We start from the raw sequence: 57671 nt of genomic DNA on the forward strand, positions 1-57671 counted from the left end.
GGATCCGTTTCCACCCACAATGGCCAGACGCTCTCCCGCGGCCACCTCAAGATTAATGTCGCGCAGAACCGGGCGATCTCTGTCGTACCGTTTGGAGACTTTCTGTAGCTGCAACACCACGACGCCCTCCGCCCGGTCTGGGACTCGCTTCACCATACCGTCCGAGCAAAACCATTCAAGTAATCCGTGCTCGGCCACCGCCGACACAAAGAGTGACGAACGCGTCGTGCGGATCGAGGCCACGTCCAGGCCCGTGCGCGCCCCCGCACATGCCCTCGCGCGGGCCCCCGCGCGGGCCCTCGTGGCCAGGCTGAACGGGAGCGGAACAGTCCTTGACTGGCAAGCAGACGTATGTTCTCATTCATCAGACAAAGTACGAACTGGCAGCACGGTGACACCAAGGCAGCCCCGCAGGGACCCCTGCGGACGATCGGGCCCGTCTCCGCCGAACGCAGGAACCCTGCGAGCGACCGGGTCCGCCTCCTCCATTTCCCCCTCTTCCGGCCGTCCACCGCCCGCTTCACCGGAGGGCATGGCAACCCCCCGTCTCAACACCACACTCCTTGTTCGGAGGACCCCTAGATGCGGAAACAGCTCATCGTTGCGGCTGCCGCAACGTTCCTGATGGTCGCGAGCGCGTGCAGCGCAGACAACGGTGAATCGGGCGGCGGTGGTGGTGAAGCGTCCAAGCCGAAGCAGAACGTCGCCTGTCCGCCCGTCGACCAGGCCTCCGTCGACAAGAGCGCCACGTTCACCTGGATGTACAGCGTCGCGAACACGAGCTTCGACCCCGACAAGATCACCACCAGCAACAGCTGGATGTACCTCTATCCGGTCTACGACACGCTGGTGCGCATCGACGCCGACGGCGAACCGGTGCCGATGCTGGCGAAGAAGTGGACGATCGGCGACGGGGGCAAGAGCCTCACCCTGAACCTCATCGACAACTGGAAGTACCACGACGGGACGCCGTTCGACGCCGCGTCCGTCAAGGCGAACATCGACCGGCACCGGGCCGACAAGAGCTTCAACAAGCAGGCCCTCAGCGACGTCACCGGGGTCGACGTCGTCGACAAGGGCACCGTGAAGGTCAGCACGAAGAGCGGCGCCGCCCCGCTCGTCGGGATCCTCGCCAGCTCGGCGGGCATGATGATGAGCCCGAAGGTGTTCGACGACCCGAACCAGGCGCGGATGCCCACCGGCGGCTCCGGCGCGTTCAAGGTCACCGCGTACGAGCCGAACACCAAGGTCGAGTACACGCCCGTCCCCGGCTACTGGGACCCGAAGGCCGTCAACGTCGCGAAGATGGTCTTCCTCATCTCCAGCAACGACAACGCGCGCCTGAACGCCACCATCACCGGCACGGCGGATTCGACGTTCCTGCGGTCCAGCATGTACAAGCCCGCCAAGGACGCCGACCTGGTCGTGTGCCAGAAGCCGAGCCTCGCCAGCTTCACCATCGCGTTGAACGTGAAGAAGACGCCGTTCGACAAGAAGGAAGTGCGGCAGGCGCTCAACTACGCGATCAACCGTGAGGCGGTCAACGAGCTTCAGGGTGGGTTCTGCCAGCCCGGCGTGCAGATGTTCCCGTCGTCCTACTACGCGGCCGACCCGTCCCTCACCCCGAACGCGTACCCGTACGACCCGAAGAAGGCGAAGGAACTGCTCGCCAAGGCGGGCCTGGGCAACGGCTTCTCCTTCACCTTGGAGACCGACAACCTGGACGCCTACCAGCGGGTCGCGGAGCTCATCCAGGCCAACCTCCAAGAGGTCGGCATCAAGATGAACATCCAGCCGGTCGAGCTGCCCAAGCTGATGGAGGGCTTCTCCGTCAACAAGACCGTCGACGCGATCATGGTGCAGCAGAAGGCGGACGCGGACCCGAGCATCCAGGTCGCGTCCTACTACCTGCCGGACGGCTTCAGTAACCCCGGCGGCTACTCGAACCCGACGATCAACGACCTGGCCACCAAGGCCAAGGCCGCGGAGAGCCGCGACGCCGCGTCGAAGATCTACCAGCAGCTGTTCAAGACGGCCCACGATGACGCCGCGCAGCCCGTCACGCTGTGCCACCTCAACACGCCGCTCGCCATGAACAAGAAGGTGATGGGGGTCGAGATCTACGTCGACGGTTCGCGCCAGTTCCGCGGCGTCGCCGTCAAGAAGTGACCCGCCGATAGCGGAGCGGGTCCCGGCCGTCGCTGCGGCCGGGACCCGCTCAGAGAGAACGGAGGCTCAGGGTGCTGCGGCTGCTCTGCGTCCGACTCCTGGCGATGGTCCCCCTGCTGGTCATCGTCAGCTTCCTGATCTACAGCCTGATCGCGTTGGTGCCGGGCGGCCCGGAGGTGGCGCTGGCCGGGAGCAACCCGACGCCCGAGCGGATCGCGCAGATCCGCGCGGAACTCGGACTGGACGACCCCTTCCTCGTCCAGTACTGGCACTGGCTGACCGACGTCCTGCACGGTGACCTCGGCACCTCGTTCGTCGACCACCAGAGCGTCTGGTCGGCGGTCGTCGCCGGGTTCCCGGTCACGCTCTCGCTGGTCGGCCTCACCCTGCTCATCGCGGCGGTCGTGGGCCTCGCCCTCGGGCTCGCCGCGGGACTGCGGCCCGGCAGCTGGCTGGACCGGCTGTCGACCGTCACCGCGAGCGCGTTCATGGCGCTGCCCTACTTCTGGGTCGGCATGATGCTCGTGCTCGTCTTCGCCATCGAGATGCGGGCGCTCCCGGCGGTCGGCTACGTGCCGTTCTCGGACGGCCCGGTGGAGTGGCTCCAGCACCTCATCCTGCCCGCCGTCTCGCTCGCGACCGTGCCGACGGCGGTCGTCGCCCGGCAGACCCGCGCTGCGGTCACGTCGGTGATGCAGGAGGACTACATCCGCACGGCGAAGGCCAAGGGGCTCCGTCCGCGGCGGGTGGCCGTCAAACACGTCATGAAGAACGCCGCCGTCCCGGTGGTCACCGCGTTCGGCGTCGAGGCCAACCGGCTGATCGGGGCGACCGTCGTCATCGAGCAGCTGTTCGCGCTGCCGGGGGTCGGGAAGCTCGCGTACTTCTCGGTGTTCTCCCGCGACTTCCCGATGGTGCAGGGAATCCTGCTGATCACCGCGGTCCTGATCATGCTCGTCAACCTGGCGGTCGACCTGTCGTACGGCTACTTCAATCCGAAGGTCAGAATGTCATGACTCGAAGTGAGAGCGTGGACGTCCGCAAGAAGGTCGGGGCGGGGGCCGACGGTGCGCCCGCCGAGGACGGCGACGACCTCGCCGTACCCGTCGCGCATGGTCGCGGCGTCGTCCGCCGGTTCCGGTCCAACAGGTCGGCCGTCGTCGGTGTGGTGCTGCTGTTGCTGATCATCGTCGTGACGGCGGCGGCGCCCCTCATCGCCCCGTACGGGCCGGCGCAGGTCGACATCAGCGACCGCCTGTCCGGGCCGACGCCGGGACACTGGCTCGGCACCGACACGCTGGGCCGCGACACCCTCAGCCGCCTCATGTACGGCGGACGGGTGTCGCTCGCCGCCGGCGGGCTCGCCGTGCTGATCGCGACCGTTATCGGCCTTCCGCTCGGACTGGTCAGCGGCTACTTCGGCGGCGTGGTCGACTGGTTCCTCGACCGGGCGGCGGACGTGCTGATGTCGTTCCCCGCGATCGTCCTGACCATCGCCATCATCGCGGCGGTCGGACCCGGGCTCACGACGGCGATGGTGTCCCTCGGCATCGTGTACGCGCCGCGCATGTTCCGCGTGGTGCGCGGCAGCACGCTGGAGGTGCGGCGGGAGGTCTACATCGAGGCGTCCACCAGCATCGGGTCGCCGAGCCTGCTGATCCTGCGGAAACGGGTGCTGCCGAACATCATGCCCGCCGCGCTCGTCCAGCTGTCGTTCCTGCTGGCGTCCGCGCTGCTGGCCGAGGTGACGATCAGCCTGCTGGGCCTCGGCGCCCTGCCGCCGACCGCGAGCTGGGGCAGCATGCTCGGCCAGGCGTTCCAGGAGATGCGCAGCCAACCCTGGCTCGCCGTCTACCCCGGCATCGCCATCGCCATAGCGACCCTCTGCTTCAACCTCGTCGGCGACGGCCTGAGGGACGCCTTCGGCCGAGAGCAAAGGAAGGCCTGATGGGTGGGAAGAAAGGCGTGACGACGGAGAAGAAGGACGCGGCTGAGTTGCTGCGGATTGAGGATCTGCGCGTTGACTTCCTCACCGATCGGGGCTGGACGAACGTTGTCGCGGGTGTGTCGTTCGACGTCGGGCCCGGCGAGATCGTGGGGCTGGTCGGCGAGTCCGGGTCGGGGAAGAGCGTCACGAGCCTGTCGGTGTTGCGGTTGTTGCCGGAGTCCTATTCGCGGACGTCGTCCGGGCACATCCACTACCGGGGGCGCGACCTGATCAAGATGCCGCAGCGGGAGTTGCGGGACGTCCGCGGCAACGAGATCTCGATGATCTTCCAGGAGCCGATGACGAGCCTGAACCCCGCCTTCACCATCGGCGACCAGATCGCCGAGGTCTACCGGCGGCACAAGGGCGGGTCGCGGCGGGCCGCGTTCGCGCGGGCGGCGGAGATGCTCGACCTCGTCGGGATCCCGGACGCGAGCAGCCGAGTCAAGGACTACCCGCACGAGTTCTCCGGCGGGATGCGGCAGCGCGCCATGATCGCGATGGCGCTGGCCTGCGAGCCGAAGCTGCTCATCGCGGACGAACCGGCCACCGCGCTCGACGTGACGGTGCAGGCGCAGATCGTCGCGCTGCTGTCGCGGCTCCGCGACGAGACCGGATGCGGGATCCTGTTCATCACCCACGACCTCGGGCTGGTCGCCGAGCTGGCCGACCGGGTCGTGGTGATGTACGCGGGCGAGGTGGTCGAGACGGCGTCCGCGCTCGACCTGTACACCCGGCCGAAACATCCGTACACGGCGGGATTGCTGAGCGCCATGCCGCATCTCGGGGTGCGCGGGAAGGAGTTGCCCACGATTCCGGGCCGCACCCCCGAGCCGTGGCGGATGCCGGAGGGCTGCCGGTTCAGCCCCCGGTGCGGGCACACGAGCGAGGAGTGCGTGGCGGCCCCGCCCGCGCTCCGGATCGTCGAGGCGGGCCGCAGCAGCCGCTGTTGCCGAACCGAACAGCTGAACTTGGCAGGTTCCCCATGAGCGTCAAAGGGTCCGGCGCACCGTCGACCGAGGCGAAGGCGCCGTCCGAAACAGGGCCGCTCGTCGATGCGCGCGATGTCAGCGTGGTGTTCCGCAAGCGGCGGACGCTGGCGGCGGCGCGGCAGGTGCGCGCGGTCAACGACGTCACCTTCCACATCGACGAGGGCGAGACGTTCGGTCTGGTCGGCGAGTCCGGGTCGGGCAAGTCGACGACCGGGCGGGCGCTGCTGAAGCTGGTGCCGACGGTGGGCGGGTCGATCACGGTGGACGGGCACGACGTGACCCGGTTGCGCGGCGGCGAGCTGCGCAGGGCCCGGCGGAGCATGCAGATGGTGTTCCAGGACCCGTACTCCTCGCTGGACCCGTCGTCCACGGTGGCGGCGAGCATCGCCGAGCCGCTGCTCGTCCACGAGAAGCTGTCGGCGAAGGCGGCGCGCACGCGGGTGCACGAGCTGATCGAGATGGTCGGGCTCCGGGCCAGCTACGCCGAGCGGTATCCCTACGAGTTCTCCGGCGGGCAGCGCCAGCGTCTCGCCATCGCCCGCGCCATCGCGCTGAACCCGAAGTTCATCGTGTGCGACGAGGCGGTGTCGGCGCTGGACGTCTCCACCCAGAACCAGGTGATCAACCTGCTGGAGCGGCTGCGCGCGGAGTTCCGGCTGACGTACCTGTTCATCGCGCACGACCTGGCCATCGTGCGGCACATCTCGCACCGGGTCGGGGTGATGTACCTCGGCCGGATCGTCGAGTCGGGTCCGGCGGAACGGGTCTACAGCGCCCCGGCGCATCCGTACACGCAGGCGCTGCTGTCGGCGATCCCGGATCCGCGCCGCGAGTCGGAACGGATCGTCCTGGAGGGCGACCTCCCGGACCCGGCCAAGCCGCCGGTGGGATGCCCGTTCCAGACCCGGTGCGGGTTCGTGATGGACGTGTGCAGACAGAAGGTCCCGGAGCCCACGCCCGTCGAGGGCGGGGGAGAGGTGGCCTGCCACCTACAGACGACAGGTCCGACGCTGGCGGGCTCGCCGTTGAACGACCTGGTGCCGACCCGGTGAGACTCGCCCCACATTGACCGACATAAACTGGACGTCATAATCTGTACTATGTCAGACAAAAGCAAAGGACTGCCGTGACCGACCCGAAGCTCGACCTGATGATCGACCGCCCGGCCGAATCCGTACCGGAGATGGTCGTTCGCCGCATCCGCGACGCCATCGCCGCGGGGCTGCTCCCCCCAGGTCGTCAACTCACCGAGCGTGAACTCGTCGAACTGACCGGTGTGAGCCGGACGTCCGTGCGGGAGGCCATGCGGCACCTGCAAACCCTCGGCCTGGTGGAACCGTCGCCGAGCCGCGGCGTCCGCGTCGCGCGCCTGGGCAGCGCCGAGGTGCGCGAGATCTACGAGGTGCGGGACGCGCTGGAGCCCGCCGCCGCCGAGCTGTTCGTGCTGCGCGCGACCGACGAGGAAGTCGCCGCGCTCGTGGCGAAGGTCCAGCCGCACGCCTCCGGTGACGAGCGCCTTCAGGCGATATACGAGTTCGACGGGCTGCTCCTGGCGGGCGCGCGCAATTCGTTGCTGAAGTCGATGCTTGAGCCCCTGCACACGCGGATCCACGCGCTGCGCAGCCTGTCGGTGACCATTCCGGGCCGCCTTGAGTCGTCCATGCAGGAATACCTCGAACTCGCCGAGGCGATCGCCGCGCGCTCGCCCGAACGCGCGTCCGAGGCGTCACACCGTCACGTTCGGGCCGCCGCCAAGGCGGCGCTGAAGGCCGTGGAGAACCTGGAAAGAGAAAACCCCGAGTCCTAGGCCAACACGAAGTCCCACCTCATCATCGTGGCGCCAAGCCACGCCGACACGAGTGCGAGGGTGATATCGCCATGCCCACGAAAGACGTGGCAATCGTCGGCGTCGGGTCGTCGGATTTCGGACGCCTGTACGCGGACAAGAGTCGACCGAACGACGCCTACGAACTCGCCGCCGAGGCTTTCAGGGACGCCCTGGACGACTGCGGCGCCACGCAGCAGGACATCGACGGGCTTCTCTGCATCAACGTCAAGTACGGCCAGTTCGGTGAGACGGTCGGGCTGACCGGCCCGGACTTCGTCCACGATCTGGAGGGCACCGGCCGCATGAGCGGCGTCGCCCTCCAGGAGGCGTGCGCCCTGGTGCGCTCGGGCGTCGCCGACATGGTGGCCTGCGTCTACGCGACGAACGGACGCTCGGCGGGCCTGAAGTACGGCGGCGGCGACGCCGACCCCGCGGGCGCGTACGACGCCATGTACGGCATGACCTCCACCGGCGCGTACGTGTCGATGATGTACCAGCGGTACCGCGCCATGTACGGCGCCCCGGAGGACGCGCTGGCGCCGCTCGCCATCAACAACCGCGCCAACGGCGCCCGCAACCCGCTGGCGGTCTTCCAGAAGGAGATCGACCGGGACGAGTACCTCGCGTCGCGGTACATCTCCGAGCCGCTGCGCAAGCTGGACTACTGCATCATCAACGACGGCGCGGTCGCGTTCATCGTGACGTCCGCCGAACGCGCACGCGGGCTGCGCAAGAAGCCCGTACGGGTCGTGGCGACGGCTGGACGCGCCGAACTCAGCCGCAGCTACATCAGCCCCGACTTCTACTTCTCGACGGGCGCCGCCGTCGCCGAAAAACTGTACAAGAACGCCGGAATCGGGCCGGACGAGATCGACTGCATGCAGGTGTACGACAACTTCCTGCCGACGATCCTGTTCACCTTGGAAGGCTTCGGTCACGCGCCCCGAGGAAGCTCCTGGGAATGGGTGCGCGACGGCCGCATCGAACTCGACGGCGAACGGCCTCTCAACACGTCAGGCGGGCATACCAGCGAAAGCTACATGCAGGGTTTCGCGCTGCATGTGGAAGCGGTACGGCAACTGCGCGGCGAAGCCGGAGAGCGGCAGGTCAAGGATTGCAACACCGTGCAGTACATGTGCGTTTCGCCCATCGTGACCGCGCACATCTTCGCGGCCGACTAGAAGGGGTAAGCCGATGGACGTCGCGGCCTACGAGAAGCTTTTGCCGGACATCACCCCACGCAACAAGCCGTTCTGGGACGGTTGCGCCGAAGGCGAGCTCCGGTTGCAGCAGTGCTCGGACTGCGGCCGGTACCGCTTCCCGGACGCTCCCGTCTGCCCGCAGTGCCTTTCCAGCGCCGCCACCTGGCAGAAGGCGAGCGGCACCGGGACCATCTGGTCGTGGTGCACGATGCACCAGAAGTACTTCGCCGCCTTCGCCGACGAGGTCCCCTACCAGCTCGTGTACGTCCGGCTGACCGAGGGCCCGCTGGTCATCAGCGTCCTGGCGGACGAGCCGGACGGCGCTCCCGAGCCGCACCTCGACCAGCCCGTTCACGTGGTCTTCCGGCCGAACCCGGGCGGCCGGGCCATCCCGCAGTTCAGCACCGCCGACACGGTCACCGCAGGCAAGTGAGGTTGGAATCCCATGGACTCGATCGCTGATCACGACCTCATCCGCTACGAGGACCTGTCCGGTGGCGTCGCGCGCATCACGTTGAACCGGCCGGAGAAGCGGAACGCGATGAGCCGCGCCGCGCGCGCCGCCCTGATCGAGGTGCTGGACCGCTGCGAGGGACAGGCCAAGGTCATCGTCCTGACCGGCGCCGGACCCGCGTTCTGCGCGGGCGTCGACCTCAAGGAGGCCGGGGAGGAGGAGATCGACACCGACCGCCGGGGCGCGGGACGGCGGACGAGCTGGCTGGCCGTCCAGGAACGCATCCGGCAGCACTCGGCGATCATCATCGCGGCGGTCAACGGCTTCGCGCTCGGCGGCGGCCTGACGCTCATCAACTCCAGCGACCTCGCCATCGCCGCCGACGACGCGCCGATCGGGATGCCGGAGGTCGGCTTCGGCCTGTACCCGGGGCTCGCGGGCCCGTCCACGCAGCTCAGGCTGGGTGCCAAGCGCGCCGCCTGGATGGTGCTGACCGCCGACCGGATCACCGGCGCGACGGCGGCGGAGTGGGGCCTGGTGAACCTGGCCGTCCCGGCGGACGAGCTCCAGGACGCCGCGCTCGACCTGGCGCGCCGCGTCGGCCGGCACAACGGGGTGACGCTGGGGTGGGCGAAGCGCGCCCTGCACGAGATCCCCATGTACATCTCGGACTGGACGAAGGCGCTGGAGTACGGCGAGGACGTCCGGTACCAGATCAAGGCCCGCTCGGACGTGCTCGACGACGCGGCGGCGACGCACCGCAAGGCGGTCGGACGCGCGGGTGAAGGCACCCGATGAACGGTCGAACCCTCCGGGTGGTCGAACTCGCGGACGGTGTGGCGGGCCAGGTCTGCGGCCGCCTGTTCGCGGGCTTCGGGCACACCGTCACCAAGTGCGAGCCGCCCGGCGGCGATCCCACGCGGACGCGGGAGCCGGTCGACGCCGACGGCCTGAGCTACACGTTCGCGACCCTGAACGCCGACAAACGCGGCGTCCAACTCGACCCGGAAAGCCCGGACGGGCAGGCCCGCCTGGCGGAGCTGCTGGCGACCGCCGACATCCTGATCACCGACCTCGGCCCGGGCCAAGCGGCGCGGGCCGGGCTCTCACCCGACCACCTGCGTGCGGCCCATCCCCGGCTGGTCGTCGTCGCGATCACGACCTACGGCGCCGACGACGAACGCTCCGACTCCTACGGCGACAGCCTGCTTGCCGAAAGCTACGGCGGGCTGGCCGCGATGGTCGGCGAGGCCGACCGGGCCCCGCTCACCCTCGGCGGCGAGCAGGCCGCGCACGCCGCCGCGTTCGTCGGCTTCTACGGCGCGATGCTCGCGCTGCGGCGCCCCGGCGGCGACGTCGTGGACGTCGCGCTCGCCGACGTGGCCGCCTACATCGACTGGAAGAGCGACATCGTCTACGCGGCGACCGGCCTCATCCCCACGCGGACGGGCACGAGCACCGGACGCTGGCGGACGGTCCGCGCCGCCGACGGCTGGATCGGGGTCATCTTCACGCCCGAGCAGTGGGACGCCGTCGTCACGCTCATCGGCGATCCGGCGCTCGACGACCCCCGGCTGCGCGGCGACAAGGCGCGCTTCGAGCTGATGGACGAGTGGTGGCCCGCCGTCGAGCGGTGGGCCGCGAACCGTCCCAAGCGGGAGATCTACCGCGACGCGCAGCGTCTCGGCCTGCCGTTCGGCTACTGCGCCGACCTGGCCGATCTCGTCGCCGACCCGCAGTACCTGGCCCGGTCGTTCGTCTCGGACGGCGCCGCCGCGCTCGCCCCCGTCACGGGCCTGCCCTGGCGGTTCGGCTCCGCGCCGACCCTCGACGACGACGCTGGCGGGCACGTGCCCGAGCCGCGTCCGGTCGACGGCGTGGAGGCTGCCGCCGACCGGGCGCCGCTCGACGGAGTCGTCGTCCTGGACCTCGGCACCATCACCGCGGGCGCCGCCACCGGACGGCTCCTCGCCGACTACGGCGCCACCGTCATCAAGATCGAGTCGATGGGCCGTCCGGACGCCTTCCGCGTGTGGCCGGTGCCGACGGCGGGCGACGCCGAGGTCATCGAGGAGTCGCCGCTGTTCGAGTCGAACAACGCGGGCAAGTTCGGCATCACGCTCGACCTGAAGACCGAGGCGGGACGGGCGGAGATGCGGCGGCTCGTCGAGCGCGCCGACGCCCTGATCGAGAACTTCACGGTCGGGGTCACGCGGCGGCTCGGCATCGACTTCACGCGGCTGATCGAGGTCAACCCGCGCCTGATCTACCTGTCGCTGTCCAGCCAGGGACAGTCCGGCCCCGAGTCGGGCACCCGGTCCTACGGCTCCAGCCTCGACCTGCTGTCCGGGCTGGCGTCGCTGACGGGGTACGCGGGGGAACGGCCGATGTGGTCGTCGGCCGACATCAACTATCCCGACCAGCTCGTTTCGCTGTTCGGCGCCGGGATGATCGCCTACTGCCTCGCCCAGGACCTGCCGGGGACATATCTCGACGTGTCCCAGCGGGAGCTGGTGAGCTGGACGCTCGCCGACCGGATCATCGAGCACCTGGCCGTTGGGACCGTTCCAGAACCGGCCGGCAACCGGCGTCCGGGCAGCACCCCGCACGACGTCTACCGGTGCGCGGGCGACGACCAGTGGATCGCCGTCGCCTGCCACACCGACGCGGAACGCGCCGCCCTCGCCACGCTCATCGGCGCGGACGCGCTGGCGACCGAACCGGCCGCCTGGTGGGAGCGGAACCACCGGGAGGCGGACGCCGCCCTCGGCTCCTGGACGGTCCGCCGCACGAAACAGGACTGCCTGCGCGAGCTGACGGAGGCGGGCGTCCCGTCCGCCCCCGTCCAGTCGGCACGGGAACGCGCTGAGGACCCGCACTTCCGCGACCGCCGCGTCTTCATCGACGAACCCCGCAGGCAGAAGGGCTTCCCGCTGCGGCTGCTCGGCTACGAGCCGCCGCCGCCGAGCCCCGCCCCACAGCTCGGCCAGCACGACCCCGACCTACGCGATGGCCGTTGGCCGGACGCCGCCGCCGGGACCGCCGCGAGGCAGGTCCCCGCCAAGGTTCCGTCCCAGCGGCCGGGAGGAGCGCTATGAACGTCAACGACGCCGCCGTGATCATCGGGGCGTACGAACATCCGGGCCGGGAGCTGCCGGACAAGTCGCTCGCGCAGATCCACGCCGAGGTCGCGATCGGCGCCCTCGCCGACGCGGGCCTGACGCTCGACGACGTCGACGGCTACTTCTGCGGGCACGACGCCCCCGGCTACGGCGGCGGCTGGGTCTCGATGGCCGAGTACCTGGGGCTGACGAACCTCACCTACATGGACTCGACGGAGAGCGGCGGCGCCTCGCCGATCTACCACGTGTCGCACGCCATCGCGGCGATCGCGGCGGGCAAGTGCAACGTCGCGCTGATCACGCTCGCCGGCAAGCCGCGCACCGGCATCCAGCCCGGCGGGGGCGGCCCGGTCGCCCCGCAGGACAGCTTCGAGATGGGCATGTTCACCGGCGCCGGGCTGGTCAGCACCTACGCGCTGGCGGCCCGCCGCCACATGTACGAGTTCGGCACGACCAGCGAGCAGCTCGCCGAGATCAAGGTGGCCGCGACCAAGCACGCCTCGCACAACCCGAACGCCTTCCTCCAGAAGGTGCTGACGGTCGAGGACGTCGTGAACTCCCCGATGGTCGCCGACCCGCTGCACCGCGCCGACTGCTGCCTGGTCACCGACGGCGGCGGCGCCATCGTCGTGGTCAGCCGCGAGGTGGCCCGCACCCTGGACCGGCAGCCCGTGCGGATCATGGGCCAGGGCGAGGCGGCGAAGCTCACCAACGGCGGCAGGCTCGACCTGACGTACACGAGCGCCGTGTGGTCGGGGCCGCGGGCGTTCGAGCAAGCGGGCGTGACCGTGGACGACATCGACTACGTGTCGATCTATGACAGCTTCACCATCACCGTCCTGGAAATCCTTGAAGACCTCGGTTTCTGCGAGAAGGGGCAGGGCGGCCGCTTCGTCGAGGACGGCGCGCTCGTCGCCCCGCACGGCCGTCTCCCGTTCAACACCGACGGCGGCGGGCTGAGCAACAACCATCCGGGCCACCGGGGCGGCGTCACCAAGATCATCGAGGCGGTACGGCAGCTGCGGGGCGAGGCGAACCAGGGCGTCCAGGTGCCGGACTGCGAGATCGCCCTCGTGCACGGCAACGGCGGCGACCTCGGCACCCGGATGCGCAGCGCGACCATGATCCTTGGGAGGGACCTCTAATGAGCGAAGCGAACCGGGGGGCGCGGGGGGTCGTCCCCTCGCAGGGAGCAGGGATGAGCGAAGTCAGGAGCCCGGTGCTGCCCGCGGCCGCGCCGGTGGTCAACCCGGACACCGCGGAGTTCTGGAAGGCGACCGCGGAGGGGACGTTCCTCGGCCGCCGCTGCGGCGACTGCGAGGCGGCGATCTGGTATCCGCGTCCGATCTGCCCGTTCTGCCACAGCTCGAACACGCGGTGGGAGGAGTTCACCGGCCGGGGGGCCGTCTACTCCTACAGCGTCGTCCACCGGGCCGGGGGCGCGTGGAAGGGCGTCACGCCGTACGTCCTCGCGTACGTGGAGTTGGAGGAAGGCCCGCGCGTGATGACCAACATCGTCGACTGCGACGTCGACGCGGTCGCCATCGGGGACGCGGTCGAAGTGGTGTTCGAGGACACGGGGGAGGGCAGCGCGCTGCCACGTTTCCGTCCGGTGCAGAGTTCAGAGGAAGTTGGACAGGCATGACCATCAACAAGGTGTACGAGTCTCCGCAGGCCGCCGTCGCCGACGTCCCCGACGGCGCGAGCGTGTCGATCGCCGGGTTCGGCAAGACGCACAGCTTCCCGACGAGCCTCACCGTGGCGCTGCGCGAGCAGGGTGCCCGGCAGCTGTGCCTGGTCGCCAACTCGCTCGGCGAGGGCCAGTACCGGTCCATCAGTTTGGTGGAGAACCGCCAGGTCAACCGGTTGATCGTGTCGTTCTCGGCGCGGGCGGGCGAGGCGACGTCGGCGGCGGAGAAGCAGATCGCGGCAGGTGAGATCGAGGTCGAGCTGGTGCCGCAGGGCACCCTCGTCGAGCGGCTGCGCGCGGGCGGCGCCGGGATCGGCGCGTTCTTCACCCGCACCGCCGTCGGCACCAAGGTCGCCGAGGGCAAGGAGACCCGCGTGATCGACGGGGTCGAGCACGTCCTTGAGCAGGCACTGAAGGTCGACTACGCGTTCATCCGCGCCGCCCGCGCCGACCGGTTCGGCAACCTTGAGTTCGACGGCGTCGGACGCAACTTCATGCCCGCGTTCGCCAAGGGCGCCGAGATCACGATCGCCGAGGTCGACGAGATCGTGGACGGCGAGCTGCACCCCGAGCGGATCGGGCTGCCCGGCATCTTCGTCAGCCGCGTCGTCCGCAAGACGGTCGAGGTCCCGCACGACTTCCCGGTGGTCAGGGAGGGACGCGGCGCCGACAGCGCCCGCACCTACAACGGGAAGCAGGCGCTGACCCGGCGGCAGATGGCGGAGGTCGCGGCGGGGCTCGTGCCGAGCGGCAGCTACATGAACCTGGGCCTCGGCATCCCGACGCTGATCTCGGACTACATTTCCGGGCGCGACATCGTCCTGCACTCGGAGAACGGCGTCCTCGGGTACGGGACGATCGCGTCCAAGGACGACTACGACCCCGAGATCTACAACGCGGGCGGCCAGTACGTGCACCTGGAGAAGGGCGGGTCGTTCTTCGAGAGCGTGACGTCCTTCGAGATGGTGCGCGGCGGCAAGGTCGACTTCGTGGCGCTCGGCGCGTTCGAGGTGGACTCCGCCGCGAACCTCGCCAACTGGAGCACCCCGAAGATGGTCGGCGGCGGCATCGGCGGGGCCATGGACCTCGTCGCGGGCGACGTCAACGTGATGGTGCTGATGATGCACTGCGACTCCGCCGGACGGCCGAAGCTCGTCCGGAGCTGCGAGTACCCGCTGACGGGACGCGACTGCGTCAACATCGTCGTCACCGACCTGTGCGTGCTGCGCCGCGTCGGCGACGTCTTCAAGCTGGAGTACGTGGCGCCCGGGTTCACCGCGGACGAGGTCACCGCGCTCATCGACTTCGAGGTCGACGTCACCGACCACACCCCCGCGGCCTGAGGCCCGCCGTGTCGGATCTCGCTGGAATGAGCGCCGCCGAACTGGCGGCGGCGTACGCGGCGCGCGACGTCTCGCCGGTGGAGGCGACGCGCGCGGCGCTGACCGCGATCGAGGAGCGGGACGCCGAGCTGAACGCGTTCGTCCTGGTCGACGAGGACGCGGCGCTGCGGTCGGCGGCCGAGTCCGAGGCCCGCTGGGCGGCGGGGACGGCGCGCGGCCCGGCGGACGGCGTGCCCACCTCCGTCAAGGACCTCGAACGCACCCAGGGGTGGCCGACGCTGCGCGGCAGCCGCCTCGTCGACGAGTCGGGCCCGTGGCGGGAGGACTCGCCGAGCGTGGCCCGGCTCCGGGAGGCGGGCGCCGTTCTGATCGGCAAGACCACGACACCGGAGTTCGGCTGGAAGGGCGTCACCGACTCGCCGCGGACCGGGATCACACTGAACCCCTGGGACACGGCGCTGACGCCCGGCGGCTCCAGCGGCGGTTCGGCGGCGGCGGTCGCGGCCGGGATGGGCACGTGGTCGATCGGCACGGACGGCGGCGGCTCGATCCGGGTCCCCGCCGCGTTCACCGGCACGGTCGGCCTGAAACCGACCGGCGATCTCGTCTCGACGTATCCGCAGGGCAGCAACGGGCTGCTGTCGCACCGCGGGCCGATCACGCTGTCGGTGCTGGACGCCGCGATCCTGCTCGACGTGATCGGACGTCCCGACGGTCGTGACTGGGCGGCGCCCCCCGAAAGGGACGAGTCGTTCACGCTCGGCATCGAGTCCGGGGTCGCCGGGCTGTCGATCGGGTACTCGCCCGACCTCGGCTACGGCCGCACCGACCCGGAGGTCGCGGCGCTGGTCGCCGCGGCCGTCGGGGTGCTCGCCGACCTCGGCGCGCACGTGACCGAGGTCGCGCCGATGTTCGAGGATCCCATCGAGGCGTTCCAGACGCTGTGGTGCGCCGGGGCCGCGCGGACGCTCCGGCCCTACAGCCCCGAACAGCTCGACCTCGTCGACCCGGGGTTGCGGCAGTGCGCTGAGGAGGGCCGCGCGACCACCGCCGTGGAGTATCTCGACGCGATGGCGGTGTGCACCGACCTCGGGTTCCGGATGGGGCGGTTCCACCAGTCGTTCGACCTGCTGGTCACCCCGGCCGTGCCGACCGTCGCGTTCGAGGCGGGCCGCAACGGGCCAGTGCCTTGTGGGGGGACGACCCCCCACACCCCCCGGAACGGCCCGGGTCCACAACCGACGCACGTCTGGGCGTCGTGGACGCCCTACACCTATCCGTTCAACATGACCAGGCAACCGGCGCTGAGCGTGCCGTGCGGAGTCACGCCGTCCGGGCTTCCGGTCGGGCTCCAGATCGTGGGCCCGCGCCACCGCGACGGCCGCGTCCTGCGGGCGGGCCGCGCCTACGAGAAGCACACCGGCTGGTCGCCGGTCGCCGAGGCGTCGCGGACGCGGGCGGACGGGCCGCGGGCAGACGAGAGAGGACAGCAGACATGACCGACCTACCCACGGTCGCGAACCTGATCAACGGCGAGTGGCTGCGGAGCGACCATGAGCGCACCGTCCACCACAAGTTCACGGGGGAGCCGCTCGCGGTCGCCTACGACGCGACGCCCGCGATGGTCGCCGACGCCGTGACCGTCGCCCGCGAGGCGAGCCGCACCCCGCTGTCCCCGCCGAAGCGCTACGAGGTGCTGCGGGCGGTGTCGGACGCGATCGCGAAGAACCGCGAACAGCTCGCGCTCGACGTGGCCCGCGAGTCGGGGTTCAGCGTGAAGGACTGTCTCGGCGACACCGACCGGGCCGTCCAGACGATGCTGCTCTCCGCCGAGGAGGCCAAGCGGATCGACGGCGCCGTCGTCCCCATCCAGGCGGCGCCCGGGTTCGAGCACCGGTTGGCGTTCACGATCCGGCAGCCCGTCGGGGTGGTCGGCGCGATCACGCCGTTCAACTCGCCGCTGAACACCGTCGCGCACAAGATCGGGCCCGCGCTGGCGGCGGGCAACGCGGCGGTGGTCAAGCCGTCGCCGTTCACGCCGATCGCGGCGGCCGCGCTGTGCCGGATGCTGCTGGACGCGGGCCTGCCGCCCGGCCTGATCGGGCTGGTCCTCGGCCCCGGCGACCCGGTCGGGCGCGCGCTCGTCGACGACGAGCGCGTCGACTTCGTCACCTTCACCGGCAGCACCGCCGCGGGCAAGGCGATCTCCGCGCGGCTCGGCCTGCGGCGCGCGACGCTGGAGTGCGGCAACGTGTCCGCGACCATCGTGTGCCGGGACGCCGACATCGCGTCCGCCGCGAAGCAGTGCGCCCGGGGCTCGTTCCGCAAGTCGGGCCAGGTGTGCACCTCGGTGCAGCGCCTCTACGTCCACGCCGACGTGCTGGACGAGTTCCTCGCCGAACTGACCGCCGCGGCCGAGAAGTTCGTCCTCGGCGACCCGGAGGACCCGGCCACCGACATCGGCCCGATGATCAGCGAGGACGCCGCGAAGCGCGCCGAGGACTGGGTGCACGCCGCCGCCGACCAGGGCGCCAGGATCGTGACCGGCGGGACGCGCTCCGGCCCGGTCATGTCCCCGACCATCCTCGTGGACGTGCCGGGGGAGTCGCGGCTGCTCTGCGAGGAGGCGTTCGCGCCCATCGTGTCGGTCGTCCCGTTCGACGACTTCGACGCCGTTGTCGATGTCGTGAACGGCACCCCCTTCGGGCTCGCCGCGGGCATCTTCACCCGCGACATCGACACCGCCCTGGCCGCCACGCGCGAACTGCGGATGGGCGTCGTCGTGGTCAACTCGACGTCCAGCACCCGCGCCGACCTGATGCCCTACGGCGGAGTGAAGGACAGCGGGCAGGGGAAGGAGGGCCCGCACTACGCCGTCCGCGACATGACGGAGGAGCGGCTCGTCCTGATGGAGCCCATGGGCGGCGCGAAGTGACGACGCGGATCTCCGCCGACGACCTGCGGGACGCCGCCACGCGGATCTTCACCGCGTGCGGCGTGCCGCGGGACGACGCCCTGCTGGTCGCGGACAGCCTCGTCCAGGCCGACCTGTGGGGCCACCAGTCGCACGGGGTGCTGCGCGTCGGCTGGTACGTGGACCGCATCCGGTCGGGCGTCATGACCGGCGAGACGAAGGCCGAGATCGTGTCCGGCCGGGGCGCCGTAGCGACGTTGGACGGCCACGACGGCGTCGGCCAGATCGTCACGGCCCGCGCCGCGCACGAGGCCATCGACCGCGCCACCGAACACGGCGTCGGAGTCGTCGCCGTACGAAACTCCAACCATTTCGGCACCGCCGCGTACTTCACCAGAATGGCGCCGCCGCGCGGCTGCGTCGGCATCCTGACGACGAACTCCAGCCCGGCGATGGCGCCCTGGGGCGGACGCGGCAAGCTCGTCGGCAGCAACCCGTGGTCGATAGCCGCGCCCGTCGGCGGCGACCGCCAGATGGTGCTCGACATCGCCAACACCGGAGTCGCCCGAGGCAAGATCTACCTCGCCCGCAACAAGGGCGACGAGATCCCGGACGGATGGGCCGTCGCCGCCGACGGCTCACCCACCCGCGACCCGGCGACCGCGCTACTCGGCACGGTCCTGCCCATGGCAGAACACAAGGGATACGGCATCTCGGTAATGATGGACGTCCTGTCCGGAGTGCTGAGCGGAAGCGGCTTCGGCTCGGGCGTCAGCGGGCCCTACCAATCCGAGAAGCCAGGCCGCTCCGGACACCTCTATATGGCGCTCGACATCGCGTCGTTCAGCCCCGTGGCCGAGTTCGAGGAACGCATGGAGGCGCTGGTAGCCGAACTCAAGTCCGGCTCCCGTGAAGGCGAGGACGAGGTGCGCTACCCCGGTGAGATCGAGAGCCTGACCGAATCGGAGAACACCCGAGAAGGCATCCTCCTCCCCGAACGGACCATCGCCGACCTGCGCCGCGTCGCCCACGACCTCGGCGTCGACGTCCTGGAGGAGCGATGAGCGTCACCGTCAAGGCGATCCGCGTCGGGCGCTCCAAGAACGTTCCGCTGGCCGCCGCCGTCTACGGCTCCGCGAGTGACGAGTCCATCGACATCCACATGTTCATGTTCGTGATCGAGGCCGCCGGGACCCGCGTCGTCTTCGACACAGGCACCCTGGCGCCCGAATACGTCCGGGAACATCACCCGTACGCCTTCGTCCGCGCCCCGGAGGAACTGCCCGAGACCGCCCTGCGCGAATATGGCGTCGACCCCGACGACGTCGACTATGTGGTCAACAGCCACTTGCACTGGGACCACTGCTCCAACAACTCGCTGTTCCGGAACGCTCGAATCCTGGTGAACCGGCGCGAGCTTGAGTACGCGATGCACCCGCTGCCGCTGCACGAACGCGCCTACGAGAAACTGCCCGGCCTACAGGCGCCTTGGATGTCGGCCTGGGACCGAACCGAGGCGATCTCCCGGGAACAACAGATCTGCCCTGGCGTGAGCGTCGTCCCACTACCGGGCCATACTCCCGGCTCCCAGGGCGTCCTGGTCGAAACGGAAACCGGACGCTACCTGCTCGCCGGTGACGCGATCGGCGTCTACGAGAACTGGAACCCGTCCGACTGGCGCAAATGCATCGCGCCGACCATCCACACCAACCTCTTCGAGTGCTACGAGACTTTCGAGTTCGTCGCCGACCTCGGCTGCGAAGTGATCCCGAGCCACGACCACCGCGTTCTCGACAGCCCCCTGTTCCAGTAGAGAAGGGTCGGGCCCTCCCCCGGCGGCGATGCGAGGGGAGGGCCCGGGGAGCAACGCCCCGGCAGCGGTCCGGGGCGCCGTTTCACACGTGCCGGGTGATACCCGTCATCAGATCTGCTCCCACAGCGCCGGTACAGCGGCCGGGTTCCAGCCCTGCAAGGCCTGGTGGCCCTGGATGCACCGGTACTGGACGCCGTTGTAGGTCACGACGTCTCCGGTCGAGTACACGGTTCCGATGGCCCACGTGCCGGTCGGCGGGTCGCCACCGTCGTCGCCGCCACCGTCGTCCGGCGGGGTCCCGGTGTACAGGGTCAGGCCGTACACCTGGAGCAGCGGGTTGATCGGCTGGAAGAAGGTCGTGCCGCCACTGGTGCAGTCACCCGAACCGCCCGACGTCACGCCCTGCGCCTGCGTGCCCGCGATGTACGAGCCGCCCGAGTCACCGGGCTCGGCGCACACCGTCGTCTGGGTCACCCCGTAGATGGTGCCCTCCTTGTAGGTGACGCTGGTGTTGAGCTGCGTCACGTTCCCGCAGTGCCAGCCGCTCGTGGAGCCGGAGCGGCAGACCGGCTGCCCCGGCTGCGCCACGGTGGAACCTTCCACGGCCCTGTCGGCGACCGAGCCGTAGCCGTTCACGCGGGCGGTCGGCTTCCAGTTGCTGTTCGCCGCGACCCAGGCGTAGTCGTTGCCCGGGAACGTCGACGCCTGGAAGCTGCCCAGCGCGACCTGGTTGTACCCGCTGACGGACGTGCCCGCCCGGCCGCAGTGCCCGGCCGTCGCGAACCCGACCGTGGAACCCCGGGTCACGGGGAAGCCGATCGAGCAGCGTCCGCCCATGTAGTAGGCGTCGCCGCCGCGCAGGTCGTAGAACGTCCGCGGCTTCATGCTGGAACGCCGCACGGTCACCTGGCCGAGGCTGACCCCGGCCGCCTTCGCGAAGGCACGCGCCTTGGCGGGCGCCGAACTCAGGAGCACGACCTTGTTGCTGCGGACGTCCACGTACCACACCGGAGTGTGGGACGGAGCGCTCTGCCGCGTGGCACGGTCCAGCTTGGCCTTGGCGGCGTCCAGCTGGGCGAGGCTGTACCTGACGACTTCAGCCTTGGCGCCGAAGGAAGCGATCTGGGAGGCCTTGGCGGGGTTGGTGGTGGCGACATGTAGCGTTCCACCGGTCTTGCCGGTGACGTAGCTGCCGCCATAGCTGCCGGCGAGCCGGTTCTGGAGCTTCCCGGCGGCGGCGCCGGTGTTCACCTGGTTGGCGAGCGCCTCCTTCACCTGGGCCTGGTTGAGGCCGAGGTCGCGCTGCATCGCCTTCAGCATCGCCGCGGGCAGGTTCGCCGCGTGTGCCGCCGAGTAGGGCTGGGGGCTGGGTTGCTGGGCCGTCGCGATGCCCTGCGTGCCGGCGAGGCCCAGGACGCCGACGGCAAGGACGGCGACCCGAAGGCCGCGTCTGTGAGACATGGTCTCTCCTCATGTGGGGGTAGCGGCAAAGGTAAATGCCTTCACACAGGCGAGAAAGCCTTGCCATGACCATGTTCTGGCGAGTTGTCGCCCCTGTCGGTATTTGCCAGGGGGGCGACCCCCCTGACCCCCCGGGCGACGCAGGCGATCCTCACGACACCTCGCGGTTTCTGGGGCCTGTCGCGGTTTGCTTGCGTCGCTGCGGTCGCCTGCGTCGGCGGGTCGTGCGACCTCCGGCGCTGGGGCGCCTCCGGCCGCACAACCCGTGAAGGTGGTCGGGGTCCAATCCAAGCGATCGTGCCCGAAGGAGGGAGGGCTGCCTTTAGCACAGTGTGGGAACGGATTTTCTTGGAGTCTTGGCTGGGGTGGGTGGCTGCTAGATAATCCGGGCCATGTTCCCCGCGAGCGCAACCGGTGAGAATCCATTCGCGGCGCTCGGTGTCACCGCATCGCAACAGATTCTCTACTCTACGTTGCTCCACAACCCCGGCAGTACGCTGAGCGAGCTCGCGCAACTGTCCGGTGAGGCCGGGCCTCGGCTGGCGCGTCTGCTGCTGGACCTTGAGGCACTCGGCATGGTGGGCGTGGACGCCTGCGCCGACCCGAAGTATGTTCCCTATCCTCCGGACGCCGTCGTCGAGACGTTGATTCGCAAGCGGGAGACGGAGTTCATCCGCGCGCGGATCGAGGCGAAGCGGCTCAGCGGCGATCTGCTGGCCGCCGAGCAGCGGACGAACCCGCAGAAGCTCGTTGAGATCATCGACGGGTTGGACGCGGTCGTCCAGCGCTACGAGCAGGTGCAACGCAGCGCCGTCAAGCAGATCAAGGCCATCGACAAGCCGCCCTACGCCGTCGACCCGGCCAGTCCCAACGAGATCGAGCGCGAACGGCTCGCCAATGGCGTCGAGTATCGGGTCATTTACACTCCGGAGGCGCTGGCCGTTCCGGGGAAGCGTGAGATGGCGCGGCAGGATTCCTTCATCGGCGAGCGGGCGCGGGTCATGGAGAACCCGCCCGCGAAGCTCGTCATCGTCGATGATGAAATGGCTTTAATGCCGCTTCAGGGCGATGAGCCGGGTATTACAGCCATCATTCGTCCCTCGACGCTCCTCGACATTCTCATCAGCGTTTTCAATTCCTGCTGGGAGGAGGCCACGCCGCTGTACCCCGACCAGGAGTCCGCCGCCGTGTGGCCCCGGCTGTCGGACGCCGACCGGCATCTGCTCACCCTGCTCGCCACCGGGCTCAAGGACGAGGCGGTCGCGCGGCACACCGGGATGGGCGCGCGGACCGTGAGCAGGCACGTCGCCCGATTGCTCCGTACCCTCAACGCCCGCACGAGGTTCCAGGCGGGGGTGCACGCCGCCCGACGCGGTCTGGTCTGATCGGATGGGGTCCCCGTGACCTGAAATTGGGTCCACGACGTGGGAACTTCTGACGACGCTTGATCGCTTACGCATGATGATGCGACCGCGTTGACACGGTCGGTAAGGTGTCCGCCAGGTGTGCCGGGAAGTCTGGTCGGCATGGTGGTGACGGCTCGGCTCACGTGAGGGAGACCATGCTGACATTTCGGGGTCCGCCCCGCCATGGGCGCTATCGCGGTCTTATCGGGCCGGCCATCGCGTAAGGCGGTTCCGGTGCTCTGTTACACCCTGTACCACTGCTGGAGAAATGCATGCGTATTCTAGTTCTCGGCGGCGACGGATATCTCGGCTGGCCGACCGCCCTGCACCTGTCGCAGTGCGGCCATCAGGTGGCGGTCGCCGACAATTTCGCGCGGCGGCAGTACGACTTCGAACTGGGTGTGGAGAGCCTGGTCCCGATCGAGTCGCTCCAAACCCGCATCGCGGTCTGGAAGGACCTGACCGGCGAATCCATCGGCGTGTACGTCGGCGATCTCACCGACGCCGACTTCACCTACGAGATGCTGCGCGACTTCCGGCCCGAGGCCGTCGTGCACTTCGCGGAGCAGCGCGCCGCGCCATACTCGATGATCGACCGCAAGCACGCGGTGTACACGCAGGTCAACAATGTCGTCGGCACGATGAACCTGCTGTACGCGATCGGCGAGGTGGATCGCGACATTCATCTCGTCAAGCTCGGCACGATGGGCGAATACGGCACGCCCGAGATCGACATCGAAGAGGGCTGGCTGGAGATCGAGCACAAGGGCCGCACCGACCGGGTCCTGTTCCCGAAGCGGCCCGGGTCGTTCTACCACCTGTCGAAGGTCCACGACAGCCACAACATCGAGTTCACCTGCCGGATCTGGGGGCTGCGCGCCACCGACCTCAACCAGGGCGTCGTCTACGGGCAGCAGACCGCCGAGACCGTCCTGGACGACCGGCTCGCCACCCGCTTCGACTACGACGCGGTGTTCGGAACCGTTCTGAACAGGTTCGTCATCCAGGCCGTGCTCGGGCACCCGCTGACGGTGTACGGCACCGGCGGCCAGCGCCGCGGCATCATCGACATCCGCGACACCGTTCGCTGCGTGCAGCTCGCCTGCGAGAACCCGGCCGACCGCGGCGAGTTCCGGGTGTTCAACCAGATGACCGAGGCGATGTCCATCCAGGAGCTGGCCGACACCGTCGAGCGATGTTTCCCGGGCGCCGTCGAGATCGAGCATCTCGACAACCCCCGCGTCGAGCTGGAGGAGCACTACTACAACGTCGTCCACACGCGGCTGCTGGACCTCGGACTGACCCCGCACCTGCTCTCCGATACGCTGATCACTTCGCTGTTCGACGTCGCCAAGCGGTACGCGGACCGGGTGCAGCCCGAGGCCCTGCGTCCCAAGGTGAACTGGCGTGACCACGCCAGTCCCGTGCAGGAGACGTGACGATCGGGAGCTCCATGAGCGACGCACAGGGCGCCTTCACCCGCGCCACCGGCCGTGGCCTCGGCGACCGGGACGCCGAGGGGGCGGGCCCGGACAAGCCGCGCTACCGGCGCTACCAGTTCGATCTGATCGCGCCGCACTGCGGTGCCTCCGTGCTGGAGGTCGGCGGCGGGCTCGGCGAGTTCTCGGCGCAGTTCGGCGGCCTGCGGAGGCTGGTGGTCACCGACGTCGATCCGGACGCGGTCGCGGTGATGGACGAACGGTTCGCCGGTGACGCGCGTGTCGCCGACGAGATCGAGGCGCGCCGGTTCGACCTGGACGCTCACGACCGGCTCGACCGTCCGGTCGAGTCGGTGGTGGCCATCAACGTGCTGGAGCACTTCGAGGACGACGCCGCCGTGCTCGCCTCGCTGGCGCGTTCGGTCGTCCCGGGCGGCACGATCGTGCTGTGGGTGCCCGGCTACCAGAGCCTGTTCAGCGAGTTCGACCGCAAGGTCGGGCACTTCCGCCGCTACACGCCCGCGACGCTGCGGGACGCGATCCAGCGCGCCGGGCTTCGCTGCGAGCGGGTGCGGCCGGTGAACCTGCTGGGCGGTCTCGCCTGGTGGACGGCCATGCGCCTCGGCCGCGCCCAGACCCCGAACTCGGGGGCGGTCGGCGTGTACGACCGGTTCATCGTCCCGGCGACCCGGGTGCTGGACCGCGTCCTGCCGGTGCCGTTCGGCCAGTCGGTCCTCGCGGTCGTGCGGGTGCCCGAGGCGGGGACGTCACGGGACCGATGAGCGCCGACACCCTCCGATCCCCGGCCCGCGCGCGTCGCGGCTTCCGGCTGATCTTCACCCGCTACACGGTCGGTTCGGTGCTGGCCGCCGTGGCGAGCGAGGCGACGCTGCTGGCGACGTACGGGCTGGGACTGCTCGGCGCGGGCACGGCGTCCGTGGCCGCGTGGACGGCGGGCGCGGCGCTGAACTACGTCCTCAACCGATGGTGGGCGTGGGGACGGCGGGGCCGCGCGTCACTGTGGCGCGAGCTGGTCCCCTACTGGGTGATCGCGGTGGCGAGCATGGTGCTGTCCGCGGCGGCGACGGACGGGGCCGCCCGGATGCTCGACTCAGACTCGGGGAGTCTGCGCACGGTGGTCGTCGGCGGGGCCTTCCTTGCCGTGTACGCCGTGATGTTCGTGGTGAAGTTCGTCCTGTTCCACTACTTCGTCTTCGCACCGGCCCCGGCGACGCGGCCCTTGGAGGAGGCGGCGGCCGTCCCGGCGGCGCGTCCCGCCCGGCGCTCCCTCCACCAGGTCCCGATGACGACCCGCGAGTAGCGGCAGCCGTAGACGAAGTTGCCGCCCTTCTTGGTGGTGCCCGCGGCGCGCAGCCGCATCGTCGCGGGCACCTCGCGCACCCGGTAGCCCCGGGAGATGACGCCGATGAGCAGTTCCGACGACTGGTACTGCGGCTGCCGCAGCGTGACGACCCCGGTGACCTCGGCCCGCATCGCGCGCAACCCGAACGAGGTGTCGGTGATGCGCTGCCCGGTCAGCAGGCTCACCAGCCGTGCGAACACGTGGACGCCGACGCGCCGCACCCGGTCGTAGGTCTCCTGCCGTCCGAGCAGGCGCGACCCGGTGACGAAGTCGGCCTCGCCCTCCAGCACCGGGCGCAGCACCCGGGGGATCTGCGCGGAGTCGTACTGGCCGTCGGCGTCGGTGGTGACGATGAACTCGGCGCCGCCCTCGCGGGCGATGCGGTAGCCGAGGCGCAGTGCCGCGCCCTGCCCGCGGTTGACGGGCACGTCGCAGACCATCGCGCCGTTCTCGCGGGCGACGGCGGCGGTGCGGTCGGTGGCGCCGTCCACCACGACGACGACGGCGGTGTCGTGACCGCCGACGGACGCGGGGATGGACCGCACGACCTCGCCGATCCCCTCCTCCTCGTCGTAGGCGGCGACGACGACGGCGATCGGGGGCAGTTCCAGGCTGTTCCGGGGGGCGTGGGGGGTCGTCCCCCCACCGAGACCGGCGCCGTACTCGGCGGTGAAGGCGTCGACCGCCGCCCGGTCGACTCCGGTGTCGTCCCGGACGGTGGTCATGCGACCTCCACGGGCGCGAAGTCGGGCCAGACGGTCTCCATGCCGGAGCGCAGGTCGTGGCGCGGCGTGTAGCCGAGGGCGCGCGCCTCGGCGATGTCGAGGACGACGGCGGGCATCTCGCCCGCCTTCCCCGCCACGTACTCGGCGGGGATCGGCGCGCCGGTGACGTCCCGGGCCGTCTCGATCAGCTCGTTGACGCTGGTGGAGTGGCCCGACCCGACGACGAGCGGGCCGGTGTGCCCGGCCTGCCAGGCCAGCAGCACCGCCTGCACCACGTCGTCGACGTGCACGTAGTCGCGCAGTTGGGCGCCGTCGCCGTACACCTGGACGCCCTCCCCGGCGCTCGCCGCCCGCATGAGGCGCGGGACGAAGCTGTCCTTGTGGCGCATGCCCGGGCCGTAGACGTTCGCGAACCGCACGGCGCACGTCTGCATCCCGTACACGCCGGTGTAGGCGCTGAGGAGCATCTCCGCCGCCGCCTTCGTCGCCCCGTAGGGGGTGAGGGGACGCAGCGGCAGCCGCTCGTTGATGGCCGTCCCGCCGACGTCGCCCGTGACCGCGTTGGTCGAGGCGAACACCACGCGCGGCACCCCGCGTTCGCGGCACAGCTCCAGCAGACCGGCGGTGGCGTCGACGTTCAGCCGGTAGACGCCGGCGGGGTCCTCGATGGAGCGCAGGACGGACGTGAGGGCCGCGAGGTGCACCATCCCGTCGAGCCCCTCGGTGACGGCGGCGGCGCGCACGTCCGGGTCGCACAGGTCGCCGACGACGGACCGGACGGCCGGATCGGGGTGCGGGTTCTGGTCGACGACGACGGGTTCCGCCCCGGCGGCCAGCAGCGCCCCGACCAGGCGGCGGCCGATGAACCCGGACCCTCCGGTCACCAGCACCCGCCTGCCCGCGACGCCGACGTCCTCCCGCCGCTCCGTCGCCGTTCCTGTCATGGGCTCACCCGCCGTACGCTCGTGGGACATATGATCGCCGACCCTAACGGAACCTCGCCCCGGACACCGACTCCGGGCCGTGGTGGAGGTGTCGTGCGGAGTGACGACCGGCCGATGAGAGGAACGCGGTGACCCATGTTCTGGTGATGGGCCTGCCGCTCGCGGCCGGTCTCGCCCTGGCGCTGCTGGCCGGACGCCGGGGGTGGGCGCCGCCGCTCGCGGTGGCGCTGGCCGTCGGGGCGGTGCTGCGCGTCGTGGTGATGGTGATCGCCGCTCGGGACACCTTCCAGCCCTATGACCTGGACGTCGACTTCCGCGACACCGCCGACGCGGTGCTCGCCGGTCACGATCCGCTCGTCGTCCTGCGGGAGGGCGGCTGGCATTTCCTGCCGATGTTGGCCTATCTGCTGGCAGGCGTCCGGCAGGTGGCCGACACGCTGGGCGTGCCGTGGGAGTACGCGGGACGTGTCGTGCCCGTCCTCGCCGACCTCGCGCTCGTGCCGCTGGTCGCGAAGTTGAGCACCGACCCGTCATCGAATGTTCGCGCCCTGCGCGCTTTCCAGTACGCGTGCGCGCCGCCGGTACTGATGGTGAGCGCTCTCCACGGGCAGTTCGGGCCGATCACGCTGGCGTTGGGCGCGGCCGCGCTGCTGGCTGCGCGGGGTGGGCGGGCCCAGCTGGCGGGCGTGCTGATCGGGCTGTCGGTGACCTCGGCGAACTGGTCGGCGCTGTTGTTGCCCGGCGTCCTGTTGGCCCTGTCGGCGTGGCGGGGACGGGTGGTCGTCCTGGTCTGGACGGCGGTCGTCCCGCTCGCGTTCCTGCTGAGCGGCGTGGTGTTCCTGGGCACCCCGGTCGATCGGCTGCCGGACACCCTGTCGGCGGCGATGTCGACGCGTCCGGTGGCGGGGGACTGGGGCTGGTCCGCGGTGGTGAGCGGCGGTGACCAGGTGGTGTCCGACGGCTACGGGACGGTCGGTACCCCGCTACTGGCGGCGGCGGTGCTCGCCGCTCTCTGGTGGTGGCGCAGGTCGGATCCCGTCACCCTGACGCTCGCGCTACTGCTGGTCTTCCTCATCGTGACCTTCAGGTTCGGCACGCAGTATCTGGCGTGGCCGGTGCCGTATCTGCTGATGCGATCGGGCCGGGGCACGTGGCCCGCCATCACGGTGAGCGGTGTCTGGGCCGCGTTCGGGTATCTGTACATGTCGCGCCTCGAACCCGTCGAGTGGCGGGAGGCGCACGTGTGGTGGGCGTTCTCGTCGCTCGTGGTCGTGGCCCTCTTCGTCTACGCCCTCCCGGAACGGCGCCGTCAGGGCACCCCCGGGGCGGACGTCGGGGACGGCGGCGCGGACGCTGGTGGCCACGCGGTGCCGGGCACCATGGTGACGGCTGAGGCCAGGTCACGGAGCCGTGCCGTCCCGCCGAACGAGGCGAGAGCGGTGCGGTCGGCTGCCTGGGCGAAGAACGCCGTGGCCGCGTTCTCGCGGATGGTGACCCGGGTGTCGGTCACGGCGGCGGGACGTCCGCCCACCGTGGCGTCGGTCCGCAGGTCGGGCGCCGGGCGCTCGACGCCGATCGCGATCCAGCCGGGTTCGGGGGCGCCGATCCTGGCGGGCGGGCACTGCCGCGCGTAGCGCAGCGCCACACTCGGACGGGTGCCGGGCGTGGCCGCCGAGGCGACGGTCCCTACCAGGAGGACAGGGCCGGACCGCAAGGAGGTTGCATCGCCCGAGAAATCAGGGTTTCCGGCCGACCCCGCAGAGGCCGGGAACCAGGTCGGGCCGCCCGAAGGGGCTGTGGGGCGGCCGCCATCGCGAGTACGACACCACGCCGGGTTCGACCAGCTCCAGGCCGTCGAACAGGCGCAGGATCTCCGCGCGCGTGCGGCTGCGCATCTTCGGCGTGCCGTGCTCGTTCCAGAGTTCGATGTTGGCGCGGACCTGGTCGGCGTCCACGAGGTCCTCGGTGGCGTGCGCGATCGCGATGTGGCTGCCCGGCGGGACGGCGTCCAGCAGCAGCCGCAGGATCTCCCCGGCGCGGTCGTCGTCGGCGACGAAGTGCATGATTCCGAGCAGCATGATCGCGACCGGGCGGGTGAGGTCGAGCGTCCGGGCGGCGGCGGCGATGATCGCGCCGGGGTCGTCGAGGTCGGCGTCGACGTAGGTGGCCACGCCGGGCGGCCGCGCGGTCAGCAGCGCCGCCGCGTGCGCCAGTACCAGCGGGTCGTTGTCGACGTAAACGATCTTGCATTCGGGGGCGATGGACTGGGCGACCTCGTGGGTGTTGTCGACCGTCGGTAACCCGGTTCCGATGTCAAGGAACTGCCGGACCCCGGCCTGCTCGACCAGATAGTGCACGGCGCGACCGAGAAAGGCGCGGTCCTGTCGGGCGGTGTTGATGATGCCAGGGAAGACGTCCCGGGAGATCTGGTCGCCGACGCGCCGGTCGGCCTCGTAGTTGTCCTTCCCGCCCAGCCAGTAGTTCCAGATCCGGGCGGAGTGCGGCACCTCGGGGTCGATCTCCCGGGACGGTTGATCCTCGGCCACGATGAACTCCTCGGTGTCACGTGAGCTGTCGCGCAGAGGATATTGGCCTTCCCCGTAAAGTTTCTGTCAATGAGCGCCGTCGAGGACGTCGCGCAGCCTGTGCGCGAACTTCTCCGGCTGGCCGGGATAGCCGTACTCGCCGCCGAGGAATCCGCCGTGATGGCTCGGGAACACAGCCGCGTGTTCGCCGAGCAGCTCGGCCGTCGCCATCGAGGCGCGTCCGGTGAAGGTGCCCGCGGACTCCTCGCCGACCGCGATCACGACCCGGGTGGACGCCGCCTTCAGCGCGTCCGCGTCGGGACGGTAGGAGCTGACGGCCCACGACCGGTCGGAGAGCAGCGGGTCGTCGCGGGTGCCGTCGTCGTCGGTGGGCATCCCGAACGTGCTCGGGTCGGGGACCGGCTGGGCGAAGTAGGCGTCGGTGAACTCGCCGAGCCAGGACGTCATCGCGATGAAGGCCGCCATCCCGGCGTTGGAGCCCTTGGCCTCGTAGACGTCCCGGACGCCGTTCCTGGCGCGTTCGGCGCCCGCCGCGTCCGGGACCACCGGGAGCAGCGGCGGCTCGTGCGCGACGAGGGTGGTCACGTCATTCGGATGCGCGGTCACGAGGGCGAGCGCCGTCACGGCGCCGCCGCTGCTCCCGAACATCTCGACCGGGCCCGCGCCGAGCGCCTCGAAGAGCGCGTGCAGGTCTTCGGCCTGGGTCTCGGGCGTGTGGTCGTTCCTGCCGTCCGTGCGGACGCTGCGGCCGAGGCCGCGCGGGTCGTAGGTGATCACGGTGCGCTCGGGGAAGAGCCCGGCCAGGGTGGCGAAGCCCGCCGCGTCCATCGGCTGACCGATCATGGCCAGGGGAGGCCGCCCGTCAGTGGTCGGCAGCGGCCCGTGGACGTCGTAGACGAGTTCGACCCCGGGAATCGTGAGCGTGTGCGTAGTCATGCCGGTACTGACCACGGCCGCCATGAAAACTCATCGCTGTGATGACAGAGACAACACAGCCCACTGCTACGCCTGTAAATAAGGTAACGATGAGGGGTCTAGCTGTTGACTTTATCAACACTATGGCGGAAGACTGCGATACCCGGCGCGGCGCCGGTGGCGTGCGCGGCGGGACGGGCAGATCTCGACACGAGCACGGAGGAGAAGCTCGACATGGACGCCGACATGGACGCCGACCTCGTCATCCACAACGGGCGCGTACTCGTCCTCGACGAGCACTTCCGCACGGCCGACGCCATCGCCGTCCGCGACGGCCGGGTCCTCGCCGTCGGGAGCGACCGCGACGTCCGGCGCCACGCGGGCCCCCGCACGCGGTTGCTCGACGCGGGCGGCGGCACCGTGCTGCCCGGCATCAACGACAGTCACCTCCACCTCAACGCGCACGGTCTGGGCATCCCGCCGTTCAGTATCGACGTCGACACGGCGACGATCGAGGAACTCACCGCCGTCGTGCGCGCGGCGGTCGCCGAGGCGCCGTCCCCGGACGCCTGGATCCGCGGCCGGGGCTGGCAGGAGCTGAGGCTGCCGCGCCCGCCGACGGTAGCCGACCTCGACCCGGTCTCGGGCGGGCATCCGGTGGTTCTCGACGACTTCTCGTGGCACGCGTTGTCCGTGAACTCGGTCGTGCTCCGGATGGCCGGGATCACGCGCGACACCGTCCCGCCACCGGGCGGCGTCATCGACAGGGACGCCGACGGCGAACCCACGGGCGTCCTGCGCGAGACCGCGCAGGACCTGGTCCGCCGCGTGATCCCGTCCTTCACCCGCGAGGAGCGTTCGCGGGCCATCGACGTCACCGTCCGGATCCTGCACTCCCTGGGCGTCACGAGCGCCACCGAACCCGGCATCGACCTGGAGACCCTCGGCATCTACGCGGAGAAGGCCCGCGCCGGTGAGCTGCCCCTGCGCGTCACGGCCCTGCTGGGCGGCGGCGCCGGGCCGAACACGCTCCGCGACCTCCTGGCCGGGTACGAGCCACTGAACGGCGTCGATCCGAGGACGCTGCGCGTCGCGGGCGTGAAGATCTTCGCCGACGGGATCCCGAGGTTCCGGACCGCGTGGATGAACAAGCCGTATCTCGACGGTGGCAACGGCGGTCTCACCATCGACGGCGCGACGCCCGCCGAGCAGCTCGCCAACCTACACGAGATGATCGAGACGGTGGCGCGCGCCGGGCTCCAGGTCGGCACGCACGCCTGCGGCGACGCCACCACCGACGCGGTCGTCGCCGCCTACGTCAAGGCCGCCGGACACCAGTGGGGCCATCCGGAACTGCGCCATTACGTCATCCATTGCAATTTCCCGTCGGCGCGGACGCTGTGGAAGATGGCGCGGCACGACATCGGCGCGAACCTGAACGCGGAGATTCTGCATCTGCAAGGGCGCGTCCTGGAGCCGATCATCGGACGCGAGCTGACGGAATACCAGTGGCCGTACCGCAGCGCGCTCGACGCGGGCGTCAAGGTGGCCTCTGGATCGGACGCGCCCGTCGTGGGCCCGCACTGGCTCCAGGGCGTGGCGACGGCCGCGCTCCGCGAAGGGGCCGACGGCCGCGTCGCGGGGGAGGCGGAGCGCATCGGCCTGCCGGAGGCACTGGCCACCTACACCCGCACCGCCGCCTGGCAGGACCACGCGGACGGCTGGAAGGGCACGCTCGAACCCGGCAGGGTAGCCGACATCTGCGTCGTCGGCGGCGACGTGCTGGACGTGTCCCCGCGCGACCTCCCGAGCCTCCAGGTGACCGCGACCCTGGTCGGCGGCGAGGTCGTCTACGAACGATCCCATGGCGTCACGTCCACTTCGGCATTCACCCGTGACAGTGGAACGGGACACACCTGCGGCAATGGCGAGAAATGCTGCTGCCAACTGTCCGAAGAGATCCTCGGATGATCGCGGAAACTGTCACGGCATAGCTGAGCTGCGCATTCGTCCGTTACGTATAGCAGGCTGTACTCCGGTCGGGCAGCCTGCGGGGCTGTGAGCCCGGCGCGCGCTCGCGAGACTGGCCGAATGACGGCGATGTGTGATCACGGTGGCCTTTCCGGCCGCCGCGACGGGGGTGTCGGGGGACTACGGACTTCCCACGGGAGGTCGAGCGGAGCATGAGCGACGCTCGGCCGGGTCTGTTGCTGAGAGCCGGCGCGGTGTCCGGTGCGCTGGCGGTGGCCGCCGCGGTCGTGGGCCTTCCGGCCCCCGCGCGGGCCGACACGCCGTGCCGGGACGACGACGGCTGGTGGTGCCTGTACGGAAAGTCGGGGCTGGAGGACGGCGGCGGGCTCGTCGCCACCACCAACCCCGACACCGACGTGAGGATGGACGGCGACTGGTCGTTCTTCAACGACGCGACCCGCTCGATCAGCAACCGGACCGACAGCTTCGTCGGCCTGTACGACGACATCGAGTTCGAGGGGATGATGGCGTGCCTGCCGCCCGGAACGTGGATACCGGAGATCGGCTCGGGCATCAGCTCGCTGCGCATCCATCCCACCAGCGTCGATGCGTGCACCGGCGAGCCGGACGCCTCCCAGCCGGAGGCCCTGAAGATCGATCCCGATCCGCCCCCGACCGAGAAGCCCGAGGACGACGGAGCCGGTGAGACCCCGACCGAGTCATCGAAGCAGCCTGAGCACACCGACAAGCCCACCCCGAAGGCCACATCCTCCCTGGACCTTCCGTCGACCGTCGCGCCGGGTTCGCTGCCCGCGGCGCCGCGTGCCGGGACCGAGACCCGTCCCGCCGCCAAGGACGACGGCGCACCGGTGGCGATCGTGGCCGCACTGGCGGCGCTCCTGGCGCTGGCCGGGCTAGGCGTCGGCGGCTGGCTGTTCGGGCGGCGGCGCCACGCCGATCCGGTGCCGAGGACCGCCACCGACGCGGGGGCGGCGCACCGCGTCCACCGCGCGCTCCTCCTGCTGGAGGACGCCTGCGAACGGGAGGGACGCGACGTCCCGGCGGCCCGCGCCGTCACGATCGACAACGCCGAGGTGGCCCTGTACCTGGCCGCCGACGACCCGGTGGCACCGCCGCCGTGGCGGGCGGCCCACGGCGGCCGCCGCTGGACGCTGTTCGTCGCCGACATCGGCGGCCTCCTCGACGGGACCGGCCTGGACGCGCCGTACCCGCTGATGACCCAGATCCGGCCCGGCATCTGGGTGAACCTGGCGGCGTTCCCGCCGCCGATCGCGCTGACCGGCAACCGGAACGCCGCGCGCAAGGCCGCGGTCGCGATGGCGGCGGGGCTGCGGGAGAGCCCGTGGCACGAGAGCGTGCGGGTCCGGACGGTCGGCTTCGGGCCGGACGCGCCGGTCGGCCCCGAGGCGCCACTGGAACCGGAGATGGGAACCGAACGGGGGCGGGTTGTGTTCATCAACGACGGTATGCAGGTTCCGGCGAAGGTGCCGCCGGGGTCGGCGGTCGTCTCGGTCGGACGGCCGGACGGCGCCGGGACGACCTGGCGGGTGCGGTTCGACGGCACGATCGTCCCGCCCCCCGAGGTGCGGACGAAGGGCCGAACACCCGAACCGAGCGGGACGTACGGGGACGCCGACTCGTCGCACTCGTCCCATTCATCTCACTCGTCGCACTCGTCGGATGCCTCGGCGGACGCGGGCGGGGACTCCGGCGGCGGGGAGGGCTGAGCGATGGAGACGATTCCCGTCGCGGTGCACGCGTCCGACCCCATCACCTACGAGGGGGTGGTCGGCGGGCTGCGCCGCCGCCCCGAACTGACGCTGGTCGACGAGGCCGACGCCGTGGTGGCCGTGGTCGTCGCCGAAACCGTGGACGAGCAGCTCAAGGCCGTTCTGCGGCGGTTCTCCCGGTCGATCGGCGCGCACCCGGTGCTGATCATCAGCGACCTCAAGGAGGCGCACCTGCTGGAGATCGTGGAGTGCGGCGTGGTCGCGGTGCTGTGGCGGCGCGAGGCGGGGGCGGACGGCATCGCCCGCGCCGTCGTCGCGGCGGCGTCCGGCGGCGGCAGCCTGCCCGCCGACCTCCAGGGACGGCTGCTCAAGCAGGTCGCCCGGATCCAGCGCGGCATGAACTCGCAGGGGCTGTCCGCCACCGGGCTCGCCGACCGGGAACGCAAGGTGCTCTACCTCATCGCGGAGGGCCTGGACACGTCCGAGATAGCCGGGAAGCTCGCCTACTCGGAACGGACCGTCAAGAACGTCCTGCACGGCCTGATGACCCGCTTCCACCTGCGCAACCGGGCCCATGCCGTCGCGTACGCGCTCCGCGAGGGCTTCATCTGATGCTCCACGAAGTCGACGAGGCGCTCCGCGAACTCGTGACCAGCCGCGCGTTGAACGGCAGCGACGTGCGGCTGGTCTTCGAGGCGCCGACCCGCGAATGGGCCGCGCGCCGCAACACGCCCACCATCAACGCCTACCTCTACGACGTCCGCGAGGACGTGAAGCGGCGGGAGACCGGCGTGGCCCGCGTGTACGCGGAGGGCGGCCGGGTGGCGGCCTACCGGCGTCCGCCCCGCTACTACCGGCTCTCGTACCTGGTCACCGCGTGGACCAAGCAGCCCGAGGACGAGCACCGCCTGCTGTCGGCCGTCCTCGGCTGCCTGCTGCGGCACGAGACGCTGCCGGAGACGATGCTGCCCACCGGCGGGATCCTCGCCACGGCCGGGATGCCCGTCCCGGTCACCGCGGCGCTCCCACCGGCGGACCCGCGGTCGATCACCGAGCTGTGGTCGGCGCTCGGCGGCGAGCTGAAACCGTCGCTGGACGTCGTCGTCCTCGCGCCGTTCCCGGTGACGCCGGACCTGCCCGCCGGGCCGCCGGTCACCGAGCTGGAGGTCGAGCTGCACGACGGCGAGCCCACCGTGTCCGAGGTCCGCCGCAGGTCGCTGACGTGACCGACTCGACGGGCCACCTGCTGGCCCGGATCGAGTTGCTGCGCGCCCGGGTCCGGCTGCTGGTCGAGGAGCGGTCGGGCGCGGACCCGTCCACCGGCGACGAGTTCCGCGGCCTGCACGTCGCGCCCGAGACGGCGCTGCGGCTGGCGGACGGCCCGCCCCCCGAACCCGGCCGCGACCCGGAGTACGAACGGGCCGTCGACGACCTGGCGGACGCCGCGGGCGCCGACACCCGCGCGCACTGGCTCGCCGCCGCGTTCGGGCTCACCGGCTTCGACCTGGAGATCCTGCTCATCGCGCTCGCGCCCGACCTGGACCGCTCGTTCGAACCGCTGTACGGCTTCCTCAACGACGACGTGAGCCGCCGCCGCGCGTCGGTCGGGCTCGCCCTCGACCTGTGCGGCGCGCCCGTCACCTCGGCGTGGGCCCGCGCCCGGTTCGCGGCCGGAGCCCCGCTGATCGCCGGGGGCCTGATCGTCACGCAGGACGCGGACCGGCCGTTCCTGAGCCGCGCGCTGCTCGTCCCCGACCGGGTCGCCGCGTTCCTGCTCGGCGACGACGCGGTGGACGACGACCTCGCCGCCGTGGTCCGGCTGGAGGACGCACCGCCCGCCGACGCACCGCCCGCCGATGCACTGCTCGCCGACGCGCCGCCCGCCGACGTCGTCCCGGATCCGGGCGGTCTCGCCGGACGGCTGCGCGACGGCGACCCGCCGCTGGTCTATCTGCACGAGGACCGTCCCGGCGCGGGCGTCGCGGCGGCCCGCTCCGCCGTGGCCGCCGCCGGGCTGCCGGTGCTGGCCGTCGATCCGGCCCGGCTGGACGCGGCGCAGGTCCCGGCCGTCCTGCGCGAGGCCACCATGCACGGCGCGGCCGTCATCGCGGGCCCGCTGCCGGACGGCGCCCTGGTACGGCCGTTCGCCGAGGCGCTCGCGACGGTCCCGGTGCTGCTGGCGGGGTCGCAACCGTTCGATCCCGGCTGGTGCGACGTGCAGCCGCTCGTCCTGGACGCCCCCGCACGTGAACACGCCGCCGACGTCTGGCGCGCGGAACTGCCCGGCGACCTCGGCTTCGACCTGGACGCCGCCACCGCCACCTACCGGTTCGCCCCGGATCAGATCCGTCGCGCGGTGTGGGCGGCGCGTGACTACGCCGCGCTCGAAGGCGCGCCCCTGTCGGCCGCGCACCTGCACCGGGGAGCCCGGCTACAGAACGCCGGTGGCCTGCACAAACACGCCCGCCGGATCGTGCCCGCCGTGGGCTGGGACGATCTCGTCCTCCCCGACGAGGCGGCCGGACGGCTGCGCGAGCTCGTCCAGCGGGCCCGCCACCGCGACCGGGTGCTCGGCGAGTGGGGGCTCCGCAGCGGCGGCGGCCGGGGCCGGGGCGTCGTCGCGATGTTCGCCGGGGAGTCCGGCACCGGCAAGACCATGGCCGCCGAGGTGCTCGCCGCCGAACTCGGGCTGGACCTGTACGTCATCGAACTGTCCGCCGTCGTCGACAAGTACGTCGGCGAGACCGAGAAGAACCTGGAACGGATCTTCACCGAGGCGGACCGGATGGACGCGGTCCTGCTCTTCGACGAGGCCGACGCCGTGTTCGGCAAGCGCTCCGACGTCAAGGACGCCCGCGACAGGTACGCCAACCTGGAGAGCGCCTACCTGCTGCAACGGCTGGAGTCGTTCGGCGGGATCGCGGTGCTGACCACCAACCTGCGCGCCAACATCGACGACGCCTTCACCCGGCGCCTGGACCTCGTCATCGACTTCCCCTTCCCCGACCGGACGCAGCGCCGCGCGTTGTGGGAGCACTGCCTCGCCCCGCCGGTCCCGGTCGCGGGCGACGCCGACTTCGACCGCTGCGCGCGGGAGTTCGACCTGGCGGGCGGCGCGATCCGCAGCGCCGCCGTCACCGCCGGGTATCTGGCCGCGGCGGCGGGCCGTCCCATCACCATGGCCGACCTGCTGGCCGGGGCCCGCCGCGAGTACCGCAAGCTCGGACGCCTGCTGCCCGGCGACATCCCGTCCCTGTCCGACGGGGCGGGCTAGGAGACGGGGTCGAAGGGGATGCGCATCGCCGAGATCTGGTCCTGACCCTCCGGCACGTTCGAGCGGACCTCGATCGGGGAGTCGCCCGACCTGACCCAGAACCCGACGCTCAGCTTGCCGTTCTTGAGGTCGGCCCACTCCTCGCCCTCCTCGAACTCCAGGCCGACCTCTTCGGTGTACTTCTGCCATTCCTGGTTCGGCTCCAGCTCGAACGCCTTGAAGACCTGGCGGCGCTGGAGCACCTCCTTGTCCCCGTCGAAGTTCCAGTCGAAGATCACGGAGATGCTCGCGTCGGGGTCGCCGTTGGACTTGACCCAGAAATCGAACGTGGTCTGGCTCTCCGGGTTGTAGGTGTCGTTCATGGCGCAGAGGGTGTAGCGCACGGGGCTGTAGGTGCAGCCCCACTCGTCGCCTACTGCCTCAAAACCCGGGCTCTTCACGGGGAAACTCCACGTGGCGGGTTCTTCACCCTCCCCGGGCGGGTCCGGCCACGGGCTCGACTTCGCCAGGTACAGCAGATGGTTTCCGGGCCCGCCGAGTGGACGTTCCTCGCCGCCGCCTCCGTCCGTCGCGGGCGGCGGATCCTCGGTGGCGCCGTCATCGGGCTGCTCCGTGGGCGCCTGCCGGGGTTGCTGGTCGGGCGGCGGGGACTTGCCGTCCGGGAGGGTCAGCGGGTTGCCCACCGGGACCATCCCGCCGTCATGCGCCTTCGTGTCGAAGTTCGGCTTGAACACGAACCACGCGATCGTGAACGCGACCGCCGACGTCAGCAGGAACCCCGTGAACCCGAGCAGCCAGCGCGGCATGACCGCCCGCTGGACGAACACGCCGCCGACCTCGACCGGCTCCGTCCCGGATCGCAGCACGTTCAACGTGTACGGGTGCGACTCGCGCTGGCCGAACCAGGTGATGCCGCCCGGCCTGATCCGTCCCTGCACCCAGGCGGCCCGGCCCGGCTCGACCTGCACGTTCGCCGGGTGCAGCTCGAAGCCGAGCTGCCCGCTGTTGTCCTTGCCGGTCAGCGACGCCGTCAGCCGGGTATTGCCGAGGTTGTCCACGGCGAACTTGGGTTTGGCGCGGAACCGTCCACGCACGGTGTGCGGCAGCAGCTCCGCCCGGATCTCGCTGAACGGCGTGACCGTCAGATGGCCTTCCACGACCGTCTTGCCCGCGGGCTGCTCGGTCGGGATCACCTCGATCGCGAACGGATGCCCACCGGCCGTGGCGTCCGGTGTGCGCGGCGGCCGGAAGGTGATCTCGGCGGTGCCGGTCGTGCCCGGGTAGAGCCGCATCGTCCTCGGCTCCACCCCGGACCAGACGGCGGGCGTTCCGGCGACCGAGATCCGGTACTCCTCCACCAGATCCGTCGTGTTCCGCAAGCGCAGCGTGACTGTCACGGCGTCGCCGGGATCCACGGTCGCCGACGCCGGATCGAGAGAACTCCAGATGCTCACCGATCGGACGCTAGCCAGCCCCGGACGTGCCCGGAATGTCCGCGCGTGCACCCCCGCGTGCAGCACCCTCTGCCCGCGCGGCGCGCCCGTCCCGGATCACCGGCGCCGACCACGCGGCACGTCGTCGTAGTCGTCGCGCCCCCTCGGCCGGATCGTGACGGTGTTGGCATCGTCCGCTCCCGGACCCACCGAGGGTGATCGGTACCGTGACGAGGAGCGGACCTGCGACGAGGAGCGGACCTGCGACGACGAGCGGACCTGCGACGACGAGCGTGAACTCGGAAGGGGACCGCGAGACAGCGGGCTGGACGCCAGCGCGATGCTCGCGAATCCCCGCTGCGAGGGGGGCGGACCGAGGTTCGGACGCCGCCGCGGCGCGATGGTGGGCGCGTCGTCGCGCGAACGGATCGGCAGGGGGGCGACGCGGGGGCTGCTCGACCGGTCCCGGGACGCCGACCGCACGGAGCTCCCGTACCCCGGCGGCAAAGATGATCGTGAAGAGGGGACCGACGGCGGCCCGAGAAGGATCGGGTCATCGCGCCGCCCACTCGGCGGTGGGAGGACGGCGGGACTGTTCGACCGGCTCCGCGACCTCGACCGTTGCCTGCGGCTGTTCTCCCAGTCCTGGTACTCGCTGGGCACCGCGTCCCTGGGGAGATCACGCATGAGCGCATGGGCGGCGGAGGCTTCCACGTTCCTGCGAATCGTGGAATTCTCCACGTATTCGCCGGCCTTCCGCCGCGTGGGGGCGCTGCGATAGTCATGGAAGTCCAGTTCGACCTCGTTGATAGTCCTTCCGCTGGGTGAGTAGATCCCATAGGTTCCCCTGTCGTACACGGTCGTGTCATAGTTGCCCGCCTTCCGCCCGCCGGTCATGCTCATCTGCGTCACGGCCAGGCCATGCATGCTCTTGACGGACCTGTCCCCCCTGGGATCGTACGGTTTGTCTTTCTTGGAGGGCTTCTTTTTTGGTGCCGGCGGAGCGATGTCCTTCCCCGCCGCCTCCTCGTAGTTCAAGTGCGTGAGGTTCGCCGCCTGCGAAGTCGCAGTGAGATTCGACTTTCGTTGCGTGTTCCCTCCGTATCCGTCGCCGAACCTGTAGTTGGCAGCGGTGTGAGAAAGGGCGGGTACGCCTTTCGGTCGCCTACCGGCGGCAACCAAGATATCTCTTGCGCTTCCCCCCATGACTGTTTCCTCGGGGAGGGGGTTCTTACTGCGATTCTTCGGGTTCTGATATTGCGTGTCCTCGGTCATGTAGCTGATGTCCACGCGTTCCGGGGTCCGGCTGCGGGCGCGGGACGAGCTTCGGGCGCGGGACGTGCTTGGGGCGCGGGACGAGCTTCGCCTCGCGCCGCACAGGTAGCCGTGGCGACACATGGGGTTGTCGCAGCTGCGACAGCGCTGGATCGGGATCTTGGATCCGCCTCCGGACGGCGACGAGGGGCGCGCGGCGGCGAGGCGCTGGACCGGTGCCGGGCCGCTCATGGCTCGCGCCGCGCCCGCTTCGGCCTCCCGCTCGTACCGGTCGCCCGGGTCGCTGACCTTCGTCCCGTCGCCCATGTCGGTCCCGGCGACCGGGCCGCTGTGCTGCTGCTTCACGTGGATCAGCTCGTGGGCGAGCATCTGCTTGCCCGCCGTCGACGCGGTGTCGTAGCGACCGCGTTGGAACACGATGTGGTTGCCGGACGTGTAGGCGTGCGCGTTCAGCTGCTCCGCCGACTTGTGCGCGGTGCCGTTCGTGTGGATCCGGACGCCGGAGAAGTCGTGGTTCAGCCGGGCTTCCATCTCCGTGCGCACGTCCGGCGGGAGCGCCTTGCCCGGTGCGCGCAGCGCGGCCTCGACCGTCGACCGCGCGCCCGCCGTCTCGGTGTGCCCGCAGCCCGGCCCGTGCCGGTGCGTGTCGTCGTCGTGCGCGGCCTTGCGCTGGATCGGCGCCAGCGCGGCGTTGACCGCCGCGTTCCCGGCGTCCCGCTGGAGGGCGAGCAGCGCGGCCGCGGCCGGGTCGACGGGCCCGGAGACCGCCTCGGACGTGGTGTCGTCGGATCGCGTGCCGATGCCGCGCCGTTTGGTCTTCTCGGCCTCCTCGGCCGGAACTCCCCGTGCCCGTTGAACGCGCGTCATCCCCAGTACGCTCCTTCGCGACGGTCCTGTGCACGGCCAGGCTGTCCTGGGCACACGTGGGTGTGAAGGACCGCGCGGGCAGTCCGACCGGCCTCGGGGGTTGCCCGTCCGGACATCGCCCCACCGGAAAGGGCGTTCGCCGTGGCACGACCGCACCTTCACCCCGCGTCCGCTCGCGACAGGGCGCCGCGTTAGGTGACATACCGGGCAGAGGACGGTGCCCTCCGGAAGGGACGGACGGACGTTCCGGGACGGCCGGGCGGCGCGGCAGGGTGACTGAGGAACCCAGACCGCACCTAATCGGGGGAGTAGCTGCCCAATGCCCACATACCTGTCGCCCGGCGTCTATGTCGAGGAGGTGGCCAGCGGGTCCCGCCCGATCGAGGGGGTGGGCACGTCCGTGGCGGCCTTCGTCGGATTCGCTCCGGAAGGCCCGCTGAACGAGCCCGCGCTGGTCACCAACTGGTCGCAGTACGTCGCGTCCTTCGGCGACTTCACCGACGGCTACTACCTCGCCCACGCCGTGTACGGGTTCTTCAACAACGGCGGTACCACCTGCTACGTCGTCCGCGTCGGCGGGTCGTCGCAGAACGGCACGGGCGACGCTCCCAAGCAGATCGCGGCGGCCGCGCCCACCCGGCTCGGCGGGTTCCATGTCGCGGCGATCCCGTCCGCCGGCTCCGGCACCGTCACGGTCGAGGTCGCCGACATCGAGAGCGGTGACAAGGGCGGCGAGAAGGCCGCCGACGACCGGTTCAAGCTGATCGTCAAGGTCGACGACACGGTGGCCGAGAGCTTCAACGTCTCGACCAAGAAGAACACCCGCACCTACGTCGTCACGCAGGTGAAGGAGCGGTCGAAGCTCATCACCGTGACGGAGGCCGCCGCGTCCGGGCAGGTGGCCAGGCCGGACAACCAGAGCGTGACGCTGGCGGCCCCCGCGGCCCCCGCCGCGCCCACCGCCGACGGCCGGGACGTCGGCCCCGAGCACTACCTCGGCGACACCGCCGACCGCACCGGCTTCGGCGGCCTGGAGGCCCTCGACGCCGTCACCATGGTCGCGGCGCCGGACCTGATGAGCGCCTACGAGCGCGGCGCCATCGACATGGAGGGCGTCAAGGCCGTCCAGCTCGGGATGATCGCGCACTGCGAGCTGATGGGCGACCGGGTCGCCATCATCGACCCGCCGCCCGGTATGAACGCCCGCCAGATCCGCGAATGGCGGCAGGACACCGCCGGGTACGACTCGCGCTACGCCGCCCTCTACTACCCGTGGATCAAGGTCTTCGACCCGTCGTCCGGGCAGTCCGGGATGATCCCGCCGAGCGGTCACCTCGCCGGCATCTGGTCCCGCAGCGACACCGAACGCGGCGTGCACAAGGCCCCGGCCAACGAGGTCGTCCGCGGCGCCGTGGACCTCGGCCTCCAGGTCACCAAGGGCGAGCAGGACCTGCTCAACCCGATCGGCGTCAACTGCATCCGCGCGTTCCCCGGCCGCGGCGTCCGGGTGTGGGGCGCGCGGACGCTGTCGTCCGACCCGGCGTGGCGGTACCTGAACATCCGCCGCTACTTCAACTACCTGGAGGAGTCGATCCTGCTCGGCACCCAGTGGGTGGTGTTCGAGCCGAACGACCACACGCTGTGGGCGAGGATCCGCCGCAACATCTCCGCCTTCCTGGTCACCGAATGGCGCGACGGCGCCCTGTTCGGCGCCACCGAGGAGCAGGCCTTCTACGTCAAGTGCGACGAGGAGACCAACCCGCCCGAGTCGGTCGACCTCGGCCGTGTCGTCTGCGAGATCGGCATCGCCCCGGTCAAGCCCGCCGAGTTCGTGATCTTCCGCCTGGCGCAGATCTCCGGCGGCGGCGAACTAGAGGAATAGGGCATTCCCCTACTTAACAAGGAGCAGAAATGTCATTCCGAAAAGAAGACTCCTCGGTCTCGCACATCTTCGCACTCCAGATCGACGGCGTGTTGGTCGACTACGTGCACAGCGTCAGCGGACTGGAGCAGAAGCAGAGCGTCATCGACTACTGGCAGAACGACAAGCAGGGCGGCGGCCGCATCGGCAAGATGCCTGGCCCCGTCGAGTCCAGCGACGTCAAGGTCACCCGTGCCACGACCGGCAACGACGCCTTCTCCAAATGGCTGAAGGACTCCTTCGAAGGCAAGATGGGCTCGGCCCGCAAGAACATCACCTTCATTCAGATGAACCACGAGAAGCAGCCGATGCGGCGTTTCAACCTCCGCAATGCCTGGTGCTTCCACCGCGAGTTCGGCGACCTGGAATCCGGCAGCACCACGCCGATCGAGGAGACCGCGCACATCACGTACGAAGAAATGAAGGTCGAAGAGTCCTGATGCGCCGTTCAGCCCCCACCGTGGAATCGGCGTCCCGGGTGAGAACCGAGTTCGCCTTCGAGCTGCCGCGCGGATACATGGACGACACCGGAACCATGCACCGCGACGGCGCGATGCGCCTCGCCACGGCCAAGGACGAACTGATCCCCTTGCAGGATCTGCGCGTCCGGGAGAACCCGCCGTACCTCTCGGTGGTGCTGCTCAGCCGGGTCATCACCCGGCTGGGCACGCTCCCGCAGGTCCACGACGGCATCGTGGAGGGCATGTTCGCCTCTGATCTGGCCTTCCTTCAGGACTTCTACCGCCAGATCAACACCGAGGGCCACACGCTGGCCACCGTTTCGTGCCCCTCCTGCGCGGAGTCCTTCGAAGTGGACCTCGCCGGGAGCCGCCTGGGGGAATCGTGACGTACCCGCCCGAACGCCTGCACCGGGAGATCTCCTACATCGCGTACCACTTCCACTGGTCACGCGAGGAGATCCTGGACCTGGAGCACCCGGACCGGCGCCGGTACGTCACCGAAATCACGTCCCTGGTGGACGGCTGACCCATGGGCATCCGCGACCTGTTCTCCCGCCGTCCCGGCCCGACGGCGGGGCCCGGCACCCCGGCCGAGGGCGCCCGCGACCCCGGCTGGCGCGCGACACCGCCCCCACCCGCCGCGCCCACGCTGCGAACGGTCGCCGACCCGTCCTTCGGCCTGACCCTGTCCACCTGGCAGTCACCCGCCCTCTCCGGCGAGCTGCCCCGCCAGATCAACCCCACCGCCCCGAGCAGCATCCCCCCGAACGCCCCAGACCCCACCGACATCACCCCACCCCCGCCGGAACCCCTACCGGACGCACCACTGCCCAACCCGGCCCCACGTCCCGCGACCCCCTTGACGGCTGCCCGACAGGTGCCCCGCACCCCCCGTCCAGTCCGCGCGGTAAAGCCACGCCCCACGGCCCCTCCCGCAGACCGCCCCGTCCAGCGCAAACAAGCCGCGCCAACCACGCGCCCCCAACCGACCGACCCCACCCCTCCGCCCCAGAGCACGGCGGACGAGCCCCCCTTGCCCGTTCGTCCCGCCCCAACGGAGAACGACGAACCACCGCGCGCCGCCGAGGACGCACCGTCCACCCCTCCGCCACCGCGCCCGCGACGTCTCGGCCTAGGCGCCCCGCTGCCACCAGCCGACCTCCCCATCCAGCGCAAGGCCACCACCCCCAACCCTTCGCCCCCGGCCGTCCAGCGCCCAGCAGAGCAATCGCCGCCTGACAAGCCCGCGAGTCCACCACGGCCTTCGGTGAGCAGCGCGCAATCGTCACCATCACGCCCCTCGCGCGGGACGCCGTCGCCCCCGACCAAGGCACCGCCTTCGTCGCCGCCGGGAGTGGCGCCTTCCCCACCTGGGGACGCGCCGGAGTCTTCACCGGGGGTCTCGCCAGCGCCGCCTGTGAATGTGCAGCGATCAGCGGAACCGCCGAGGTCTTCGCGTGGCGCATCGCCGCCTGCTAAGCCCGGGGATTCATCGTCTTCTTCGACGAGCAGCGCGCCACCTTCACCGTCGCGTCCTTCGCGTGGGACGTCGTCGTCGGTGCCCACGGAGCCGGGTTCGTCGTCGTCGGGTGCGGTGCCTGTGAGGCCTGTGGGTCCGTCGCGTTCTTCGTCTGAGGTGCCGCCTTCTTCGCCTGCGGTTGTGCAGCGTTCGGCGGAACCATCGAGGCCCTCACGCGGGACGTCGTCGCCTTTGTCCGAGGCACCGCCTTCGTCGCTGCCGGGAGTGGCGCCCTCCCCACCTGGGGGCGCGCCGGAGTCTTCACCTGGGGCCTCGTCATCGCCGCCTGTGAATGTGCAGCGATCGGCGGAGCCGCCGAGGTCTTCGCGTGGCGCATCGCCGTCTGTTAAGCCCGCGGGTTCATCGTCTTCTTCGACGAGCAGCGCGCCACCTTCGCCGTCACGTCCTTCGCGTGGGACGTCGTCGTCGGTGCCCACGGAGCCGGGTTCGTCGTCGTCGGGTGTGGCGCCTGTGAAGCCTTCGGGTCCGTCGCGGTCTTCGTCTGAGGTGCCGCCTTCTTCGCCTGCGGTTGTGCAGCGTTCGGCGGAACCGCCGAGGCCCTCACGTGGGACGTCGTCGCCTTTGTCCGAGGCACCGCCTTCGTCGCCGCCGGGAGTTGAGTCATCCCCGCCTGAGGGTCCGCCGAGGTCATCATCTAAGGGGCGGCAGTCGGCGCCGTCGCCGTCGCCCGAGGCCTCGCCTTCTCCGCCGGTGGTCCAGCGTTCGGTAAAGCCGTCGCGGCCGTCGTCACCTCCGCCCGAGGCGCCGCGCTCGTCACCTGAGCCTTCGCCGCCTTCGCGTGGGACGTCGTCGTCCGTGCTCACAGAGCCGGGTTCGTCGTCGGGTACGGCGCCTGTGAAGCCTTCGGGTCCGTCACGGACTTCGTCTGAGGTGCCGCCTTCTCCGTCGTCGTCGCCTGCGGTTGTGCAGCGTTCGGCGGAACCGTCGCGTCCTTCGCGGGGGACGTCGTTGCCTTCGTCAGGGGCATCGCAGTCTGCGTCGGGGGCGTCGCCCGAGGCCTCTCCTTCTCTGCCGGTGGTCCAGCGGTCCGTTAAGCCGTCGCGCCCGTCGTCGCCTCCGCCCGAGGTACCGGGTTCGTCGTCGGGAGTCGTGCCTTCCCCGCCTGCGGGTCCTTCGAGGTCTTCGTCTGAGGCGCCGCGATCTTCGCCGGAGCCGTCGTCTGCGGCCTCCCCGGCTCAGCCCACGGTCGTGCAGCGTTCGGCGAAGGCGCCACGGCCGTCGTCGGGTGCGGCGCCCGTGAGGCCGGTGGGTCCGTCGCGTTCTTCGTCTGAGGTGCCGCCTTCTTCGCCTGCGGTCGTGCAGCGTTCGGCGGAGCCGCCTTCGCGTGGGGCTTCGCCGCCCGCGCCGAAGGCCCCGGGATCGTCGGCTGTTCCTTCGGAGGGGTCGGCGGCCTCGGTTCGTTCTGCTCAGCGTCGGGTGGTCGATTCGCCCGGCGATGCTCGTCCTGGTCCTCGTCCTGCGGTTGCGGGGCGGGCGGCGGCTGAGTCCGCCGCCGATCAGGGTGGGCACATCAAGCCCCGGGTTCCGGGGACGACCCCGCCCGCCGCACCGCCGTCGCGGCGGGCGGGGTTGGGCGCACCTGTTCAGCGGTCGGTCGCCGGGGTTGGACCCCCGGCGCCGCCGTTGGTGCGCGCACCCGAGAACACGGAACGACGGCAAGTCGCCGCAGCTCCGGCGGCGCCCGAGTCTGGGGCGCCGCCGGGTGGGCGGGCCTCGCCTTCCGGTGATCGGGCCGGGCCGGTTCGGCCGGTGCCGGGTGTCGCGCCCGCCGCCAGGACGGGGACCGTCCTGCCGGTGCAGCGGGTGGTGAGGACGCTACCGGTCGTCGGGCATCCCGCCCGGGGACCGGCACCCCGCGCTCCGGGCGTGGGGATTCCAGCGCGTGCTGCCCCGGACGAGGTGTCCGGGACGGGGAACGGGCCGGGCGCGGCAGCGCCCCCCGTTCCCCTCCGGCGTGCCGAGGCCCCTCGGCCGACAGCCCCCGCGCGGGCACCGGTTCAACGTGCCGCGGTCACACCGCCCAGTGCCGTGGTGCCGGAACCGGTGCACCGGGTCCCCGGGACCGAGAAGGTTCCGGGGACGCCTGCCGCGGGTCCGGCGGCCTCATCCCACTCCCTCGTGCAAGAGGCCGCCGGGCCCGCTCCCCGTCCCGCGTCCGGTCCGACGGTGCAGCGTGACGCGACGCCCGTGCAGAGGGCGCGTCGTTCGGCGCCACCCGCGCGGCGGCGCGCACCGGAGCGGCGGGAGACCGAGCGGCGGGAACCGGAGCGGCGGGAGGCGGCGCGGCGGGAGCCGGAGCGGCCGGACGAGGTGGATCTGGACGAGTTGGCCCGGCGGCTGGTGGGCCCGCTCTCGCGGTTGTTGCGGGCGGAGCTGCGGATGGACCGGGAACGGGTCGGGCGGTTGCGCGACTCGCGAACCTACTGAGGAGTGCGATGACGGCGAGAAAGGATCCGGGCTCGACGGCCTTCTTCCGGCTCACCATCGACGGGGAGAGCCTGGGGAGCTTCACCGGCTGCGACGGGCTCGCGGCGCAGGTGGACATCGAGCAGCGGGAAGAGGGTGGCAACAACGGGCACGTGTGGCAACTGCCGTCCCGGGTGCGGCACTCCAACGTCCGGCTGACCAGGCCGATCAACGAGGAGACGACCAAGGTCACGGCCTGGATCTCGTCGGTGGCGACGGGGATCAAGCGGCCGACGGCGCAGATCGAGGCGTTGCGGGCCGACGGTTCGCTGGTGGCGCGGTGGGGCCTCATGGACGTGGTGCCGGTGAGCTGGACGGGCCCCACGCTCGACCCCAACAGCCCGGCGGTCGCGACGGAGGTCCTGGAGATCGCGCATCACGGGTTCACGAGCCGATGACGAGCAAGACGAGCCATGTCCGCGCGACGCTCAGCATCCACAACCCGCCCGCGGGCGACGGGACGCGCCCCGGCGGCCTGATGAAGCGGGTCAAGTTCCAGTTCAACCCGGCGCAGCTGGAGCTGTCCAAGTCGACGAACTGGGAGTACACCCCGGCGATCGCGACGCGGGCCGGGGCGAAGGTGGAGTATCTGGGCAGCGGGCAGCAGAGCCTCGACCTGGAGATCTTCCTCGACTCCTCGGACCGTCCGGGCAACGCCAAGGTGCGCAAGGACGTGGAGGCGCTGTTCTCGTGCCTGCGTCCGGCGCCGTCCAGCCTCCCGGACCGCTCGTCGCCACCGTGGGTGATCTTCGAGTGGGGCGGGTTCACGACCGTCCGGTTCGTCGCGTACGTGCGGCAGTTGAGCGCGTCCTACACGCTGTTCAGCTCGACGGGGGCGCCGGTCCGCGCCGTGTGCAAGCTGTCGCTGGAGGAGATCCCGCAGGCCACACCGGCACAGAACCCGACGTCGGGGGCGTTGACGGCGCGCAGCGTCCACCGGCTGGTGACGGGTGACACGTTGCAGTCCCTGGCGTGGCGGGAGTACGGCGACCCGACGGCGTGGCGGGTGATCGCCGAGGCCAACGAGATCGACGACCCGATGCGGCTGGCGCCGGGACGGGAACTGTTGCTGCCCGCCGCAGAGGACATCCGGGACTAGGGGGAAGCCGTGTCGAAGGGCACCTACACCAATCAGCTCGCCGTGACGATCGACGGCCGGGTGCTGACGCCCGAGCAGAGGCGGAGCCTGGTCGAGGGCTGGGTGGACACCAGCGTGAACGTGCCCGCCACCTTCCAGTTGACGTTCCGCGACCCGGGACGGCGGCTGCTGAAGCGCCTCGGGGTCAAGCTCGGCTCCAAGGTCGTGCTGCGCGCGATGGCGATCGGCAAGGACGGCGGCAAACCGCTGTTCACCGGGGAGGTCACGGCCCTGGAGGCCGACATTGACGGCACCGGCAAGTTCAGCGTGGTGCGCGGCTACGACCCGGGGCACCGGCTGCTGCGCAGCAGGCGCGTCGCCGGGTACGAGAACATGACGGCGTCCGACATCGCCCGCAAGCTCGCGACGCGGAACCGTCTGAAGGTCGGCCGCATCGACCCGACGAAAACGGTGTACGAGCGGGTCACCCAGCCGAACGTGACCGACTGGGACTTCCTGGCCAGGCTGGCCGCCGAGAACGGCGTCGACATGTACTTCTCCGACGAGGGGGAGTTCAGGTTCGTCCAGCCGAAACCGGCGTCGGGCGCGCCGGGCGCGGGCGCGAAGGCGGAGACCAGCCCGTTCGTGCTGGAGTTCGGGGCGAACCTGCTGCGCTGCCGGACGGGGGTCACCGCCGCTGACCAGGTCGACACGGTCCAGGTGCGGGGCTGGGACGTCCGCCGCAAGGACGAGGTGATCGCCGAGGCGCCCGCCATCAAGAACAAGGAACTGGCGATCGGGATGGCCCCCGGCGCGGCGACCTCGCCGTTCGGGAAGACCGAGCTGGTCGAGACCGGCGTCCCCTACGACACGCACGCGCAGGTCAAGGAGGCCGCCAAGGCGCTCGCGTCCGACGTGAGCGCCGCGTTCGCCGAACTCCAGGCCGAGGTGCTCGGCGACCCGAAGCTGCGCCCGGGGCTGCCGGTCGCGCTGAACAGGATCGGCTGGCCGTTCGAGGGCAAGTACACCGTCACCACCGCCCGGCACGTGTTCATGACGGGGGAGCGGTACGAGACGTGGCTGACGGTGTCGGGCCGCCAGCACCGTTCGCTGTTCGGGCTGGCGTCCGGCGGCGCCGCGTCCGCCCCGCCGAAGATGCCGGGGGTCGTGACCGCGATCGTCACCGACATCCAGGACCCGCAGCGCAAGGGGCGGGTCAAGCTGCGCTTCCCCTGGCTGGACAAGGACTACGTCAGCGACTGGGCGCGGGTCGTGCAGTACGGCGGGGTGCGCGGCGGCGGGCTCCTCATGCCGGAGGTGCAGGACGAGGTGCTGGTGGCGTTCGACCGCGGCGCCCTCGACCACCCGTATGTCATCGGCGGCCTCTACAACGGCAAGGACAAACTGCCCACGTACCGGCGGCTGCCGGTGGTCGGGTCGTCCGGACGGGTCAACTGGCGCAGCGTCGCGTCCCGCACCGGGAACCGGCTGGAACTGGTGGACGCCCCCGGCCAACACGGCGTCAAGGTCGCGACCGGCGACGACCGGATGACGGTCGAGATGCGGGAGACGGGCACCCGGCTCACCGTGCACAGCGACGGCAGCGTCGAGATCTCCGGGAAGCGGACGGTGACGCTCACCGGCCCGGTCGTGCGGATCAACGCCGCCACCCGGCTCGACCTGCGGTCGGCGAGCATCGGGATCAACGCGGCCAACATCATGCTCAGCGGCGCGAGCATCGGGCTCAACGGCGCGAACATCAGGCTCACCGGGATGACCGAGGCCATGGGCAAGCTCAACGTGAACGGGCTGCTCACGATGGGCAACAAGCTCGTCATGATCGTGCCGACCTGATCGGGGGGAAGTGATGGGCGAACAGTTCGTTGGCGCGGGATGGGGTTTTCCGATGCGGGTCAGCGCGTCGGGCGGGATCGTGCTGGTCACCGGGGAACGGGAGGTCGAGGAGGCGATCCGGCTGGTGCTGGCCACGGCGCCGGGCGAACGTCCGACCCGTCCCGACTTCGGCTGCGCGATCCACGACATGGTGTTCGCGCCCGTCAACGAGGAGACCGCGGGACGCATCGCCTACGAGGTGCGCACCAGCCTGGACCGCTGGGAGCCGCGCATCGAGGTCTCCGACGTGGTGGTGACCGTGGCCCCCGACGAGGGCGCCGCGCTGTTCATCGACATCCGCTACGAGATACGCGGCACGAACAACCCGCGCAACCTCGTCTTCCCGTTCTATGTGATCCCGTCGCACGACGACCCGTCCACCGAGAGCGAAGACTCCTGATGTCCCTGCCCGCGCCCAATCTCGACGACCGGCGTTTCCAGCAGTTCGTGGACGACGCCAAGCGCTACATCCAGCAGCGCTGCCCGGAGTGGACCGACCACAACGTCTCCGACCCGGGCGTGACGCTGGTCGAGGCCGTCGCGCACATGGTCGACCAGCTCGTGTACCGGCTGAACCGGGTGCCGGAGAAGAACCACATCGCGTTCCTCGACCTGCTCGGCATCACGCTGCTGCCGCCCGCCGCCGCCCGCGCCGACGTCACGTTCTGGCTGTCGGCGCCGCAGGAGCAGGACGTCATGTTGCCCACCGGCGTGGAGATCGCGACCCAGCGCACCGAGCAGGAGGAGGCCATCGTGTTCACCACCGAACGCGACCTCCGGATCGTGCCGAGCGAGCTGACCGCCGTCGCCGTGCAGCCCGGGGGCGGCCCGGCCGTCGACCACACCGCCGACGTCCAGAGCCAGGAGGACTTCTCCTGTTTCTCCGAAGTGCCCCGCCCCGGGGACGTGCTCGCGATCGGGTTGTCGGCGGCGGTCCCGTCGTGCGCGGTGCTGATCACGCTGGACAGCCGGGTCGACGGCGTCGGCGTCGACCCCCGGCAACCACCACTGCGCTGGGAGGCGTGGACCGGTGAGGGCTGGCGGTGGTGCGAGGTCGAGTCCGACGGGACGGGTGGGCTGAACCGTCCGGGCGAAGTGATCCTGCACGTTCCGGACGGGCACGTCATGTCCCGTGTGGGGACGCAGGAGGCCGGGTGGCTGCGCTGCCGGGTGACCGAGCCGCAGTCCGGGCAGCCGTTCTACTCGGTGTCCCCGACGATCCGGGCCGCCGAGGCCGCCACCATCGGCGGGACGACGGGCGCGATCCACGCCGAGACCGTCGTGGACGAGACGCTCGGCGAGGCGGCGGGCGTCCCGGGGGAGCGGTTCCACACCGAACGCGCCCCCATCGTGGCGGACGATCCGCCGCTCGTCCTCGAGTCGTCCGACGCCGCCGCCGACGGGGACGGGGACGGGGAGGGCGGCGGCTGGCGGGAATGGCAGATCGTCGACCACTTCTCCGCGTCCGGGCCGGGCGACGCGCACTTCCGGCTCGACGCGTCGGTGGGGGAGATCTCGTTCGGGCCCGCCGTCCGCGCCCCGGACGGGCGGCTCCGGCAGCACGGCGCCGTCCCGAGGAAGGGCGCGGTGCTGCGCGCTCGCCGCTACCGCACGGGTGGTGGACGCACCGGCAACGTGGCGCGCGGAGCGTTGAGCGTGCTCCGCACCTCGATCCCGTACGTCGCGCGGATCGAGAACCGGGAGGCCGCGCGCGGCGGCGTCGACGCCGAGACCCTGGAGGAGGCGAAACTGCGCGCCCCGATCGCGCTGCGCGCCCAGGACCGTGCGGTCACCCCGCGCGACTACGAGGAGCTGGCGCGGCGGGCCGCGCCGGACGCCGCGCGGATCCGCTGCCTGCCGGTGGACGGCTCGGGCGCGGGCGCCGTCCGCGTCCTGGTGGTGCCGCAGGCCGTGGCCGACCCGGGCGGACGACTCCGGTTCGAGCAACTGGTGCCCGGCGACGACCTGCTGCGCCGCGTCACCCGCCATCTGGACGACCGGCGTCCGATCGGGATCCGGCTCGCGGTCGGCCCGCCGTTCTACCAGGGCGTCACCGTCGTCGCCACGATGCACGCCTTCGGCAGCACCGAGGCCGAGCGCGTCCGCAACGCCGCGCTCGACGCCCTGTACGCCCATCTCGACCCGCTGACCGGCGGCTCGGACGGCCGGGGCTGGCAGTTCGGACGCCCCCTCCAGGCCGGGGAGGTCTTCGCCGTCCTGCAACGGGTGCCGGGCGTGGAGTTGGTCGACGAGGTGCGGCTGCACGCCGCCGACCCGCTGACCGGCAAGCGCGGCGACGCCGTCGACCGCATCGACCTGGACGCCACGGCCCTGGTCTTCTCCTACGACCACAAGGTCAGGGTGCTCGGGGGAGCGTCATGAGGGGCGCCGTCGACGGCCTGCACTCGCCGCATCCGCTGGGCCCGAGGCTCCCGTCCGTGTTCGCCGAGGACGACCTCATCCAGCGGTACGTGAGCGGCCTGGACGACCTGTTCGCGCCGCTGATGACGGTGCTCGACTGCCTGGAGGCGTACTTCTCGCCGGACCTGGCGCCGATCGACTTCGTCGGCTGGCTGGCGGACTGGGTCGGCGCCGAGCTGCACGGCGAGGAGACCGAGCGGCAGGCCCGGGGCGCGGTCGCCGCCGCGACGGCGCTGCACCGGCTGCGCGGCACCCGCCGGGGCCTGGCCACCGCCGTCCGGCTCGGCTTCGGGGTGACGCCCGAGATCGCCGAGAGCGGCGGCGCGGCCTGGTCGGAACGGCCGCGCGGGCAGTTTCCCGGTGAGAGGGAGCCGCGCCTCGAAGTGGTCGTGAGGGTCCCCGATCCCTCGAAGGTGGACGAGCGGAGGTTGGACGCCCTGGTCGGTGCCGTCCGTCCCGCCCACGTCCCCTACGCCGTACATGTCGTGAAGGAAGGGACACAGCAGTGACGACGGCCGGAATCTGCGCGAACTGCGGGGCCAGCAACCAGAGCGGCTCGTTCTGCGACCGGTGCGGCGCGGTGCTGAGCTGGACACGGGACCACACCCCGCCCCCCGAACCCGCGCCCCCCGCTCCTCCGCCCGCACCCCAGACGGGCGACGTCCACGTCGCCGGTCCGCCGGAAGGCCCTCCGCCGCAGGGACGCCCCCCACACCAGCCACCCCAACACCAGGGCCCGCCCCAACACCAGGGCCCGCCGCAATATCAAGGACCGCCGCCACAGCAGGGACGCCCCCCGCAGGCAGGACCGCCCCCGCAGGCGGGGCCTCCACAGCAGGCAGGGCCGCCGCAGCAGATGGGGCCGCCGCAGCAGCGGGGTGGGCGGGCGCAGGGCAGGGAGGAGCGGGCGCGGCGGTTGCTGATCCCGGTGACCCCCGAGAGCCCGCCGCCCCCGCCGCAGGGCCCCACCCCGGTGCTGCCGGGACGTCCCGACCCCGCCAGGCCGCAGGTGCGGCGCACCGAACGTCCGGCCGCGACGGGCGGCGTCCCCTGCCCCTGGTGCGACACGCCGAACCCGCCCAACCGGCACTTCTGCCTCCAGTGCGCGATGCCCCTGGCAGCCGCCGACAAGGACGGGTACCGCACCCGCACCTGGTGGCAGCGCCTGTTCGGCGGCGGCACCGCCCGGGACCGGGAGGCGCCCTGGGCCGGGGAACGGCCGCGGATCCGCCGCGGCCCGAACGGCCTGCTGCTCATCCCGGTACTGCTCCTGCTGGTCGTCCCGCTGGTCTGGCTGGCCGCGGTGAAGACCGACGACGCGGCCAACGGGATCGTCGACCACTTCGTCAAGCGGGCGCCCATATCGGCGAACGCGTGGAAGGCGTCGCACTCCGACCCGAACCACGGGCCGCAACTCGCGTTCGACGGGCTCAGCAACACGTTCTGGGGCAACGGCTACGGCGGCGGCGGCCAGGACGTCAGTCTGGAGGCGTCCTTCGTCCAGCCGCGCCGGCTGCTCAACCTGATCATCACCTCGGGGATCTCCCCGCAGCCGGACAAGTACGCCACGCAGGCCCGTCCCCAGATCCTGGACGCCACCGTGTTCTCGTCCGACGGCAAGAGCAGGACCACGAAGCTGCACCTCGACGACGCCCCCGGCCCGCAGAAGCTCAAGCTGCGCGGCGAGAACGTCGTGCGGGTCCGGCTGACGATCAGCTCCGCCTACGGCGTCGCGGACAACCGCCAGGTCTGCATCGCCGAAGTCGAGTTCTTCACCCGCTCCACTCTGAAGACCATGTGACCCCCAGACCCGTGACCCCAGACCATGTGACCTCGGGCCCGCGTATCCTGAGGTGACGGAGTTCTCGTCAGTGGCGGCGGCGCGGTCGGTAGCCGGAACCAGGGGTGGCTACGCAAGGTGACAGGTAACAAGGGCTCGGACCGTTCTGTGCGCAGGCCCACCCTTCTCGACGTCGGACGTCTCGCGGGGACGTCCACGGCGGTCGTCAGCTACGTCCTGAACGGCGGGCCGCGTCCGGTCTCCGCGAAGACCAGGGTCAAGGTCGAGGAAGCCATCCAGATGCTCGGCTACCGGCGCAACCCGCTCGCCGGGGCGTTGAGCGGCGGCCGGTCCAACCTCGTCGGCCTGCTGGTGCCCGACACGGCGAACGCCTTCTTCGGCGAGCTGTCCCGCCACATCGAGGCGGAGGGACGCCGCCGCGGCCTGCTGACGCTGCTCGGCAACATCGGCTACGGCTCGTCCCTCGGCGACGAGTACAGCGAGGCGTTCTCGGAACTGCGTCCGCGCGGGATCTTCGTCACGACCGGCGAGGAGCCGCACCCGGAGGACGAGACGCCCCGGGTCTACGTGCAGTGGGCCGGTCCCGACAGCACGTCGCCGAGCGTCGTCTTCAACGACTTCCAGGGCGCGCGGCTGGCCGTCGAGCATCTGCTCTGGCACGGCTACGAGGACATCTTCTGCGTGGCCGGGGAGCTGGAGGAGGGCCCGGCGGAGGGCCGGGAGGGTGGCTGGCGCCGCGCGATGGAGGACGCGAACCTCCCCACGGACGGACGGCTCGTCCGGGTCTCCTTCGACCGGGTCGAGGCGGAGCGGGCGGTGCGACCCGTCCTGGAGGCGGCGGACCGGCCCCGTGCGATCTACACCACCACCGACGAGCAGGCGTTCGTGACGATCCGCGCGGCGACGAGCCTGGGGTTGCGCGTGCCCGGCGACCTCGCGGTCGTGGGCTTCGACGGTATTCGGGAGGCGCGGTTCGGGAGCTTTCCGCTCACCACCGTCAGCCTGCCGCTTGAGGATCTCGCGGTCAGCGCGTTCGACGTTCTGGAGAAGAGCTTCTACGACGGTGGGGGAGCGGTGCCGCCGGTGGTCCTGGACGGGACGCTCAGCATCGGCGTGACCTGCGGCTGCTGAGCGTCCCGTGGAACGCGCGTCTTGCCAGGGAAGGCGTGTCCTGCCAGGAGTGCCCGCCCCGCCGTACGCGCGCGGACGACGGGGCGGTGTCTTAGTCGCCCTGAGGCGCGGTGTTTCCGGGTGTTTCAGTACGCCCTACGGCACGGCCGCGATGGTGGGCTTGTGCTCGTCCGATCCGTAGGTCGGGCTCAGTGACAGGGCACTGAACCGGAACGGGCGGTCGACGCGGACGAAGCCGAGCGGGCAGTGCCGGATCCCCGCGGGGAGGTACACCGAGCCGCTCGTCGTGATCGTGTGCCGGACGCCCTCGATGTCGAGATAGATCTCCGCGCCGAGATCGTCCACGTCGTCGGGGTTGTTGCCGTGCCAGATCAGGATCTCGTCATAGTCGTGCTGGTGTTCCTTGACCCACTGCACCGGCTCCGTGCACGGGTGGATCCAACAGTACGTCAGATGGATCTTGCTCTCGGGCACCTCGTTCACCCGCATGAGCGCGAGCGCCTCGCCCACGTTCGCCGGTTCCTCCGTCCCGGCGGCGGCTCCCTCGTTGACAAGGTCGTCGAGGCAGTTCTGCATCTTCCTGACGAACAGGTGCTCGTACGGACTGGTCATCGTGTGTCCCTTCCCTGTGGCCGCCTTGCTGAGCGGCCTGGGCCGAGAGTAACAGGGTCTAATCGCTTAGAGCACCCCTCTGTTTGGCTACAAACGGATTTGCCGGCCCCCCTTCCCCCAGGCCAGAGACCGTCGTAGTCTGCTGAATAGCTCCTCCAGTCCCGATCCACGGGGCTTGGTCTAATCGATTAGATCGTCCACCACTCGGGATGGGAGTGACCGGTGCCGCACATACCCCCACGCTCCGGAACCGCCGTCATGTCAGGCGCGTCGACCGGACGCCTTCCAGTCAGGCTGCTCGCCGCCGCGACCGGCGCCGCGCTCACCGCGTCGGCCCTCGTGGGCTGCGCCCCCTCGGATCGGTCGCGCGGCGCGGGGAGCGGGACGCTTCGCATCGCCGCGTCCACCGACGCGGGCGAGAGCCTCAACCCCTACGCGAGCAACCAGAGCCCCACGCAGGAACTGCGCAGCTCGCTGCTGTACGAGGGCCTCACCGCCCTCAGCCCCACGGGGGAATTCGAATGGCGCCTCGCCACCGACATGACGCCGAACGCGGACCTCACCGAATGGACGATCAAGCTTCGTCCCGGCGTCACGTTCACCGACGGAAGCCCCTTCACCTCCGCCGACGTGGTGGCGAGCATCGCGTATCTGCGCGACCCCGAGCACGCCGTCCAGGGCCTGGCCCTGATCGAGATGATCGACCCCGGCAAGGTCAAGGCGGTGGACGACCTGACCGTCCGGGTCGGCCTGAGCAAGCCGTTCGGCCCGTTCAAGGACATCTGGGCCAACGTCTTCCTCCCCATGACGAAGGCGGGCTCGGCGCCCGCGAAGCCGATCGGCACCGGGCCGTTCGCCGTCAAGGCCTTCACCGCCGGACGGCAGTCGTCCCTGAACCGTTTCGACCGTTACTGGGGAACCAGGCCGAAGCTCGGCGCGGTCGAGATCATCGAGTACCAGAGCCAGCAGGCGCAGGCGAACGCCCTGCTCTCCAACGAGGTCGACGTCGCCTCGGGCGCGACCCCCGCCATCGCGAAGTCGCTCGGCGGCAAGGACGACCTGAAACTGCTCGACAGCAAGGGCGACTTCACACTGCGGATCGGTCTCAACACGGCGGTGGCGCCGTTCGACGATGTGCGGGTGCGGCAGGCGCTGCGCCTTCTCGTCGACCGGCGGCAAGTGGTGTCCAACGCCTTCGGCGGATATGCCCGCGTGGCGAACGACCACGAGGCCGGAACGCCGCAATGCCCCGCTCCCGACATGCCCCAGCGCACCCAGGACATCGCCCAGGCGAAGAAACTTCTCGCCGACGCGGGCCAAAGTGACTTGTCGTTCTCCATCGCGACGGACGGCCTTCTGCCCGGCATGCAGGAACTCGCCCAGGTGTTCGCCGAGAACGCCGCGAAAGCGGGCGTGAAGGTCGCCGTCAATGTCGTCACGCCCCAGGAGTTCCTGTCGAAATG

The 57671-nt window shown here is 70.8% G+C and carries 50 protein-coding genes (2 of these 50 only partly in view); 41 read left to right on the plus strand and 9 right to left on the minus strand.

Annotated elements, in window-relative coordinates; all coding sequences use genetic code 11:
* Positions 1-243, minus strand: the 5' end (the start) of a protein-coding gene (locus tag ABD808_RS01100) for an ABC transporter ATP-binding protein (protein ID WP_344888061.1). 720 nt of this gene lie to the left of the window's left edge; only the first 243 of its 963 coding nucleotides appear in the window; its start codon is at positions 241-243; its stop codon lies off the left edge, out of view.
* Between the two features lie 339 nt (positions 244-582).
* On the opposite strand from ABD808_RS01100, the gene ABD808_RS01105 reads away from it, so the two are divergent.
* From ABD808_RS01105 to ABD808_RS01185, 17 genes are all read left to right on the plus strand, one after another.
* Positions 583-2169, plus strand: coding sequence for an ABC transporter substrate-binding protein (locus ABD808_RS01105; protein ID WP_344888064.1), 1587 nt, complete (start codon positions 583-585; stop codon positions 2167-2169).
* Between the two features lie 71 nt (positions 2170-2240).
* Positions 2241-3185, plus strand: coding sequence for an ABC transporter permease (locus ABD808_RS01110; protein ID WP_344888067.1), 945 nt, complete (start codon positions 2241-2243; stop codon positions 3183-3185).
* Positions 3182-4117, plus strand: a complete 936-nt coding sequence (locus tag ABD808_RS01115; protein ID WP_344888069.1) for an ABC transporter permease — start codon at positions 3182-3184, stop codon at positions 4115-4117. The genes ABD808_RS01110 and ABD808_RS01115 overlap by 4 nt, the downstream gene beginning before the upstream one ends.
* Complete coding sequence (locus ABD808_RS01120; RefSeq protein ID WP_344888072.1) at positions 4117-5145, plus strand: ABC transporter ATP-binding protein; 1029 nt, start codon at positions 4117-4119, stop codon at positions 5143-5145. The genes ABD808_RS01115 and ABD808_RS01120 overlap by 1 nt, the downstream gene beginning before the upstream one ends.
* Positions 5142-6200 carry an ABC transporter ATP-binding protein gene (locus ABD808_RS01125; protein ID WP_344888075.1) on the plus strand — a complete coding sequence of 353 codons (1059 nt, stop codon included), beginning with the start codon at positions 5142-5144 and terminating at the stop codon, positions 6198-6200. Before ABD808_RS01120 ends, ABD808_RS01125 begins: the two co-directional genes overlap by 4 nt.
* 74 nt (positions 6201-6274) lie before the next feature.
* Positions 6275-6955 carry a GntR family transcriptional regulator gene (locus tag ABD808_RS01130; RefSeq protein ID WP_344888078.1) on the plus strand — a complete coding sequence of 227 codons (681 nt, stop codon included), beginning with the start codon at positions 6275-6277 and terminating at the stop codon, positions 6953-6955.
* Positions 6956-7026: 71 nt separating this feature from the next.
* Positions 7027-8157, plus strand: a complete 1131-nt coding sequence (locus tag ABD808_RS01135) for a thiolase family protein (RefSeq protein ID WP_344888081.1) — start codon at positions 7027-7029, stop codon at positions 8155-8157.
* A gap of 13 nt (positions 8158-8170) precedes the next feature.
* A complete protein-coding gene (locus ABD808_RS01140; RefSeq protein ID WP_344888084.1) occupies positions 8171-8611 on the plus strand; it encodes a Zn-ribbon domain-containing OB-fold protein in 441 nt (146 codons plus the stop codon).
* A 12-nt stretch (positions 8612-8623) separates the two neighbouring features.
* Positions 8624-9430, plus strand: coding sequence for an enoyl-CoA hydratase/isomerase family protein (locus ABD808_RS01145; RefSeq protein ID WP_344888087.1), 807 nt, complete (start codon positions 8624-8626; stop codon positions 9428-9430).
* On the plus strand, positions 9427-11730 hold the full coding sequence (locus ABD808_RS01150) for a CaiB/BaiF CoA transferase family protein (protein WP_344888090.1): 2304 nt from the start codon (positions 9427-9429) through the stop codon (positions 11728-11730). Before ABD808_RS01145 ends, ABD808_RS01150 begins: the two co-directional genes overlap by 4 nt.
* Complete coding sequence (locus ABD808_RS01155) at positions 11727-12899, plus strand: thiolase domain-containing protein (protein WP_344888093.1); 1173 nt, start codon at positions 11727-11729, stop codon at positions 12897-12899. The genes ABD808_RS01150 and ABD808_RS01155 overlap by 4 nt, the downstream gene beginning before the upstream one ends.
* Positions 12900-12952: 53 nt before the next feature.
* The gene (locus ABD808_RS01160; protein WP_344888095.1) at positions 12953-13399 is read left to right on the plus strand and encodes a Zn-ribbon domain-containing OB-fold protein; all 447 of its coding nucleotides are present in this window, start codon (positions 12953-12955) and stop codon (positions 13397-13399) included.
* A complete protein-coding gene (locus tag ABD808_RS01165; protein ID WP_344888098.1) occupies positions 13396-14787 on the plus strand; it encodes a 3-oxoacid CoA-transferase in 1392 nt (463 codons plus the stop codon). The genes ABD808_RS01160 and ABD808_RS01165 overlap by 4 nt, the downstream gene beginning before the upstream one ends.
* Positions 14788-14795: 8 nt before the next feature.
* Positions 14796-16286 (plus strand): amidase, encoded by a 1491-nt coding sequence (locus ABD808_RS01170; protein ID WP_344888101.1) that lies wholly within the window; start codon positions 14796-14798, stop codon positions 16284-16286.
* On the plus strand, positions 16283-17722 hold the full coding sequence (locus ABD808_RS01175; protein WP_344888103.1) for an aldehyde dehydrogenase family protein: 1440 nt from the start codon (positions 16283-16285) through the stop codon (positions 17720-17722). Before ABD808_RS01170 ends, ABD808_RS01175 begins: the two co-directional genes overlap by 4 nt.
* Positions 17719-18765 (plus strand): Ldh family oxidoreductase, encoded by a 1047-nt coding sequence (locus tag ABD808_RS01180; protein ID WP_344888106.1) that lies wholly within the window; start codon positions 17719-17721, stop codon positions 18763-18765. The genes ABD808_RS01175 and ABD808_RS01180 overlap by 4 nt, the downstream gene beginning before the upstream one ends.
* On the plus strand, positions 18762-19514 hold the full coding sequence (locus ABD808_RS01185) for an N-acyl homoserine lactonase family protein (protein ID WP_344888109.1): 753 nt from the start codon (positions 18762-18764) through the stop codon (positions 19512-19514). The genes ABD808_RS01180 and ABD808_RS01185 overlap by 4 nt, the downstream gene beginning before the upstream one ends.
* A gap of 108 nt (positions 19515-19622) precedes the next feature.
* On the opposite strand, the gene ABD808_RS01190 is transcribed toward ABD808_RS01185, so the two are convergent.
* Positions 19623-20975: an alpha-lytic protease prodomain-containing protein gene (locus ABD808_RS01190; protein WP_344888112.1), complete on the minus strand. Its 1353-nt coding sequence runs from the start codon at positions 20973-20975 to the stop codon at positions 19623-19625.
* Positions 20976-21367: 392 nt separating this feature from the next.
* On the opposite strand from ABD808_RS01190, the gene ABD808_RS01195 reads away from it, so the two are divergent.
* The 4 genes from ABD808_RS01195 to ABD808_RS01210 all read left to right on the plus strand — a co-directional run bounded on the left by ABD808_RS01195 (position 21368) and on the right by ABD808_RS01210 (position 25141).
* Positions 21368-22360, plus strand: coding sequence for a LuxR C-terminal-related transcriptional regulator (locus ABD808_RS01195; RefSeq protein ID WP_344888115.1), 993 nt, complete (start codon positions 21368-21370; stop codon positions 22358-22360).
* A 293-nt stretch (positions 22361-22653) separates the two neighbouring features.
* Positions 22654-23820, plus strand: coding sequence for an NAD-dependent epimerase/dehydratase family protein (locus ABD808_RS01200; RefSeq protein WP_344888118.1), 1167 nt, complete (start codon positions 22654-22656; stop codon positions 23818-23820).
* Positions 23821-23834: 14 nt separating this feature from the next.
* Positions 23835-24602, plus strand: coding sequence for a class I SAM-dependent methyltransferase (locus ABD808_RS01205; RefSeq protein ID WP_344888121.1), 768 nt, complete (start codon positions 23835-23837; stop codon positions 24600-24602).
* Complete coding sequence (locus ABD808_RS01210) at positions 24599-25141, plus strand: GtrA family protein (protein WP_344888124.1); 543 nt, start codon at positions 24599-24601, stop codon at positions 25139-25141. The genes ABD808_RS01205 and ABD808_RS01210 overlap by 4 nt, the downstream gene beginning before the upstream one ends.
* On the opposite strand, the gene ABD808_RS01215 is transcribed toward ABD808_RS01210, so the two are convergent.
* Both ABD808_RS01215 and ABD808_RS01220 read right to left on the minus strand, forming a co-directional pair.
* Positions 25024-25908, minus strand: a complete 885-nt coding sequence (locus ABD808_RS01215) for a glycosyltransferase family 2 protein (protein ID WP_344888127.1) — start codon at positions 25906-25908, stop codon at positions 25024-25026. The genes ABD808_RS01210 and ABD808_RS01215 overlap by 118 nt on opposite strands.
* Complete coding sequence (locus ABD808_RS01220) at positions 25905-26852, minus strand: NAD-dependent epimerase/dehydratase family protein (protein ID WP_344888130.1); 948 nt, start codon at positions 26850-26852, stop codon at positions 25905-25907. Before ABD808_RS01220 ends, ABD808_RS01215 begins: the two co-directional genes overlap by 4 nt.
* A gap of 128 nt (positions 26853-26980) precedes the next feature.
* Here ABD808_RS01220 and ABD808_RS01225 point away from each other — a divergent pair, with 128 nt between their 5' ends.
* Positions 26981-28486 (plus strand): glycosyltransferase 87 family protein, encoded by a 1506-nt coding sequence (locus ABD808_RS01225; RefSeq protein WP_344888133.1) that lies wholly within the window; start codon positions 26981-26983, stop codon positions 28484-28486.
* Between the two features lie 102 nt (positions 28487-28588).
* Here the strand turns inward: ABD808_RS01225 and ABD808_RS01230 are convergent, their stop codons facing one another.
* A complete protein-coding gene (locus tag ABD808_RS01230) occupies positions 28589-29398 on the minus strand; it encodes an SAM-dependent methyltransferase (RefSeq protein ID WP_344888136.1) in 810 nt (269 codons plus the stop codon).
* A 66-nt stretch (positions 29399-29464) separates the two neighbouring features.
* Positions 29465-30334 (minus strand): alpha/beta fold hydrolase, encoded by an 870-nt coding sequence (locus ABD808_RS01235; RefSeq protein ID WP_344888139.1) that lies wholly within the window; start codon positions 30332-30334, stop codon positions 29465-29467.
* 213 nt (positions 30335-30547) lie between these two features.
* Here ABD808_RS01235 and ABD808_RS01240 point away from each other — a divergent pair, with 213 nt between their 5' ends.
* The 5 genes from ABD808_RS01240 (at position 30548) to ABD808_RS01260 (ending at position 37309) form a co-directional block, all read left to right on the plus strand.
* Positions 30548-32284: an amidohydrolase gene (locus ABD808_RS01240; protein WP_344888142.1), complete on the plus strand. Its 1737-nt coding sequence runs from the start codon at positions 30548-30550 to the stop codon at positions 32282-32284.
* Positions 32285-32496: 212 nt separating this feature from the next.
* Positions 32497-34032 carry a peptidase inhibitor family I36 protein gene (locus ABD808_RS01245; protein ID WP_344888145.1) on the plus strand — a complete coding sequence of 512 codons (1536 nt, stop codon included), beginning with the start codon at positions 32497-32499 and terminating at the stop codon, positions 34030-34032.
* A gap of 3 nt (positions 34033-34035) precedes the next feature.
* Entirely contained in the window at positions 34036-34647 is a 612-nt protein-coding gene (locus ABD808_RS01250) for a helix-turn-helix transcriptional regulator (RefSeq protein WP_344888148.1), read from the plus strand.
* Positions 34647-35261, plus strand: a complete 615-nt coding sequence (locus tag ABD808_RS01255; protein ID WP_344888151.1) for a Pvc16 family protein — start codon at positions 34647-34649, stop codon at positions 35259-35261. Before ABD808_RS01250 ends, ABD808_RS01255 begins: the two co-directional genes overlap by 1 nt.
* Positions 35258-37309 (plus strand): ATP-binding protein, encoded by a 2052-nt coding sequence (locus tag ABD808_RS01260; RefSeq protein WP_344888154.1) that lies wholly within the window; start codon positions 35258-35260, stop codon positions 37307-37309. Before ABD808_RS01255 ends, ABD808_RS01260 begins: the two co-directional genes overlap by 4 nt.
* Here the strand turns inward: ABD808_RS01260 and ABD808_RS01265 are convergent.
* Positions 37306-38763 carry a COG1470 family protein gene (locus ABD808_RS01265; RefSeq protein ID WP_344888157.1) on the minus strand — a complete coding sequence of 486 codons (1458 nt, stop codon included), beginning with the start codon at positions 38761-38763 and terminating at the stop codon, positions 37306-37308. The genes ABD808_RS01260 and ABD808_RS01265 overlap by 4 nt on opposite strands.
* 96 nt (positions 38764-38859) lie before the next feature.
* Positions 38860-40884 carry an eCIS core domain-containing protein gene (locus ABD808_RS01270; RefSeq protein WP_344888160.1) on the minus strand — a complete coding sequence of 675 codons (2025 nt, stop codon included), beginning with the start codon at positions 40882-40884 and terminating at the stop codon, positions 38860-38862.
* Positions 40885-41203: 319 nt separating this feature from the next.
* On the opposite strand from ABD808_RS01270, the gene ABD808_RS01275 reads away from it, so the two are divergent.
* The 13 genes from ABD808_RS01275 to ABD808_RS01335 all read left to right on the plus strand — a co-directional run bounded on the left by ABD808_RS01275 (position 41204) and on the right by ABD808_RS01335 (position 55596).
* Positions 41204-42766 carry a phage tail sheath family protein gene (locus tag ABD808_RS01275; RefSeq protein ID WP_344888163.1) on the plus strand — a complete coding sequence of 521 codons (1563 nt, stop codon included), beginning with the start codon at positions 41204-41206 and terminating at the stop codon, positions 42764-42766.
* A 29-nt stretch (positions 42767-42795) separates the two neighbouring features.
* On the plus strand, positions 42796-43245 hold the full coding sequence (locus ABD808_RS01280; RefSeq protein ID WP_344888166.1) for a phage tail protein: 450 nt from the start codon (positions 42796-42798) through the stop codon (positions 43243-43245).
* A 38-nt stretch (positions 43246-43283) separates the two neighbouring features.
* Entirely contained in the window at positions 43284-43652 is a 369-nt protein-coding gene (locus ABD808_RS01285; RefSeq protein WP_344888169.1) for a hypothetical protein, read from the plus strand.
* The gene (locus ABD808_RS01290) at positions 43649-43792 is read left to right on the plus strand and encodes a DUF6760 family protein (RefSeq protein WP_344888173.1); all 144 of its coding nucleotides are present in this window, start codon (positions 43649-43651) and stop codon (positions 43790-43792) included. The genes ABD808_RS01285 and ABD808_RS01290 overlap by 4 nt, the downstream gene beginning before the upstream one ends.
* 3180 nt (positions 43793-46972) lie before the next feature.
* The gene (locus ABD808_RS01295; RefSeq protein ID WP_344888175.1) at positions 46973-47233 is read left to right on the plus strand and encodes a hypothetical protein; all 261 of its coding nucleotides are present in this window, start codon (positions 46973-46975) and stop codon (positions 47231-47233) included.
* An 8-nt stretch (positions 47234-47241) separates the two neighbouring features.
* Positions 47242-47670 (plus strand): phage tail protein, encoded by a 429-nt coding sequence (locus ABD808_RS01300; protein ID WP_344888178.1) that lies wholly within the window; start codon positions 47242-47244, stop codon positions 47668-47670.
* A complete protein-coding gene (locus tag ABD808_RS01305; RefSeq protein ID WP_344888181.1) occupies positions 47667-48371 on the plus strand; it encodes a CIS tube protein in 705 nt (234 codons plus the stop codon). Before ABD808_RS01300 ends, ABD808_RS01305 begins: the two co-directional genes overlap by 4 nt.
* Positions 48372-48380: 9 nt before the next feature.
* Entirely contained in the window at positions 48381-50204 is a 1824-nt protein-coding gene (locus tag ABD808_RS01310) for a VgrG-related protein (protein WP_344888184.1), read from the plus strand.
* A 52-nt stretch (positions 50205-50256) separates the two neighbouring features.
* Entirely contained in the window at positions 50257-50643 is a 387-nt protein-coding gene (locus ABD808_RS01315; RefSeq protein WP_344888187.1) for a GPW/gp25 family protein, read from the plus strand.
* Positions 50643-52625 carry a putative baseplate assembly protein gene (locus tag ABD808_RS01320; RefSeq protein WP_344888190.1) on the plus strand — a complete coding sequence of 661 codons (1983 nt, stop codon included), beginning with the start codon at positions 50643-50645 and terminating at the stop codon, positions 52623-52625. The genes ABD808_RS01315 and ABD808_RS01320 overlap by 1 nt, the downstream gene beginning before the upstream one ends.
* Positions 52622-53173 (plus strand): phage tail protein, encoded by a 552-nt coding sequence (locus ABD808_RS01325; RefSeq protein ID WP_344888193.1) that lies wholly within the window; start codon positions 52622-52624, stop codon positions 53171-53173. The genes ABD808_RS01320 and ABD808_RS01325 overlap by 4 nt, the downstream gene beginning before the upstream one ends.
* A complete protein-coding gene (locus ABD808_RS01330) occupies positions 53170-54465 on the plus strand; it encodes an NADase-type glycan-binding domain-containing protein (RefSeq protein WP_344888196.1) in 1296 nt (431 codons plus the stop codon). The genes ABD808_RS01325 and ABD808_RS01330 overlap by 4 nt, the downstream gene beginning before the upstream one ends.
* Before the next feature lie 117 nt (positions 54466-54582).
* Positions 54583-55596, plus strand: a complete 1014-nt coding sequence (locus ABD808_RS01335; protein ID WP_344888199.1) for a LacI family DNA-binding transcriptional regulator — start codon at positions 54583-54585, stop codon at positions 55594-55596.
* A gap of 135 nt (positions 55597-55731) precedes the next feature.
* Here ABD808_RS01335 and ABD808_RS01340 read toward each other — a convergent pair whose 3' ends face one another.
* Positions 55732-56208, minus strand: a complete 477-nt coding sequence (locus tag ABD808_RS01340; protein WP_344888204.1) for a hypothetical protein — start codon at positions 56206-56208, stop codon at positions 55732-55734.
* A gap of 258 nt (positions 56209-56466) precedes the next feature.
* On the opposite strand from ABD808_RS01340, the gene ABD808_RS01345 reads away from it, so the two are divergent.
* Positions 56467-57671, plus strand: partial view of an ABC transporter substrate-binding protein gene (locus ABD808_RS01345; RefSeq protein ID WP_344888208.1) — the 5' portion only. Its footprint extends 328 nt past the window's final position; the window shows 1205 of its 1533 coding nt (coding positions 1-1205); the start codon lies at positions 56467-56469; its stop codon lies beyond the right edge, outside the window.

Origin of the sequence: Actinomadura meridiana, assembly GCF_039537545.1 — a bacterium.
Taxonomy (GTDB): domain Bacteria; phylum Actinomycetota; class Actinomycetes; order Streptosporangiales; family Streptosporangiaceae; genus Spirillospora; species Spirillospora meridiana.

What these genes read in the sequence shown, in the direction of transcription:
- ABD808_RS01155 (WP_344888093.1), top strand. Translation starts at nt 11,727, where the DNA reads ATGAACGTCAACGACGCCGCCGTGATCATCGGGGCGTACGAACATCCG.
- ABD808_RS01185 (WP_344888109.1), top strand. Translation starts at nt 18,762, where the DNA reads ATGAGCGTCACCGTCAAGGCGATCCGCGTCGGGCGCTCCAAGAACGTT.
- ABD808_RS01245 (WP_344888145.1), top strand. Translation starts at nt 32,497, where the DNA reads ATGAGCGACGCTCGGCCGGGTCTGTTGCTGAGAGCCGGCGCGGTGTCC.
- ABD808_RS01195 (WP_344888115.1), top strand. Translation starts at nt 21,368, where the DNA reads ATGTTCCCCGCGAGCGCAACCGGTGAGAATCCATTCGCGGCGCTCGGT.
- ABD808_RS01320 (WP_344888190.1), top strand. Translation starts at nt 50,643, where the DNA reads ATGTCCCTGCCCGCGCCCAATCTCGACGACCGGCGTTTCCAGCAGTTC.
- ABD808_RS01165 (WP_344888098.1), top strand. Translation starts at nt 13,396, where the DNA reads ATGACCATCAACAAGGTGTACGAGTCTCCGCAGGCCGCCGTCGCCGAC.
- ABD808_RS01105 (WP_344888064.1), top strand. Translation starts at nt 583, where the DNA reads ATGCGGAAACAGCTCATCGTTGCGGCTGCCGCAACGTTCCTGATGGTC.
- ABD808_RS01145 (WP_344888087.1), top strand. Translation starts at nt 8,624, where the DNA reads ATGGACTCGATCGCTGATCACGACCTCATCCGCTACGAGGACCTGTCC.
- ABD808_RS01205 (WP_344888121.1), top strand. Translation starts at nt 23,835, where the DNA reads ATGAGCGACGCACAGGGCGCCTTCACCCGCGCCACCGGCCGTGGCCTC.
- ABD808_RS01315 (WP_344888187.1), top strand. Translation starts at nt 50,257, where the DNA reads ATGCGGGTCAGCGCGTCGGGCGGGATCGTGCTGGTCACCGGGGAACGG.
- ABD808_RS01280 (WP_344888166.1), top strand. Translation starts at nt 42,796, where the DNA reads ATGTCATTCCGAAAAGAAGACTCCTCGGTCTCGCACATCTTCGCACTC.
- ABD808_RS01175 (WP_344888103.1), top strand. Translation starts at nt 16,283, where the DNA reads ATGACCGACCTACCCACGGTCGCGAACCTGATCAACGGCGAGTGGCTG.
- ABD808_RS01340 (WP_344888204.1), bottom strand. Translation starts at nt 56,208, where the DNA reads ATGACCAGTCCGTACGAGCACCTGTTCGTCAGGAAGATGCAGAACTGC.
- ABD808_RS01200 (WP_344888118.1), top strand. Translation starts at nt 22,654, where the DNA reads ATGCGTATTCTAGTTCTCGGCGGCGACGGATATCTCGGCTGGCCGACC.
- ABD808_RS01135 (WP_344888081.1), top strand. Translation starts at nt 7,027, where the DNA reads ATGCCCACGAAAGACGTGGCAATCGTCGGCGTCGGGTCGTCGGATTTC.
- ABD808_RS01235 (WP_344888139.1), bottom strand. Translation starts at nt 30,334, where the DNA reads ATGACTACGCACACGCTCACGATTCCCGGGGTCGAACTCGTCTACGAC.
- ABD808_RS01270 (WP_344888160.1), bottom strand. Translation starts at nt 40,884, where the DNA reads ATGACGCGCGTTCAACGGGCACGGGGAGTTCCGGCCGAGGAGGCCGAG.
- ABD808_RS01160 (WP_344888095.1), top strand. Translation starts at nt 12,953, where the DNA reads ATGAGCGAAGTCAGGAGCCCGGTGCTGCCCGCGGCCGCGCCGGTGGTC.
- ABD808_RS01115 (WP_344888069.1), top strand. Translation starts at nt 3,182, where the DNA reads ATGACTCGAAGTGAGAGCGTGGACGTCCGCAAGAAGGTCGGGGCGGGG.
- ABD808_RS01240 (WP_344888142.1), top strand. Translation starts at nt 30,548, where the DNA reads ATGGACGCCGACATGGACGCCGACCTCGTCATCCACAACGGGCGCGTA.
- ABD808_RS01125 (WP_344888075.1), top strand. Translation starts at nt 5,142, where the DNA reads ATGAGCGTCAAAGGGTCCGGCGCACCGTCGACCGAGGCGAAGGCGCCG.
- ABD808_RS01150 (WP_344888090.1), top strand. Translation starts at nt 9,427, where the DNA reads ATGAACGGTCGAACCCTCCGGGTGGTCGAACTCGCGGACGGTGTGGCG.
- ABD808_RS01275 (WP_344888163.1), top strand. Translation starts at nt 41,204, where the DNA reads ATGCCCACATACCTGTCGCCCGGCGTCTATGTCGAGGAGGTGGCCAGC.
- ABD808_RS01215 (WP_344888127.1), bottom strand. Translation starts at nt 25,908, where the DNA reads ATGACCACCGTCCGGGACGACACCGGAGTCGACCGGGCGGCGGTCGAC.
- ABD808_RS01190 (WP_344888112.1), bottom strand. Translation starts at nt 20,975, where the DNA reads ATGTCTCACAGACGCGGCCTTCGGGTCGCCGTCCTTGCCGTCGGCGTC.
- ABD808_RS01210 (WP_344888124.1), top strand. Translation starts at nt 24,599, where the DNA reads ATGAGCGCCGACACCCTCCGATCCCCGGCCCGCGCGCGTCGCGGCTTC.
- ABD808_RS01120 (WP_344888072.1), top strand. Translation starts at nt 4,117, where the DNA reads ATGGGTGGGAAGAAAGGCGTGACGACGGAGAAGAAGGACGCGGCTGAG.
- ABD808_RS01300 (WP_344888178.1), top strand. Translation starts at nt 47,242, where the DNA reads ATGACGGCGAGAAAGGATCCGGGCTCGACGGCCTTCTTCCGGCTCACC.
- ABD808_RS01255 (WP_344888151.1), top strand. Translation starts at nt 34,647, where the DNA reads ATGCTCCACGAAGTCGACGAGGCGCTCCGCGAACTCGTGACCAGCCGC.
- ABD808_RS01325 (WP_344888193.1), top strand. Translation starts at nt 52,622, where the DNA reads ATGAGGGGCGCCGTCGACGGCCTGCACTCGCCGCATCCGCTGGGCCCG.
- ABD808_RS01140 (WP_344888084.1), top strand. Translation starts at nt 8,171, where the DNA reads ATGGACGTCGCGGCCTACGAGAAGCTTTTGCCGGACATCACCCCACGC.
- ABD808_RS01250 (WP_344888148.1), top strand. Translation starts at nt 34,036, where the DNA reads ATGGAGACGATTCCCGTCGCGGTGCACGCGTCCGACCCCATCACCTAC.
- ABD808_RS01305 (WP_344888181.1), top strand. Translation starts at nt 47,667, where the DNA reads ATGACGAGCAAGACGAGCCATGTCCGCGCGACGCTCAGCATCCACAAC.
- ABD808_RS01220 (WP_344888130.1), bottom strand. Translation starts at nt 26,852, where the DNA reads ATGACAGGAACGGCGACGGAGCGGCGGGAGGACGTCGGCGTCGCGGGC.